The 56,771-nt window shown below is 71.5% G+C and carries 51 protein-coding genes, 1 pseudogene and 1 riboswitch (1 of these 53 running past the window's edge); of the genes and pseudogenes, 42 read left to right on the top strand and 10 right to left on the bottom strand.

Going from position 1 to position 56,771, the window contains the following annotated elements; all coding sequences use genetic code 11:
• From IEQ44_RS10545 to IEQ44_RS10525, 5 genes and pseudogenes are all read left to right on the top strand, one after another.
• Nucleotides 1-971, top strand: the 3' portion of a protein-coding gene (locus IEQ44_RS10545; protein WP_193638429.1) for an acetate/propionate family kinase. 124 nt of this gene lie to the left of the window's left edge; only the last 971 of its 1,095 coding nucleotides appear in the window; its start codon lies beyond the left edge, outside the window; its stop codon occupies nt 969-971.
• A 120-nt stretch (nt 972-1,091) separates the two neighbouring features.
• Nucleotides 1,092-1,277 (top strand): annotated as a pseudogene (locus IEQ44_RS16965) (IS21 family transposase); the annotation flags it as partial.
• A 63-nt stretch (nt 1,278-1,340) separates the two neighbouring features.
• Nucleotides 1,341-1,850: a helix-turn-helix domain-containing protein gene (locus IEQ44_RS10535; protein ID WP_193638427.1), complete on the top strand. Its 510-nt coding sequence runs from the start codon at nt 1,341-1,343 to the stop codon at nt 1,848-1,850.
• Nucleotides 1,847-2,251 (top strand): hypothetical protein, encoded by a 405-nt coding sequence (locus tag IEQ44_RS10530; protein WP_227487286.1) that lies wholly within the window; start codon nt 1,847-1,849, stop codon nt 2,249-2,251. The genes IEQ44_RS10535 and IEQ44_RS10530 overlap by 4 nt, the downstream gene beginning before the upstream one ends.
• Nucleotides 2,252-2,662: 411 nt before the next feature.
• Nucleotides 2,663-3,052 (top strand): hypothetical protein, encoded by a 390-nt coding sequence (locus IEQ44_RS10525; protein WP_193638426.1) that lies wholly within the window; start codon nt 2,663-2,665, stop codon nt 3,050-3,052.
• A 176-nt stretch (nt 3,053-3,228) separates the two neighbouring features.
• Here IEQ44_RS10525 and IEQ44_RS10520 read toward each other — a convergent pair whose 3' ends face one another.
• Both IEQ44_RS10520 and IEQ44_RS10515 read right to left on the bottom strand, forming a co-directional pair.
• Nucleotides 3,229-3,843 (bottom strand): LysE family translocator, encoded by a 615-nt coding sequence (locus IEQ44_RS10520; RefSeq protein ID WP_193638425.1) that lies wholly within the window; start codon nt 3,841-3,843, stop codon nt 3,229-3,231.
• A gap of 11 nt (nt 3,844-3,854) precedes the next feature.
• Complete coding sequence (locus IEQ44_RS10515; RefSeq protein ID WP_193638424.1) at nt 3,855-5,198, bottom strand: glycoside hydrolase domain-containing protein; 1,344 nt, start codon at nt 5,196-5,198, stop codon at nt 3,855-3,857.
• 88 nt (nt 5,199-5,286) lie between these two features.
• Here IEQ44_RS10515 and IEQ44_RS10510 point away from each other — a divergent pair, with 88 nt between their 5' ends.
• The 11 genes from IEQ44_RS10510 to ligA all read left to right on the top strand — a co-directional run bounded on the left by IEQ44_RS10510 (nt 5,287) and on the right by ligA (nt 17,928).
• Nucleotides 5,287-5,805 carry a 2'-5' RNA ligase family protein gene (locus IEQ44_RS10510; protein ID WP_193638423.1) on the top strand — a complete coding sequence of 173 codons (519 nt, stop codon included), beginning with the start codon at nt 5,287-5,289 and terminating at the stop codon, nt 5,803-5,805.
• A 15-nt stretch (nt 5,806-5,820) separates the two neighbouring features.
• Nucleotides 5,821-6,186 carry a hypothetical protein gene (locus IEQ44_RS10505; protein WP_193638422.1) on the top strand — a complete coding sequence of 122 codons (366 nt, stop codon included), beginning with the start codon at nt 5,821-5,823 and terminating at the stop codon, nt 6,184-6,186.
• A 92-nt stretch (nt 6,187-6,278) separates the two neighbouring features.
• Nucleotides 6,279-6,776: a SigE family RNA polymerase sigma factor gene (locus IEQ44_RS10500; RefSeq protein ID WP_193638421.1), complete on the top strand. Its 498-nt coding sequence runs from the start codon at nt 6,279-6,281 to the stop codon at nt 6,774-6,776.
• Entirely contained in the window at nt 6,769-7,989 is a 1,221-nt protein-coding gene (locus IEQ44_RS10495) for a hypothetical protein (RefSeq protein ID WP_193638420.1), read from the top strand. The genes IEQ44_RS10500 and IEQ44_RS10495 overlap by 8 nt, the downstream gene beginning before the upstream one ends.
• 9 nt (nt 7,990-7,998) lie before the next feature.
• The gene (locus IEQ44_RS10490) at nt 7,999-9,756 is read left to right on the top strand and encodes a DEAD/DEAH box helicase (protein ID WP_193638419.1); all 1,758 of its coding nucleotides are present in this window, start codon (nt 7,999-8,001) and stop codon (nt 9,754-9,756) included.
• A 122-nt stretch (nt 9,757-9,878) separates the two neighbouring features.
• Nucleotides 9,879-10,691 carry an ABC transporter ATP-binding protein gene (locus tag IEQ44_RS10485; RefSeq protein ID WP_193638418.1) on the top strand — a complete coding sequence of 271 codons (813 nt, stop codon included), beginning with the start codon at nt 9,879-9,881 and terminating at the stop codon, nt 10,689-10,691.
• Nucleotides 10,688-11,392, top strand: a complete 705-nt coding sequence (locus IEQ44_RS10480) for an ABC transporter permease (protein ID WP_193638417.1) — start codon at nt 10,688-10,690, stop codon at nt 11,390-11,392. Before IEQ44_RS10485 ends, IEQ44_RS10480 begins: the two co-directional genes overlap by 4 nt.
• Nucleotides 11,393-11,399: 7 nt before the next feature.
• Nucleotides 11,400-12,086, top strand: coding sequence for an ABC transporter permease (locus tag IEQ44_RS10475; RefSeq protein ID WP_193638416.1), 687 nt, complete (start codon nt 11,400-11,402; stop codon nt 12,084-12,086).
• A 13-nt stretch (nt 12,087-12,099) separates the two neighbouring features.
• Nucleotides 12,100-13,005 carry an ABC transporter substrate-binding protein gene (locus tag IEQ44_RS10470; protein WP_193638415.1) on the top strand — a complete coding sequence of 302 codons (906 nt, stop codon included), beginning with the start codon at nt 12,100-12,102 and terminating at the stop codon, nt 13,003-13,005.
• A gap of 141 nt (nt 13,006-13,146) precedes the next feature.
• The gene (locus IEQ44_RS10465) at nt 13,147-15,741 is read left to right on the top strand and encodes a SpoIIE family protein phosphatase (protein ID WP_227487285.1); all 2,595 of its coding nucleotides are present in this window, start codon (nt 13,147-13,149) and stop codon (nt 15,739-15,741) included.
• Nucleotides 15,742-15,816: 75 nt separating this feature from the next.
• On the top strand, nt 15,817-17,928 hold the full coding sequence (gene ligA / locus IEQ44_RS10460) for an NAD-dependent DNA ligase LigA (RefSeq protein ID WP_227487284.1): 2,112 nt from the start codon (nt 15,817-15,819) through the stop codon (nt 17,926-17,928).
• Between the two features lie 28 nt (nt 17,929-17,956).
• Here ligA and IEQ44_RS10455 read toward each other — a convergent pair whose 3' ends face one another.
• Genes IEQ44_RS10455 through IEQ44_RS10445 form a run of 3 tightly spaced genes read right to left on the bottom strand, consistent with a single transcriptional unit; the run spans nt 17,957 to nt 20,736 of the window.
• Nucleotides 17,957-18,889 carry an SGNH/GDSL hydrolase family protein gene (locus IEQ44_RS10455; protein ID WP_193638412.1) on the bottom strand — a complete coding sequence of 311 codons (933 nt, stop codon included), beginning with the start codon at nt 18,887-18,889 and terminating at the stop codon, nt 17,957-17,959.
• Nucleotides 18,890-18,921: 32 nt separating this feature from the next.
• Nucleotides 18,922-20,139: a hypothetical protein gene (locus tag IEQ44_RS10450; protein ID WP_193638411.1), complete on the bottom strand. Its 1,218-nt coding sequence runs from the start codon at nt 20,137-20,139 to the stop codon at nt 18,922-18,924.
• A gap of 51 nt (nt 20,140-20,190) precedes the next feature.
• Nucleotides 20,191-20,736, bottom strand: coding sequence for a SigE family RNA polymerase sigma factor (locus IEQ44_RS10445; RefSeq protein WP_193638410.1), 546 nt, complete (start codon nt 20,734-20,736; stop codon nt 20,191-20,193).
• Between the two features lie 188 nt (nt 20,737-20,924).
• Between IEQ44_RS10445 and gatC the strand changes: the two genes are divergently transcribed.
• From gatC to IEQ44_RS10400, 9 genes are all read left to right on the top strand, one after another.
• Nucleotides 20,925-21,224, top strand: coding sequence for an Asp-tRNA(Asn)/Glu-tRNA(Gln) amidotransferase subunit GatC (gene gatC / locus IEQ44_RS10440; protein ID WP_193638409.1), 300 nt, complete (start codon nt 20,925-20,927; stop codon nt 21,222-21,224).
• Nucleotides 21,221-22,762: an Asp-tRNA(Asn)/Glu-tRNA(Gln) amidotransferase subunit GatA gene (gatA, locus tag IEQ44_RS10435; protein ID WP_193638408.1), complete on the top strand. Its 1,542-nt coding sequence runs from the start codon at nt 21,221-21,223 to the stop codon at nt 22,760-22,762. Before gatC ends, gatA begins: the two co-directional genes overlap by 4 nt.
• Nucleotides 22,759-24,279 (top strand): Asp-tRNA(Asn)/Glu-tRNA(Gln) amidotransferase subunit GatB, encoded by a 1,521-nt coding sequence (gene gatB / locus IEQ44_RS10430; protein WP_193638407.1) that lies wholly within the window; start codon nt 22,759-22,761, stop codon nt 24,277-24,279. The genes gatA and gatB overlap by 4 nt, the downstream gene beginning before the upstream one ends.
• A 149-nt stretch (nt 24,280-24,428) precedes the next feature.
• Nucleotides 24,429-24,501, top strand: a riboswitch (cobalamin riboswitch).
• 90 nt (nt 24,502-24,591) lie between these two features.
• Complete coding sequence (locus IEQ44_RS10425; RefSeq protein WP_193638406.1) at nt 24,592-25,716, top strand: hypothetical protein; 1,125 nt, start codon at nt 24,592-24,594, stop codon at nt 25,714-25,716.
• 283 nt (nt 25,717-25,999) lie between these two features.
• Nucleotides 26,000-27,631 (top strand): prenyltransferase/squalene oxidase repeat-containing protein, encoded by a 1,632-nt coding sequence (locus IEQ44_RS10420; RefSeq protein ID WP_193638405.1) that lies wholly within the window; start codon nt 26,000-26,002, stop codon nt 27,629-27,631.
• 2 nt (nt 27,632-27,633) lie between these two features.
• On the top strand, nt 27,634-28,530 hold the full coding sequence (locus IEQ44_RS10415) for a hypothetical protein (RefSeq protein WP_193638404.1): 897 nt from the start codon (nt 27,634-27,636) through the stop codon (nt 28,528-28,530).
• Between the two features lie 12 nt (nt 28,531-28,542).
• The gene (locus IEQ44_RS10410) at nt 28,543-29,688 is read left to right on the top strand and encodes an energy-coupling factor transporter transmembrane component T (protein ID WP_193638403.1); all 1,146 of its coding nucleotides are present in this window, start codon (nt 28,543-28,545) and stop codon (nt 29,686-29,688) included.
• Complete coding sequence (locus IEQ44_RS10405) at nt 29,685-31,301, top strand: ABC transporter ATP-binding protein (RefSeq protein ID WP_193638402.1); 1,617 nt, start codon at nt 29,685-29,687, stop codon at nt 31,299-31,301. The genes IEQ44_RS10410 and IEQ44_RS10405 overlap by 4 nt, the downstream gene beginning before the upstream one ends.
• Nucleotides 31,298-32,140 (top strand): ECF transporter S component, encoded by an 843-nt coding sequence (locus IEQ44_RS10400; RefSeq protein ID WP_319804613.1) that lies wholly within the window; start codon nt 31,298-31,300, stop codon nt 32,138-32,140. The genes IEQ44_RS10405 and IEQ44_RS10400 overlap by 4 nt, the downstream gene beginning before the upstream one ends.
• A 23-nt stretch (nt 32,141-32,163) precedes the next feature.
• On the opposite strand, the gene IEQ44_RS10395 is transcribed toward IEQ44_RS10400, so the two are convergent.
• Nucleotides 32,164-33,336 (bottom strand): PQQ-dependent sugar dehydrogenase, encoded by a 1,173-nt coding sequence (locus IEQ44_RS10395; RefSeq protein ID WP_319804612.1) that lies wholly within the window; start codon nt 33,334-33,336, stop codon nt 32,164-32,166.
• Between the two features lie 260 nt (nt 33,337-33,596).
• Between IEQ44_RS10395 and IEQ44_RS10390 the strand changes: the two genes are divergently transcribed.
• The 4 genes from IEQ44_RS10390 to ilvD all read left to right on the top strand — a co-directional run bounded on the left by IEQ44_RS10390 (nt 33,597) and on the right by ilvD (nt 38,360).
• Nucleotides 33,597-34,661 carry an ATP-binding cassette domain-containing protein gene (locus IEQ44_RS10390; RefSeq protein ID WP_227487283.1) on the top strand — a complete coding sequence of 355 codons (1,065 nt, stop codon included), beginning with the start codon at nt 33,597-33,599 and terminating at the stop codon, nt 34,659-34,661.
• Nucleotides 34,658-35,485, top strand: a complete 828-nt coding sequence (locus tag IEQ44_RS10385; RefSeq protein WP_193638400.1) for an ABC transporter permease — start codon at nt 34,658-34,660, stop codon at nt 35,483-35,485. Before IEQ44_RS10390 ends, IEQ44_RS10385 begins: the two co-directional genes overlap by 4 nt.
• 114 nt (nt 35,486-35,599) lie before the next feature.
• Nucleotides 35,600-36,622 carry an LLM class flavin-dependent oxidoreductase gene (locus tag IEQ44_RS10380; protein ID WP_193638399.1) on the top strand — a complete coding sequence of 341 codons (1,023 nt, stop codon included), beginning with the start codon at nt 35,600-35,602 and terminating at the stop codon, nt 36,620-36,622.
• A 55-nt stretch (nt 36,623-36,677) separates the two neighbouring features.
• On the top strand, nt 36,678-38,360 hold the full coding sequence (gene ilvD, locus IEQ44_RS10375) for a dihydroxy-acid dehydratase (protein ID WP_193638398.1): 1,683 nt from the start codon (nt 36,678-36,680) through the stop codon (nt 38,358-38,360).
• Between the two features lie 17 nt (nt 38,361-38,377).
• Here ilvD and IEQ44_RS10370 read toward each other — a convergent pair whose 3' ends face one another.
• Nucleotides 38,378-39,163, bottom strand: a complete 786-nt coding sequence (locus IEQ44_RS10370) for a hypothetical protein (protein WP_193638397.1) — start codon at nt 39,161-39,163, stop codon at nt 38,378-38,380.
• A 69-nt stretch (nt 39,164-39,232) separates the two neighbouring features.
• On the opposite strand from IEQ44_RS10370, the gene IEQ44_RS10365 reads away from it, so the two are divergent.
• The 4 genes from IEQ44_RS10365 (at nt 39,233) to ilvC (ending at nt 43,916) form a co-directional block, all read left to right on the top strand.
• Nucleotides 39,233-40,234 (top strand): hypothetical protein, encoded by a 1,002-nt coding sequence (locus tag IEQ44_RS10365; RefSeq protein ID WP_227487282.1) that lies wholly within the window; start codon nt 39,233-39,235, stop codon nt 40,232-40,234.
• Nucleotides 40,235-40,496: 262 nt separating this feature from the next.
• Nucleotides 40,497-42,251, top strand: a complete 1,755-nt coding sequence (locus IEQ44_RS10360; protein WP_193638395.1) for an acetolactate synthase large subunit — start codon at nt 40,497-40,499, stop codon at nt 42,249-42,251.
• A complete protein-coding gene (gene ilvN, locus IEQ44_RS10355; protein ID WP_193638394.1) occupies nt 42,251-42,796 on the top strand; it encodes an acetolactate synthase small subunit in 546 nt (181 codons plus the stop codon). The genes IEQ44_RS10360 and ilvN overlap by 1 nt, the downstream gene beginning before the upstream one ends.
• Nucleotides 42,797-42,890: 94 nt before the next feature.
• The gene (ilvC, locus tag IEQ44_RS10350; RefSeq protein ID WP_193638393.1) at nt 42,891-43,916 is read left to right on the top strand and encodes a ketol-acid reductoisomerase; all 1,026 of its coding nucleotides are present in this window, start codon (nt 42,891-42,893) and stop codon (nt 43,914-43,916) included.
• Between the two features lie 70 nt (nt 43,917-43,986).
• Here the strand turns inward: ilvC and IEQ44_RS10345 are convergent, their stop codons facing one another.
• Both IEQ44_RS10345 and IEQ44_RS10340 read right to left on the bottom strand, forming a co-directional pair.
• Nucleotides 43,987-44,814 carry an ABC transporter permease gene (locus IEQ44_RS10345; RefSeq protein ID WP_193638392.1) on the bottom strand — a complete coding sequence of 276 codons (828 nt, stop codon included), beginning with the start codon at nt 44,812-44,814 and terminating at the stop codon, nt 43,987-43,989.
• Nucleotides 44,811-45,722, bottom strand: a complete 912-nt coding sequence (locus IEQ44_RS10340) for an ABC transporter ATP-binding protein (RefSeq protein ID WP_193638391.1) — start codon at nt 45,720-45,722, stop codon at nt 44,811-44,813. The genes IEQ44_RS10345 and IEQ44_RS10340 overlap by 4 nt, the downstream gene beginning before the upstream one ends.
• Here IEQ44_RS10340 and IEQ44_RS10335 point away from each other — a divergent pair.
• The 4 genes from IEQ44_RS10335 (at nt 45,721) to yczE (ending at nt 50,275) form a co-directional block, all read left to right on the top strand.
• Entirely contained in the window at nt 45,721-46,590 is an 870-nt protein-coding gene (locus IEQ44_RS10335; RefSeq protein WP_227487281.1) for a DsbA family oxidoreductase, read from the top strand. The two genes, IEQ44_RS10340 and IEQ44_RS10335, sit on opposite strands and share 2 nt — an antisense overlap.
• Nucleotides 46,591-46,677: 87 nt before the next feature.
• The gene (locus IEQ44_RS10330) at nt 46,678-47,802 is read left to right on the top strand and encodes a DUF418 domain-containing protein (protein ID WP_193638390.1); all 1,125 of its coding nucleotides are present in this window, start codon (nt 46,678-46,680) and stop codon (nt 47,800-47,802) included.
• A gap of 71 nt (nt 47,803-47,873) precedes the next feature.
• Nucleotides 47,874-49,460: a phosphoglycerate dehydrogenase gene (serA, locus tag IEQ44_RS10325; protein WP_193638389.1), complete on the top strand. Its 1,587-nt coding sequence runs from the start codon at nt 47,874-47,876 to the stop codon at nt 49,458-49,460.
• Between the two features lie 98 nt (nt 49,461-49,558).
• Nucleotides 49,559-50,275: a membrane protein YczE gene (gene yczE, locus IEQ44_RS10320; protein ID WP_193638388.1), complete on the top strand. Its 717-nt coding sequence runs from the start codon at nt 49,559-49,561 to the stop codon at nt 50,273-50,275.
• Between the two features lie 12 nt (nt 50,276-50,287).
• On the opposite strand, the gene IEQ44_RS17925 is transcribed toward yczE, so the two are convergent.
• On the bottom strand, nt 50,288-51,259 hold the full coding sequence (locus IEQ44_RS17925) for an O-methyltransferase (protein WP_319804611.1): 972 nt from the start codon (nt 51,257-51,259) through the stop codon (nt 50,288-50,290).
• Here IEQ44_RS17925 and IEQ44_RS17700 point away from each other — a divergent pair.
• From IEQ44_RS17700 to IEQ44_RS10295, 5 genes are read left to right on the top strand one after another with little or no spacing between them, the layout of a single operon-like run.
• Nucleotides 51,258-51,386: a hypothetical protein gene (locus IEQ44_RS17700; RefSeq protein WP_264674465.1), complete on the top strand. Its 129-nt coding sequence runs from the start codon at nt 51,258-51,260 to the stop codon at nt 51,384-51,386. The genes IEQ44_RS17925 and IEQ44_RS17700 overlap by 2 nt on opposite strands.
• Nucleotides 51,387-51,397: 11 nt before the next feature.
• Nucleotides 51,398-52,453 carry a 3-isopropylmalate dehydrogenase gene (locus tag IEQ44_RS10310; RefSeq protein ID WP_193638387.1) on the top strand — a complete coding sequence of 352 codons (1,056 nt, stop codon included), beginning with the start codon at nt 51,398-51,400 and terminating at the stop codon, nt 52,451-52,453.
• 10 nt (nt 52,454-52,463) lie between these two features.
• A complete protein-coding gene (locus tag IEQ44_RS10305) occupies nt 52,464-53,540 on the top strand; it encodes a branched-chain amino acid aminotransferase (RefSeq protein WP_193638386.1) in 1,077 nt (358 codons plus the stop codon).
• Between the two features lie 21 nt (nt 53,541-53,561).
• Nucleotides 53,562-55,283: a bifunctional serine/threonine protein kinase/MFS transporter gene (locus IEQ44_RS10300; protein WP_193638385.1), complete on the top strand. Its 1,722-nt coding sequence runs from the start codon at nt 53,562-53,564 to the stop codon at nt 55,281-55,283.
• Nucleotides 55,280-56,665 (top strand): amidase, encoded by a 1,386-nt coding sequence (locus tag IEQ44_RS10295; protein ID WP_193638384.1) that lies wholly within the window; start codon nt 55,280-55,282, stop codon nt 56,663-56,665. Before IEQ44_RS10300 ends, IEQ44_RS10295 begins: the two co-directional genes overlap by 4 nt.
• Nucleotides 56,666-56,771 lie beyond the last annotated feature (106 nt).

Genomic DNA, 56,771 nt, shown 5'->3' with positions numbered 1-56,771 from the left:
GCGACTTCATCGAGCAGCACCCCACCCCCGACCTGGTGGGCCACCGCGTCGTCCACGGCGGACCACGCTTCCGCGAGCCCGTGCTGGTCGACGACGAGGTGCTCGACCACCTCGACTCGATCACCAACCTGGCGCCGCTGCACAACCCCCGGGCCACCGCCGCGATCCGGGAAGTGCGAAGACTGCTCCCGAACGCGCCTGCCGTGGCCTGCTTCGACACCGCCTTCCACGCGACCCTGCCGCCAGCCGCGAGCACCTATGCCCTGCCCAAGGAGTGGAACGAACGTTGGCAGTTGCGACGCTACGGGTTCCACGGTCTGAGCCACGCCTACGCCGTACGCCGGGCAGCGGAGATGGTCGGGCAAGACCTCCACGAAATGCGCGTCGTCTCCTGTCACCTCGGCGCCGGCGCGTCCCTGGCAGCCGTGCGGGACGGGCGATCCGTCGACACCACCATGGGTTTCACCCCGCTCGCAGGCCTCGTCATGGCCACCCGGTCCGGGTCGGTGGATCCGGGGATGGTCCTGTGGCTCATCCAGAACGGTGACCTGACGGCCGCGCAACTGAGCGACGTTCTCGAGCACCACTCAGGAATGAAGGGACTCTCGGGGACCAGCGGCGACCTCCGCGACGTCTTGGCGGAGCGAGAGACCGGCAGCCCCGACGCGGCTCTGGCCTACGACGTCTTCATCCACCACCTCCGCCGAGAGATCGGGGCGATGGCCGCCAGCGCCCAAGGCCTGGACCTGTTGGTCCTGACCGGTGGGATCGGTGAGCACTCGCCTGACGTACGCCGCGACATGGCGAGCGGACTGGAGCACCTCGGCCTCTGGATTGATCAGGATGCGAACGAGTCCGCGCGAGGCGACACCGACATCAGTGCTCCCAACGCAACTGTGCGGACCGTGGTGGTGAAGGCGTCCGAGGAATCCGAGATCGCCAGGGAGACGGTCCGCGCGGCGCCGCTGTGACCGACCGAGGGGAGCAGGGAGATCGAGTCCGCATCAGGGTCCGAGTGTCGCTGCCGGGTGAATTCTGACCCTCTGGTGTCGATCGAATCCTGAGCCCCTCGGCACAGTGAGGGAGCGATCATGACTGAGGGCTGGGCTGAGATCCGGCGGTTTCACAAGTCGGAACAGATGAGCATCAAGGCCATCGTGCGGAAGACGGGCCTGGCGAGGAACACGGTGCGGGCGGCGTTGGCCACGGATGCGCCGCCGAAGTACGAGCGGACACCGGCTGGGTCGGTCGCTGATCGTTTCGAGCCGACCGGTCGCTGCGCCGACAGCCAGACCTGCACGCGTGTTGTGTTTTTTGTGTTTGCGGTCAATGATGGCTGCATGGGCGAAACAGAACTGCTGAGCACTGGCGACGTTGCCACGCGCTTGGGTGTCTCGCGCCAGCACGTGGTCAACATGTGCGACCGCGGCGAAGTCGAGCACGTGCGTGTGGGCAAGCACCGGCGCGTCCCGGCCAAAGAGGTCAACCGGATCCTGGGGTCAGATCCAGTGCTGACGCGGGAACAGGAGCGTTCCCTTTGGCTGCACCGGGCGCTCCTGACGCCGCTGATGACGTCGCCGGACGAGGTGCTGGATCGCGCGAGGGCCAACATCGAGCGGTGGAGAGCAGAGCACCGCAGCGATGGGATGACGGTGCGCTACCTCGATGCATGGGAGCGGATCCTCGAGGAGGGGTTGGACGCCGTGCTCGACACTCTCCTCTCGACTGCACCTGAAGCGTGTGAACTGCGCCAGAACACCCCCTTTGCCGGAGTCCTGGACGACACGACCCGGGTCCAGGTGCTGCGCTCCTTCAAGCACTACTGGGAACGAGAGCACGACGCCGCGTGAACCGACTCCAACTCGCCCACATCCTGCGGTCTGCGTGTGCCATCGCGGGCGACGCCGAGGTCCTGGTGCTCGGATCCCAGTCGATCCTGGGCACTTTCGACGAGGACGATCTCCCGTCAGAAGCAACCGCCTCGATGGAGGCCGACATCGCGTTCCTCCACGACCCGGGTCGCGCCAAGGCAGACAGGGTCGAGGGCGCCATTGGAGAGATGTCCGGGTTCCATGACCTGAACGGCATCTACGCCGAAGGCCTTGCCGTCGAGACGGCGATCCTCCCGGACGGGTGGCGCGCCCGGCTGCACAGCTGGAACCTCGTGTCGTCCGATCCCGCGCAACCGAGGTTCCTCGAACCTCATGACCTGGCCATCGCAAAGCTCGCTCGACTAGGACATGTCTCCTAAGTGGCGAACCAGATCGTGATGGCGCGTAGGACTGGGATTCACCCGCCGGACGCGCACCTACCGGGCGCTCCTGGCTCTCGCTGTCGGTTGCGTACTCGGGTGGCTGCTCTGGGTGCTGGGCTTCGGGTCCTCCTGACCACACTGTCGCGCCGTAAGGTGGCCCTCGAAGCCCCCCCCGACATCGACGTCAGCCCGACCTGCCCCATTCCCCCGCCTATCGGCACAAGAGAATGTCCGCTCATGCCGATGAGCGGGTGGTGTGTCGCCGAGGCGAGCATGTCGATGAACCTCCGAAGCGCCCGCGATGGAGCCCCCACCTGGGAGGATGCGCCCATGGAACCTCGCGTTCGCCCGCGCCGTCCGAGTCCCATGCGGACGTTCAGACGGGACTTGGCGATTCGAGCCTGCGCGATGGTCGCTTTGTCGGCGGTCCTGAGCAGTGGCTGCAGCCTGTTCAACGACGAAGCCGTAGCCACCTGGGACCTCACCAAGGACCAGACTCCGGACTCCGCCACCACCGCGTTCACCGTCGACGTCACCCGCTTCGGCTGCAACAGCGGCGAGACCGGCACCGTCAATGACCCCGACATCGAGATGACCGACACCCAGGTCGTCATCACCTTCACCGTCAGCCCAGGCGAACCCAGCTCGGCTGACTGCCAGGGGAACAACGCAGTCTCCTACGACGTAGAGCTGCCCGAGGCACTCGGCGAGCGCGAACTCGTCGACGGCGGATGCGCTTCAACCGAAGCCACCAGCACTGCGCGATGCCAGCCCAGCGGCGTGCGCTACACACCATGATTCGAGACCGTCATTGCAAGTTGGCGTCGCCGCATCTGGCCCGCTGCGGGCGACGAAGCCCGGGCATACCGCGATAGGCGCGTCTTTCCGCCGCGAGTGCGCCCCGGGACTGGGGGAACACAGGGCTGACCACCACCGTCACAGCGTGGCTTCCGAGTCACATCGCGCCAAACAGATCAGAGCTCAGCCGGCTGCCTGGCGAAGACCATGAGACCACCGAACAGGATCATCCCGACACCGGATGCTCGCTGGAGCCAATGGAGTCTCGTCGCGGCGAAGGTCCTCGCCAAACGACCCAGCGCAGCGTAGGTCGCGATCGCCGCGACCTCCAGCACCAGGAACGAGAGCCCGACGACCGCGTAGCTCGACCAGTAGCGATCCACGTTGACGAACTGCGGCAAGAACACCGTGAAAATCAGGATGGCCTTCGGGTTGGTCAAGGCCACGGTGCCTTCCGAGCGGAGTGCCGCGCGCAGGGACATGGGCGCGGTCGTCTCGCCGAGGTCCTTCGGTTTTGCATCGATCAGCAGCCGCACACCCAGGTAGATGAGGTAGGCGGCGCCGAGCACCTTGAGCACACCGAACGCGACCGCAGAGACGCTCAACAGGGCTCCCAGTCCGAGGGCGCTGGCCAAAATCATCGGGGCGAAGGCAACCAGGCGAGCCGTGCCGGCGACCACGGCGAAGCCGACACCTTGTTGCGCGCCGAATGTGACCGAGAGCAGGTTGCTCGGCCCGAAGGTGAGGTTGAGGGCGAAGCAGGCTGGAAGGAACAGCCACAGGTCAGTCACGGCGTCATGCCTCAGCGCCGCCCCTTCTTCAGCTCCGCCCAGACGTCGGCCGTGATCACACCGGTCGGCGACAGCGCCCGCTTCTTCTGGTAGCGGACCACGGCCTTGGTCGTGTTCTCCGTGACGACCCCGGTCGGCTTCACGCCCTTGAAGCCAGCAGCTCGCAGCGACCGCTGGAGACGCAGCGCCTGCTTGCCCGACGAACCGACCTTCATCAGCGGCGTTGGCCCGTGCGCGAAGAGCGCAGTCCACGTCGCCGCGGTGGGACGTCCGGTGGCGCGCAGGCCGCGTCCGCGTTGGAAGGTCCGCACGGCCCGCACCACGTCACGGTCCAGCTTCGCGTCGAGCCGTCCGCGGTAGCGCTTGTTCTTCTTCAGCAGACACTGCAGCGCCTTCACCTTGGCTCCGCGAGCTCCCTTCTTGAGCCGCGGGTAGGACGGGAAGTCCAGGCGGGTGTTCTTGCACTCGCGCAGGTTGCGTGGCGGCTTCGAACCGCCGTCGAGCTTCATGAAGTTGCGGTCGATCGTGAGCGCGACGTCGCCGTAGGAGGCGGTCGTCTGCGCCTCGTACTGGTGGACACGCTGGTCCTTCCAGCTCTTCGGACGCACCCATCGCCGGTCGACCGCGACGTCGGCGCGGCCGTTGTACCAGGCGTACCAGACCTGGTCGGGCATCGCGTAGGAGCCGGGGGAGAGGTTGTCGGCGTTGTCGAGGGCGTGGATGCCAGCGGAGATGCTGGAGTAGACGCCCGGGCGGAAACCCAGCTCGCGGACCGCGAGCGTCCAGCCGCTCAGGAACCGCAGCGCCGAGCGCCGGCAGTCGTCGTCGGCGAGGTCGAAGCCGCCCTCGAGGTCGTACCAGAGCGTGCTGCCGGCCGGCAGTCCCAGCTCGCGGGCGCGGCTCACCGCAGCGGTGGCCTCGGTACGCCCCTGCACCCCCGCAGCGGCGTACGCACCGGCAGGGGTCGAGTCGATGCGGTCACCGTAGAGCGGGTGGCAGGAGGCCTGCGGGCCGACCCAGATCGGCAGGAGACGCCAGCCGTTGGCGCGCTGGCGCGCCACCCACGTGGCGTCGAGGTGCGGCTGGCCCGGATCGGTCGCGCTCTCGCGGCAGGACACCATCGAGCCACCGATGTAGATGCCCGCACCCCAGAAGGGCGACGAGGTCAACCAAGCGTCCATCTGCTCCTGGGTGGGTGCGCAGCGGGCGTCGAAGGCGTAGCCGGTGAACCCGTCGGGGCGCGGCTTGGCCGCCGACGCCTGTCGTGCGAACAACCCCGTGACGCAGAGGGCCAGGACCACGACGGCGACGAGGTGCGCGCGCACGCGGTCAGGTCGGACGAGCGTGTGGCGCATTGGATTCCCCCGGATCAAGTGGTGAGCCGACCCTAGTGCAGCCCGTCAGGAGCCGAGGTCTCCGCGAGCGGTCACCTATCCTCACCTCGTGCCCGACTTCGCTCTCGAGCTCTCCTTCACCCCGGAGTCCACGGCTGCCGTCCTGGCCCAGTGGGAGGCGTTGAAGGCGGCCGGACTGCCCTCGCAGGCGGACCACAGGTCGATGACGAACGCTCCCCACCTGACCCTCGCCGCGGCGGTGCGGGTGCCGGAGGTGGCCGTCCTGACGGGCCGCGAGGAGGTGGGTCCGCTCCTGCCCACGCGCATCGTCACGCGGGGGCTGGTGCTCTTCGGGCAGGGCGCTCGGGTCACCGTGGCCCACCTGGTGGAGCCGGACGCGGCGCTCGCGACCGCCGCGGCGAGAGTCCGGGCCGTGGTGCCCGACCTGCGCCACCCCGTCTGGACGCCGCACGTCACCTTGGCGCGGCGCGTCCCGCGTACGGTCCTGGGCGACGTGCTCGACGTCCTGTACGCCACCGACGCTCCCGACGAACTGGTCTGCGACCGCCTGCGGTGGTGGGACCCCGAGCAGGGCACGATCCAGGACGTCGCGGTCGCGAACGACTGACTATCGTGGAGCCCGATGATCACCCGTCGTGAGGCTGCCCAGCGCCTCGACATCCCCGTTGAGATGGCCATGCGCCACGGCCTGCCGTCGCAGCTCACCGACGCCCAGCTGCGTGAGATCGAGGACAACCCGCCGGCCTGGCTGGTGCAGTCGCGCCTCAACCGGACCGGCAAGAAGCCGGTGTGGGTCGAGCTGGAGTGCCGCGTGTGCGGCTTCAGCGAGAAGGCCAGGCCGAAGAAGTGGTGGCCCGCCTTCACCCACCTCGCCTGTGAGCACCACGAACTCGCGGAGCTGCCGTCGCCGCTCGACGGTGAGGTGCGCGCGGAGTATCCCGGCATCGGCAGCCGGTTCGTCGGCATCGTCGACGTCTCGGTGGGCTGAGCCACAAGTCGCCCCAACCCCAGCGCTTGTTGGCGGCGTTGTCCTGGTGAGAGGTTGCATCGAGGCAGTCCTGACCTGAGGCGGAGCAGCGTATGGACGACGAGGGGTTCACCGAGTGGGCGGCGGGGTGCCAACGCTCCCTGCTGCGCACGGCCTACCTACTCACCGGTGACCTGCACCGCGCCCAGGACCTGGTGCAGGAAGCACTGATCAAGGTCGCGCTGCGCTGGAGCAGGCTGCGCGACGGCAACCCCACGGCGTACGCCCGCAAGATCGTCGTGCACGACAACGTGAGCTGGTGGCGGCGCCACCGGGAGACGCCCGGGGCGCAGCCCGACGACGCGGTCCCCGACGAGATCAGCAGCGACTCGGTCACAGCCCTCGTCGTGCGTCGCGCCCTGGGCCGGCTCACCCCCGGCCAGCGAGCGGTGGTGGTGCTGCGGCACCTCGACGACCTGTCCGAGCGCGAGACCGCGGACGTCCTGGGCGTCAGCGTCGGCACCGTGAAGAGCCAGAACGCCGCCGCCCTCGCCCGCCTGCGTACGGGAGCACCCGAGCTGCTCGACCTCACTGGAGGACCCCGTGAATGAGCTTCATGAACTCCTGGCCCGTGCGACCGATCGCATCGAGAGCCCACATCTCGAGCAGGTCGCCCTGGAGGCCGCCACGCGGCGCCGTGCCCACCGACGGGGTGCGGCGGCCGCCGCCGCTGCCTCAGCCGCGGTGGTGGCGGTGTTCGCCGGGATGCAGGTCGCAGGCTCACCGGACGGGCCCAGGGTCTCCGCGCCCCCCGGCGAGGCGCCGACGGGGTCGTCCTCGGCCTCACCACCCACCGTCGAGGTGGAGGAGTGGCCGCAGTGGGACCCGCGCGAGCTCGACCTCCTGCCTGCGGCCGCGGCCCGGATCGCCCCCGCGCTCCCGGACGTGATCGAGCCGCCCGACTCCTCCCCGCTGCTGGCCGACGACCCCGTCGGGGCCGGCGTCCTGGTGGTGGAGCAGGCGGGCCTCGCCCAGGTCCTCGGCACTGACGGGGACTGGCGCACGGTGCCCATCGACGGGAGGTATCCCCAGGTGGCGCTCAGCCCGCAGGGCACCCGGCTCGCGGTCGCCCACGGCTACGACAGCAGGGCGGGGGAGCGCGACGACGGGGTGCGGGTGCACGACCTCGCGACCGGTAACGACCGCACGGTCCAGCCCCCCAGTGGGTTCGAGGCCTGGGACACCGGACGCTGGACGTTCCTCGACGAGGACACGCTGCTCTACAGCGGCGGCCCGCGGGCCTACATGGTCGCCGTCGACTCCGGCGCCGCGGAGGGGATCGCCGTCCCCGTCGCGATGTCCAGCGCGGTGGACCCCTCGGGCGACTGGCTGACCAGCACCGACTTCTCCGGACCCAAGGTGCTCGTCGACCACGACGGGGGCGCTGTGCGTGAGGTGGACATGGACCGGACCGGCCGCCTCCTGCGCATCCAGGCGAGCGAGGACACCGTCGTCGGCACCACCCACGACAACCAGGACTTCGCCGTGGTCGTCGCCGACCGCTCGACGCTGACCCCGCAGTCGCGGCTGCCCGTGCTCGACCGTGACGGCAACTACAGCAACTGGGGGCTGACCCCCGTCGCTCTCACCGACGACGGCACGGTCCTGCTCCAGGTCGCCGACATCGGGCGACGCGTGAGCGGCTTCCGCCTGGTGGCGTGGGATCCCGCCACCGGTGAGCTCTCGATCGTGGCCTCGACGTCGGTGCCCGTGGAAGCCACGGTGGTGTTCGCCCAGGACGCCCTGCGCGTCACCGGACGCTAACGTCCTCAGGTGGCCACCTCCCGTCGATCCAGCAGCCGCCGCCGCAGTGGCCGCACCGGCACCGCCCGTCGCAGCAGCGCGCGTGGCGCAGCGCGGCCCCTGCCGACGGCCGGCCCGGGGGAGCGGATCTGGGTGCTCGACGTGCCCTACGGCACCCAGGTCGACGGCGCGACGTGGCACCCGGCGGTCAAGACCCACCTCCACGTCGGACGTACGCTGCCCGCGCACCTGCGGGCCTACGCGCCCGGGCCGCACACGCTCGGTCGCTTCATCGAGCACCAGCTCAACCCCGACGACCCCGCCCCCACCCCTGAGCCGAGCGACACGCTCGAGCCCCGACAGCTCCAGTTCGAAGCTGCCGATGCGATCGCCGAACGCGCCGCGGCCGGTGGGCGGCTCTTCCTGCTGGCCGACGAGCCCGGCGTGGGCAAGACGATCTCCGCGGTCCTCGGCGCCACCGCCGTCGGCGACCTCCGGGGCGCCCGGCGCGTGCTCGTCGTGGCCGACCGGCCGGCCGCGATCACCATCGGCCACTGGTGCCGCACGATCACCGCGCTGGGCGACGGTGGGCTGGGCGACGGCGGCCTGGAGTGGGTCGTCATCACCTGGGACCGGCTCGAGAAGGTCAAGGACCACACCTGGGACGTGATCATCGCCGACGAAGCCCACGCGCTGCGCCGCACGACCACCAAGCGGTGGAAGCTGTGGGCACGCATCTCCGGGCTCGCCTTGCCCCACGACAAGGCCCCCTTCGTCATCGCCACCACCGCCACGCCCGGCCACACGCCCCTCGAGCTGCCCTACCTCGCGCCCGCCTACGCGCAGGTGCACGATGAGCCAATGCGGGAGTGGACGTCGACGACCCAACCCGGCGCCGACTTCGCCACCGCCCTCGAACGCCATGGCGTCGAGGTCGAGCACGGTCGCTACGGCGCCACCTGGACCACCGACCCCGCCCGTCGCGCCGCTGACCTCAAGCTGGTGCGCGGGTGGCTCACCGACGTACGCCCTCCCGCGATGCTGCACCGCGCCGCACCGTGGGGGCCGGTGCCGATCTCCGGCATGCCCGTGACGCTGACGCCTGCCGAGCGGGCGGCGTATGAAGCCGAGTGGGGTGAGTTCTGCGCGGAGATGGACATCGCGCGCCGCGGCCGCAACGTCGCCAAGGGTCGCGCCGCGCTGCTGCGCTTCCGGCAAAAGGCCGGGCTGATCCGCGTCGACTCCACCGTCGACTGGATCGCCCAGCAGGTGCACGCCGAGCGACAGGTCGCCTGCTCGGTGGAGTTCGTCGCCACCGCCGCCGACCCCATCGCCGACCGGCTGCGCGACTCCGGCCTGGAGGTGGCCACCATCTACGGCCGCGACCGGTTCGACGCCGAGGCCGAGCGGCTCAAGTTCCAGACCGGCGAGGCGAAGGTCTGCGTCTTCACCACCGTCGCCTCCATCAGCCTGCACGCCGGCGAGACCCTCGCCGACGGCCGGCAGGCCAGCACCGAGCCGCGTGTCGGCGTCTTCCACCAGGCCCGCTTCTCCGGCATCGCCGGACGCCAGGTCACCGGCCGCACCCACCGCGACCACCAGGTGTCGCCGTGGCACATCGCCTATGCCGAGGGCACCGTCGAGGAGCAGGTCGGCAAGGTGATGGTCGAACGGATCGCCGCCGCCTCCGACACCGTCGGCGGCGACACGTCCGGCCTCACCGACCTGGCCCAGCTGCTCGGAGCCGACTGGCTGCCGGCCGCGGCGCTGACCGAGGACGGTGCCTGAGCCGGCGGCGCGGAGCTTCCAGAAGCGCGGAGTGTCCAGAAGCGGAGGGTTCCACCGGCGTCGGGGTGGGCACTAGCCTGCAGGCGCCCTCGTCCAAGGGGTGACCTGTCAGAGGAGATGGCATGGGGATCGAGTTCAAGAGCGTCGGCAAGACCTACCGTGACGGCACCGTCGCGGTCACCGACTTCTCCCACGTGGTGCCCTCCCACCGCACTGTCGCCCTCGTCGGGTCGTCGGGGTCGGGCAAGACGACGTTGCTGCGGATGGTCAACCGGATGGTCGACCCCACCCGCGGCACGGTGCTCATCGACGGTCAGGACGTGCGCGAGCTCGACAAGGTCGCCCTGCGTCGCCGCATCGGCTACGTGCCCCAGGCCGGTGGGTTGCTGCCCCACCGCACGGTCGTCGACAACGTCGCGACGGTGCCCGTGCTCACCGGTACGCCCCGCAAGGCCGCCCGCACCGCCGCGCTCGACCTGCTCACCCTCGTCGGCCTCGAGCCGACGCTCGCGTCCCGTTACCCCGCGCAGCTCTCCGGCGGCCAGCAGCAGCGCGTGGCCGTGGCCCGGGCGTTGGCCGCCGACCCCAACATCCTGCTGATGGACGAGCCCTTCGGGGCCGTCGACCCGATTGTGCGCCGTGAGCTCCAGGACGAACTGCTGCGCATCCAGGGCGAGCTCGGCAAGACGATCGTCATCGTCACCCACGACGTCGACGAGGCCTTCCGGCTGGCCGACGACGTCGTCGTGCTGCGTACAGGGGGAGTCATCGCCCAGTCGGGCACCGCGCAGAGCATCATGGCCGCCCCGGTCGATGCGTTCGTCCGCGACTTCGTGGGCGCCGACCGCCCCGAGCGCACCCTGAGCGCCACCACCGTCGACGGACAGCAGTTGGTGGTCGACGCCGACGGACGTCCGCTGGGGATCCTGCGATGACCTGGCTCGGCAACAACCTCGCGTGGGTCGTGGAGCTGACACTCCAGCACCTGCTGCTCGCCGGCGCTGCAACGGTCGCCAGTGTCCTGCTCGCCGTGGCGCTGGGCCGCGTGGCGTACGTGAGTCCCCGCGCCCGGCAGCCCATCCTCGCCGCCGCGAGCGTCGTCTACGCCGTGCCGGCCCTGCCGATGCTCATCGTGATCCCGATCCTGCTGAGCATCCCCCTGCGCTCACCCGCCACCCTCGTCGTGGCGCTCACCCTCTACGGCACCGCGCTGCTCGTGGGCACCGTCGCGGACGCCTTCGACTCGGTGGACGCGGGCGTGCGCGACTCCGCGCTCGCCATGGGTCACGGCCGCCGCGCGCTCTTCTGGCGGGTCGAGCTGCCCCTGGCCGTGCCGGTGCTGCTGTCGGGCGTCCGCGTCGTCACGGTCAGCACCGTCAGCCTGGTGACCATCGGAGCCCTGGTCGGCATCTCCAGCCTCGGCACCCTCCTGACCGACGGCTTCCAACGGGGCATCACCAGTGAGATCGTCGTCGGGGTCGCGATGACCATGGCGTTGGCGCTGCTGCTCGACGCTCTGCTGATCGCACTCGGCAGGGTGCTGACCCGGTGGCAGCCGCGTCGGGGACGGCGCGCCCTCCGCGTCCAAGCGGCCGATGCGGCCGATGCGGCCGACGTGCCGGTGAGCGCGCGGTGAGTGACAGGTGAACCTCTTCCTCGACGCCCTGGCGTGGATCGCCGACCCCGAGCACTGGGGCGGTGGACAGGGCATCGCCGTCCGGCTGCTGGAGCACCTGGCCGTGACCTTGGTGGCCGTGCTCGCCGCCGCCGCGCTCGCGCTGCCCGTCGGCGTCCTCATCGGGCACACCCGCCGCGGACGGGGCGTGGTGGTCGCGCTCGCGGGGGCGGTGCGCGCCGTCCCCACTCTGGGGCTCCTCACGCTCCTTGCCCTGCTGCTCGGCATCGGGGTCATGGCACCGCTGCTCGCGCTCGTCGCGCTCGCCGTCCCGTCGGTGCTCGCTGGCGCCTATGCCGGGGTCGAGTCCGCTGACCCCGTGGCCGTCGACTCGGCTCGCGCGGTGGGCATGAGCGAGACGCAGATCGTGCGCCACGTCGAGTTGCCGCTGGGGGCGGGCGTCCTCGTCGGCGGCCTGCGCGCCGCGACCCTGCAGGTCGTCGCGACGGCGACCCTGGCGGCGTACACCTCCGACACGGGGCTGGGTCGCTACCTCTTCATCGGCCTCAAGTCGCGGGACTACCCCCAGATGCTGGCCGGTGCCATGCTCGTGGCACTCCTCGCCCTCGTCCTCGACCGTCTCCTCGCCGCCGCGCAGCACCGCGCCGACCGGCTCGCCCACCGCACCGACGCCCACACACCGCTCAACGTCTGACCGAAGGAAGCCCATGCACCTCAAGCGCACCGTCACCCCCCTCCTCGCCGCCGTCGCGACAGCCCTCGCCCTGGCGGCGTGCGGTGACTCCGACCCGTTGTCCGGCGGAGGGGGCGACGGCGACGCGATCGTGATCGGGTCGCAGGACTACTACTCCAACGAGATCATCGCCGAGATCTACGCGCAGGCGTTGGAGGCCGAGGACTTCGAGGTCGACCGCCAGTTCCGCATCGGCCAGCGGGAGGCCTACGTGCCCGAGCTCGAGTCGGGGGAGATCGACCTCTTCCCCGAGTACAGCGGTCCGCTGCTGCAGTACTGGGAAGCGGAGACCGACGCGCGCCTGAGCGACGACGTGTACGCAGCGCTCACCGACGCCATGCCCGAAGGCCTGCGTGTGCTGGACCAGTCGGAGGCGACCGACCAGGACTCCTACGTCGTCACCCGTGACTTCGCCGAGAAGTGGGAGCTCACGACCATCGCCGACCTGGCCGACGTCACCGACCAGCTGACCCTTGGCGCCAACTCCGAGGCCGAGAGCCGGCCCAACGGCCCGCGTGGACTCAAGAACGCCTACGGCGTCGAGGTCGGGTTCGCGCCGATCGAGGACGGGGGCGGACCACTCACCGTCAAGGCCCTCAAGGACGGTGACATCCAGCTCGCCATCATCTACACCGCCGACCCGTCGATCCGGAGCAACGACCTCGTGAGCCTGGAGGACACCGAGGGCCTCTTCTTGGCCTCTCACGTCGTCCCGGTGGCCAGCGACGACCTCGACGAGGACGCCGCCGCGGTGATCAACCGGGTGAGCGCCGCCATGACCGCCGACGAGCTGCTCCAGCTCAACCAGCGCAGCGTCGACGAAGAGCTGCCTGCCCAGCAGATCGCCGCCGACTGGCTCGCCGACGCCGACCTGGGGTGATGCACGGCAACCACGCCTGAGTCGCGGTCCCCGCGTCTGGCAGCGGGGTCGCACTCGTCCGTGCCTCTCAGCCCTCCCTGGCGTGCGAAGATGGAAGGCGAGGGTGGACCAAGGCGCCCGCACACAGAAGACGGAGTGTCCTTGACGATCAACGACCAACCGGTCAGACCCACGGCCCGCTTGACTCTTAGCAGCACCCACGGTGACGACCCGGAGTTCCTGAGGTCCGCGCACGCCCGGTTGGTGACCGACCAGCTCGTCGACACCACGCGACTCGACCGGTTGACCGAGCTGACGGCTCGACTGTTGGGCACGAGCTCGTCCCAGGTGTCGATCATCTCGGACGTCCAGACCGTGGTGGGTGGCACCGGCATGGCCGCGGAGGCGGTGCTGAAGCAGTCCCCGGCCGAGGACTCGCTGTGCACGGTGACCGTCAACCAGGGCACGTCGCTGGTGGTGACCGACGCCGCCCTGGACAGCCGGGTGGCGGGCCTGCCGCCCGTGACGAGTGGTGCCGTGGGCACCTACGCCGGGGTCCCGCTGCGCGCCGGTGGCCACCTGGTCGGAGCCCTGTGCGCCTACGACCGCGACGTCCGCACGTGGACCGAGCAGGACGTCACCCTGCTGGAGCTGATCGGCGAGGCCGTGACCGCGGAGCTCGAGCTGGCCGCCGTCGAGGCCAGCTACGGCGCCGACCGGCAGGTGTGGGGCCTGGCGGTGGAGGCAGCCGGCGTGGGGGCGTACGACTGGGACCTGCGCACGGGCGAGCTGCGCTGGGACGACCGCACCCTGGAGCTCTTCGGCCTGGACCGAGTGCGCTTCGACGGCCGCATCGAGACCTTCAACGCCCTCGTGCACCCGGAGGACCGCGACCGCGTCATCCGCGCCCTGGGCGAGATCGTCGAGCAGTGCGGCGTGCTCGACCTCGAGTACCGCGTCGTGCTGCCCGAGGGGCGTACGCGCTGGGTGCTGGCCCGCGGGGCCGTCTATCCCGGGGAGGCGGGGCAGCCCGAGCGGCTCGTCGGCGCCGTCCTGGACACCACCCGGGTGCAGGAGGGCGAGGCGCGCATGACCCGCGTGCTCGAGGCGATGCCCAGCGCGTTCTTCAGCGTCGACCGGGAGTGGCGCTTCACCTACGCCAACGCCCACGCGCAACAGCTGCTGGCCGGTGTCTCCCGCGACCTGGGCGGCCACGTGATCTGGGAGCTCTTCCCGCAGGCGGTGGGCAGTGAGTTCGAGGTGCGCTACCGCCAGGCCGTCGAGTCCGACGAGCCGGTCGCCTTCGAGGCGTACTACCCGCCGCCCCTGGACGCGTGGTACGAGGTGCGCGCCTGGCCGAGCCCCGAGGGGCTCTCGGTCTACTTCCTCGACATCACCGAGCGCCGGGCCGCGCAGGACGAGCTGGCTCGCAGCGCCGAGCGCGGCTCACTGCTCGCCGAGGTCACCTCGTCGCTGACGGCGACGTTCGACACCTACCAGGCCGTCGGTCGGTTGTCCCAGCTCCTCGTGCCACGGCTGGGGGAGTGGTGCATCGTCACGCTGGTCGACCACGTCGAGCCGTTCAGCCAACCGGACTGGCGCCGCCACGTGCGTGACATCGGGCTGTGGCACGTCGACGAGTCTCAGCGCTCCACGCTGGAGCGCTACGCCGAGCTGAGGATCCCGATGCTCAACGACGACTCCTACCTGGCCCGGGCCATCACCGGGGAGAGCTCCGTCCTCGTGGCCGACCGTGCCTACGAGCAGGTCACCGCGACGCTGGGGTCCGGCGAGGCGCGCGAGCGCTACCTGGAGCTGGAGCCGCGGACCGTCGCCTTCCTGCCGGTCCGGGGCCGCGGCCGCACGGTCGGCGCGCTCACCGTCGGCCGGGGTCACGACCTGCCCCCGTTCACCCCTGAGGAGCTCAACACGCTGGTGGACATCGCCGCCCGCGCCGGGCTGGCGCTCGACAACGCCCGCTCGTACGCCGAGCAGCGCGAGCTGGCCGAGGGGCTGCAGCGCAGCCTGCTCACCCCGCCCCCAGACCCCGGGCACCTGGAGGTGGCGGTCCGCTACGAGCCCGCCGCCGAGGTGGCCCAGGTCGGTGGCGACTGGTATGACTCCTTTCTGCAGACCGACGGCTCCGTGGTCGTCGTCATCGGTGACGTCGTCGGCCACGACACCGTCGCCGCTGCCGCCATGGGCCAGTTGCGCGCACTGCTGCGAGGCATCGCCGTCACCACCGGCGGAGGCCCTGCGGAGGTGCTGGGGCGGGTCGACTCGGCGATGCCAACCCTGCAGATCGACACCACCGCCACCGCCGTCATGGCGCAGGTGGAGCAGACGCCTGACGAGCGCGAGGCCGGCACGGCACGCTTGCGCTGGTCCAACGCGGGCCACCCGCCGCCGCTCATCGCCGTGCCGCAGGCGGACGGCAGCGTGCTCACCGAGGTGCTCGAGGGTGTCGAGCCCGACCTGCTGCTCGGGATGGACCTCGGCGTCGAGCGCCGCGAGGCAGTCGCGGTCGTGCCCGTGGGCTCCACAGTGCTGCTCTACTCCGACGGCCTGGTCGAGCGCCGGGGCCAGCACCTCGAGGACGGCATCGAGCAGCTGCGTGGCACCCTCGCCGACCTCGTCGCGAGCGGCGCCGACCTCGACACCCTCAGTGACGAGCTCCTGGCCCGGATGCTGCCCGAGCGGCCCGAGGGCGACGTCGCCCTGGTGGCCCTGCGACTCAGGCGTCCGGTGGAGGCCTGACCGACCGGGTCGTCAGGTGTGGCTGAGCGACCGGTGGGGGATGGCTGCTCAGGACGGTCGGCGCAGGCAGGCAGGATGGACCCCATGAGTGGTGACGAGGTGAAGGCGGCGACGCCCGAGGCGCGCGAGCGCCACCAGGTCCTGTCCGAGGAGGTCGAGGAAGCCCGCTTCCGTTACTACGTGCAGGACCGGCCGACCCTCTCCGACGCCGACTTCGACGCCCGCATGCGCGAGCTCGAGGCGCTGGAGGAGGAGTTTCCGGAGCTGCGCACCCCCGACTCGCCGACGCAGAAGGTCGGGGGAGCGGTCTCCACGCTCTTCACCTCCGTCGACCACCTGCAGCGCATGGAGTCGCTCGACAACGCGTTCAGCGACGAGGAGCTGACGAGCTGGTACGACCGCATCCTGCGCGACGGCATCACCCCGCCCGCCCTGCTCTGCGAGCTGAAGGTCGACGGCCTGGCCATCAACCTGTTGTACGAGGACGGTCGCCTCGTGCGTGCCCTCACCCGCGGCGACGGTCGCACCGGCGAGGACGTCACCCCCAACGTCCGCACCATCGACTCCATCCCGCACCGGCTCACCGGCACCGACGAGTTCCCCGTGCCGGCGCGGGTCGAGGTGCGCGGCGAGGTCTTCTTGCCGGTGGAGGCCTTCGAACGGCTCAACTCCTCGATGCTCGACGCCGGCAAGCCCGCCTTCGCCAACCCGCGCAACGCCGCCGCGGGGTCGCTGCGCCAGAAGGACCCCCGCGTCACCGCGACCCGCGCACTCGGCATGGTCTGCCACGGGATCGGCGCCCGTGAAGGCTTCGAGCCGAAGACCCAGTCCCAGGCCTACGCAGCCCTGGCGGCGTGGGGCCTGCCGACCTCCGACCGCGTGCGCGTCCTCGACGACCTCGACGCGGTGCGGGCGTTCATCACCGACTACGGCGAGCGCCGCCACGAGGTCGAGCACGAGATCGACGGCGTCGTCGTCAAGGTCGACGATGTCTCCCTCCAGCGCCGTCTCGGCTCCACGAGCCGGGCACCGCGGTGGGCGATCGCCTGGAAATACCCGCCCGAGGAGGTGCACGCCAAGCTGCTCGGCATCGAGGTCAACACCGGCCGCACCGGCCGCGTCACTCCCTTCGGCCGCATGGAGCCCACCAAGGTGGCCGGCTCCACCGTCGAGATGGCCACCCTGCACAACTTCTACGAGGTCAAGCGCAAGGACGTACGCCCCGGCGACACCGTCATCCTGCGCAAGGCCGGCGACGTCATCCCCGAGATCCTCGGCGCCGTGCCCGAGCTGCGACCCGAGGGCCTCGCCGAGTGGGTGCCGCCCACCCACTGCCCGGCCTGCGGCACCGAGCTGGTGGAGCAGAAGGCCGGCGACAAGGACCGGCGTTGCCCCAACCACCGCTCCTGCCCGGCCCAGCTGGTGGAGCGGGTCTTCCACGTCGGCTCGCGCGGCGCCTTCGACATCGAGGGCCTGGGCTACGAGGCCGCTCGCGCCCTGCTCGACGCCGGGGTGCTGACCGACGAGGGAGACGTCTTCTCCCTCTCCGAGGACGACCTCCTGCGCACCACCCTCTTCACCCGCGCCCCGAAGAAGGGGGAGGAGGGCCCGCAGCTCACCGCCAACGGCGCCAAGCTGCTCGCCAACCTCGAGACCCGCAAGCAGGTGCCGCTGTGGCGGGTGCTGGTGGCGCTCTCGATCCGCCACGTGGGCCCCACCGCCGCCCGGGCCCTGGCGACCGAGTTCGGTTCGCTCGACGCGATCCGGAAGGCTGACGAGGAGGCGCTGGCCGCCACGGAGGGCGTCGGCGGGATCATCGCCGCGTCGGTGCGCGAGTGGTTCGACGGCCCCGAGGGGGAGTGGCACACCGGCATCGTCGACAAGTGGGCGGCCGCCGGCGTCACCATGGAGGACGAGCGCGACGAGTCGATCGTGCAGACGCTCGCCGGCCTGACGGTCGTGGCCACCGGGTCGCTGGTCAACTACAGCCGCGACTCCGTCAAGGAGGCGATCATCAGCCGCGGCGGCAAGGCCTCGGGCTCGGTGTCGAAGAAGACCGATTACGTCGTCGTCGGCGACAACGCCGGCTCCAAGGCCGATAAGGCCGAGCAGCTCGGGGTGCCGATGCTCGACGAGGAGCAGTTCGAGCGGCTGCTCGCTGGTGGCCCGGAGGCCCTCGACGGCTGAGGTGGGCCGGCGTGGCCGGGCGACGAGGTCAGTCCTCCCCGCGCAGCACCTCGAGCACCAGGTCGGCCGCGGCCCGCTGGCCCGCCGCGAACGGGTGATACTCCAGCGCAGCCGAGAAGTCGGTCTGCCGCCCGTTGACCCACGGGTCGTCGGAGCAGATGTCGTGGCCCTCGCTGGCTGCCCACAGGTCCACCAGCTCCGCGTCGGTGGCCTCGACCACCGAGCGCAGCGCCGCGTCGAGGCGCGTGGCGACCTCACGGGCGTACGCATAGTCCCCGCGCGCCAGGGGCAACGCGGCGCAGGTGCCCTCCGCCGGCACGATGTGCGGATAGTTGACGACCAGCACCCGGGCCTGCGGGCTGCGCTCTCGGATCTGCTCCACCACCCGCTGCACCCGACGCTCGGTGCGCTCGAGGCTGGACAACAGCGGGTCACCGTCGCCCGACCTGCGGTTCAGCTGGGTGCGGCACGGTGCACCACGCGGAGCCCTCGGGCGCACGGCGGGGCACTCCTCCACCAACGTGCCGAAGACGTTGAAGTCGTTGCCGCCGATGCCGAGCGTGACCAGCTCGGTCTCCTCGGTGAGCGCCTCGAACTGGGCGGGTGCCCGACCTCCCGTGGCCGTGCGTTGCGGCGACGCCATGTGGGTGGTGTCGGCCGCGGAGCAGCTCACGTCGGTGAAGTCGGCCACCCCCAGCTCGGTCGCGACCAGCGCCGGGTAGTTGGCCGTCGAGCGGTAGCAGCCGTCGGCCTCGACCAAGTTGGGCACGAACGGCGCCGCGGTGAACGAGTCGCCCAGCGCCACGTAGCTGGCAGGCGGTTCAGGCGCGGCGTCGGCCGCGTCGCCCTCACCGTCGCCGGCTGAGCAGGCAGCGGTCGCGACCAGGGCCAGGGCGGCGCCCCAGGTGGCCAGGGTCCGGCCGATGCGCGGGCGGCGGGTCATCGATCCACGTGTCGTCACCTCCGCAGGGTACGTCGACCCGCCCCCGCCGGTCAGGAGTCGGTGACAAGACCGCCCAGCCGCAGCGTCCCGAGGTCGCCGGGTGAGACGCCGAGGGAGAGCTCGGTGGTGGTGCACTCCCCGGCGAGCGGGTCGCACACGACCGCCTGCTGACCGTCGACGCTGAAGACGTGGCCGTCCGGCGTCCACCCGTACCCACCGACCGGAGACGCCGGCAGGTCCGTGCTGCGTCCGGAGGCGACGTCGATCACCCGCATGCCTCGGGTGTCGCGGATCTGGTCGTCCTCGGTGTGCATGAGGTAGGGGCCCATCATCAACGCCTCGCCGTCGGGGGAGAGGAGGCCCAGGGTGGACCTCTTCGCGGTGACGGGGACGTCGAGGACCACGTCGCCGGTGCGCGCGTCCTTCACCTCGAACCCCGTGGTCTCGTACCTCTTGTTGGTCGTCTCGAACACCTGACGGCCCCCCTTGACCGCGGGGTAGAGGCTGCCCGGCAGGGCGCTCTCCACCCGCTCGCCCGTGCGCCAGTCGAAGGCCGCCGTCTCCTCGTCCAGACCGACCCAGACCACGTCGCCGGAGAGCGAGACCGGGGGCGCGTCCCAGCCACCCCACGTGAAGTCACCGGAGACCGTCACGGTGGCGGTCAGCTCTCCGGAGCGCAGGTCGTGGACGACCACCTCCCACCCCTGGCCGGCCTTGCGGGCGTAGCTGAAGTAGGGCTGACCCGCGTCCGTCCCGACGGCCACGTCCCCGGGGGCGAGGTCGACCGCTCGGACGCTCCCGTCGGTGCCCACCAACGAGTAGCTGCTGGCCACGTCCATGGAGAGGTCCTTGCCGTGGCGCACCAGGACCCCGGCGGAGGTCAGGTGGAGCCCCCGGATGGCCGGCACGTCGAGCTCCACCGGATGGGTGTCCCGGGCGCCGAGGTAGACCGTGGTCCCGATCGCGAAGGCCCCGGTCTCGACGTAGGCGCGGGTCACCTCCCGGGTCTCGGCGGCGGAGAAGGCGGCGGGGGCGACCTCGGTGACTCGTACCCCCTCGGGCGCGCCGAGCTCGTCGGGCGACTGCGGGATCAGCACCGCGGCGGCGACCGCGGAAGCTGCCACGAGACCGACCGCGGGCGTCACGCGGCGCAGGGTGTTCCGACGGTGCTGGCGGCGCCCCGCCCGCAGGATGGCCGAGGTGTCGGGGACGGGCACGTCGACCTCGTCCGCAGCGCGCGTCAACAGGTCATGGGGTGTGGTGTTCATCGGGTTCTCCTGTCAGGAGCGGGAAGTGGGAGGCGCGGGTGGGGCGAACGGTCAGAGCGCACGGAGCGCACCCATCTCGTCGCTGCCGAGCAGGACCCCGAGTCGGCCCAGGGCCTCGGAGCACTGGCTCTTCACGGTGCCGGTCGTGACGCCGAGGATGCTGGCGGTCTCGGCGACGCTCAGGTCGTCGTAGTAGCGCAGGACCACGACCGCGCGTTGGCGCGGCGGAAGCTGCCGGAGCGCCGCGAGCACGGTCGGACGCACGCTCGGGTCGTCGTCGACGGCTCTGGTGGCCCGATGCTCGGGTGAGCTCTCGGGCAGCTCCTCGGTCGGCACCTCGTTGCGCCATCCACGCCGCCGCATCCAGGTGAAGGCCTCGTTGTGGAGCGTGCGTCGTGCGTAGCCCGGGGCAGAGTCCGTGCGTTCGATGCGGCCCCAGTTCGCGTACGTGCTCGCGAGCGCGCTCTGGACGAGGTCCTCGGCCAGGTGACGGTCACCGACCAGCATCACCGCGCTGCGGTAGAGCGCCGGCCACCGCGCATGCACGAAGTCGGCGAAGTCGTCGTCAGCGGGTGGCCCCGTGCGTGTGCGTCCCATCGAACCTCCCAGAAATGTGGTCACACCCTCTTGGATGCGGTGGCGACGGAATCGGTTGGGGCCGCCGGACGTATCGGGTGCAGGACGTCGAGAGCGATCCTCGTCCGTCCACGCGCCGGTGGGTAGGAGCTTCGTCGGTCCGTCCACCTAGAATCACGCCCGTACCGACAACCCTGAAGGACGGCTGCATGCCCGAGATCACCAGGGACGAGGTCGCCCACCTGGCGAACCTCGCCCGGATCGACCTGTCCGACGCCGAGCTCGACCACCTGGCTCCCCAGCTCAACGTGATCCTCGAGTCGGTCGCGTCGCTGAGCGAGGTCGTCAGCGCCGACGTGCCGCCGACGTCCCACCCGCTGCCGCTGACCAACGTCTTCCGCGACGACGTCGTCACCCCCGGCCTCACCGCCGAGCAGGCGCTCGCGGCGGCCCCGGCGAGCGAGCAGCAGCGATTCATGGTTCCGCGCATCCTGGGAGACGAGCAGTGACCGACTGGACCCGCAAGAGCGCCGACGAGCTGGCGCAGGCCCTGGCCGCCGGTGAGGTCACCAGCGTCGAGCTGACCCAGGCCCACCTCGACCGCATCGCCGCCGTCGACGGCCCGACCGACGGCAGCGACGAGGCCGGCATCCATGCCTTCCTCCACGTCGACGCCGAGGGCGCGCTCGCCCAGGCGAAGGCCTCCGACGAGCGCCGTGCCGCCGGCAACCCCGCCTCCTACCTCGACGGCGTACCGATCGCCGTCAAGGACGTGCTGGCCACCGAGGGCGTGCCCACCACCGTCGGCTCCAAGATCCTCGAGGGCTGGATCCCGCCCTACGACGCGACCGTCGTGCGCAAGCTGAAGGACGCCGGCCTGCCGATCCTCGGCAAGACCAACATGGACGAGTTCGCGATGGGCTCCTCCACCGAGCACTCCGCCTACGGCCCCACCCGCAACCCGTGGGACCGGACCCGCATCCCCGGCGGCTCCGGGGGTGGCTCCGCCGCCGCCGTCGCCGCCTTCGAGGCGCCGCTGGCCATCGGCACCGACACCGGTGGCTCGATCCGCCAGCCCGCGGCCGTCACCGGGTCGGTCGGCGTGAAGCCGACCTACGGCGGAGTCTCGCGCTACGGGCTCGTCGCGATGGCCAACTCGCTCGACCAGGTCGGCCCGGTCACCCGCACCGTGCTGGACTCCGCGCTGCTCCACGAGCTCATCGGCGGCCACGACCCCCTCGACTCCACCTCCATCGACAAGCCGGTCGGCGCGCTCGCCGACGCCGCCCGCGCCGGCGCCACCGGTGACCTGAGGGGCCTCAAGGTCGGCGTCATCACCGAGCTCCAGGGTGAGGGCTACCAGCCCGGCGTCCAGGCCCGCTTCGAGGAGTCGCTGGAGCTGCTGCGCTCCGCCGGCGCCGAGGTGGTCGAGGTCTCCTGCCCGAGCTTCGTGCACGCGCTGGCCACCTACTACCTGCTGATGCCGAGCGAGGCGTCCTCCAACCTCGCCAAGTTCGACGCGATGCGTTACGGCCTGCGGGTCACCCCCGAGGGCGACCCGAGCGCTGAAGACGTCATGCGCGCCAGTCGCGACGCCGGCTTCGGCGACGAGGTGAAGCGCCGCATCATCCTGGGCACGTACGCCCTCTCCAGCGGCTACTACGACGCCTACTACGGGCAGGCGCAGAAGGTGCGCACGCTCATCACGCAGGACTTCGCGGCCGCCTTCGAGCAGGTCGACGTGCTGGTCAGCCCGACCGCGCCGACCACCGCCTTCAAGCTGGGCGAGAAGCTCGACGACCCGATCGCGATGTACCTCAACGACCTCGCCACCATCCCGGCCAACCTGGCCGGCGTGCCCGGCATCTCCCTGCCCAACGGGCTGGCCGACGAGGACGGGCTGCCCTCGGGCTTCCAGGTGCTCGCGCCGATCGAGGGCGACGACCGGCTCTACCGCGTCGGCGCCGCCCTGGAGACCCTGCTGGAGAAGAACTGGGGCGGTCCGTTGCTCGACCGCGCCCCCGAGCTGGAAGGGGTGCAGGCATGAGCGCCACCACGAGCGAGAAGCTGATGGGTCTCGACGCCGCCCTCGACGCCTTCGACCCGGCGCTGGGCCTGGAGGTCCACGTCGAGCTCAACACGAACACGAAGATGTTCTGCGGCTGCCCGACCGAGTTCGGCGCCGAGCCCAACACCCAGGTCTGCCCGACCTGCCTGGGACTGCCCGGCGCCATGCCGGTCGTCAACGGCAAGGCCGTCGAGTCGGCCATCCGCATCGGCCTCGCGCTCAACTGCGAGATCGCCGAGTGGTGCCGCTTTGCCCGGAAGAACTACTTCTACCCGGACATGCCGAAGAACTTCCAGACCTCGCAGTACGACGAGCCCATCGCCTTCGAGGGCTTCATGGATGTCACCATCGAGGGCGACGACGGCGAGCCCGAGGTCTTCCGCGTGGAGATCGAGCGCGCCCACATGGAGGAGGACACCGGCAAGTCGCTGCACGTCGGCGGCTCCACCGGCCGCATCCACGGCGCCGACTACTCGCTGGTCGATTACAACCGCGCCGGCATCCCCCTGATCGAGATCGTCACCAAGCCCATCGTCGGCGCGGGCGCCAAGGCACCTGCTGTCGCCCGGGCGTACGTCGCGCAGCTGCGTGACCTGATCGTCGCTCTCGGCGTCTCCGACGCGCGCATGGACCAGGGCTCGATCCGCGCCGACGTCAACCTCTCGCTCGCGCCCAAGGGCACCGAGAAGCTCGGCACCCGCACCGAGACCAAGAACGTCAACTCGCTGCGCTCGGTCGAGCGGGCGGTGCGCTACGAGATCCAGCGGCACGCCGCGATCCTCTCCGGCGGCGGCTCGATCCTGCAGGAGACCCGCCACTGGCACGAGGACACCGGCGTGACCACCGCGGGCCGTCCGAAGTCCGACGCCGACGACTACCGCTACTTCCCCGAGCCGGACCTCGTGCCCGTCGCCCCCTCGCGCGAGTGGGTCGAGGAGCTGCGCGGCACCCTGCCGGAGAACCCGACCGTCAAGCGGGCCCGGCTGCAGAAGGAGTGGGGCTTCACCGACCTGGAGATGCGCGACACCATCGGCGCCGGCGCGTTCGGCCTGGTCGAGGAGACCGTCGCCGAGGGCTGCGCCCCGCAGGCCGCGCGCAAGTGGTGGCTCGGCGAGATGGCGCGTCGCTCCAACGAGAGCGGTGTGGAGATCTCCGAGCTCGGCATCACGCCCGCCCAGGTCGCGAAGATCCAGGCGCTGGTCGACGCGAAGACGATCAACGACAAGCTGGCCCGCCAGGTGATCGAGGGCGTCCTCGCCGGCGAGGGCACCCCGGAGGAGGTCGTGGAGAAGCGCGGCCTCGCCGTGGTCTCCGACGACGGTGCGCTCTCGGCCGCCGTCGACACGGCCATCGCGGCCAACCCCGGCGTGGCCGACAAGATCCGTGACGGCAAGGTCGCCGCTGCCGGCGCCCTCATCGGCGCGGTCATGAAGGAGATGAAGGGCCAGGCCGACGCCGCCCGTGTGCGCGAGCTGATCCTCGAGAAGCTCTCCTGACCCTCCCCGCCCGACCCTCAATTGCCGAGTTGATGCGGCGACACTCCGGTGTCGATCCCATCAACTCGGCAGTTGCCGTTGGGGAGGGTGGCCGCAGCTAGAGTCGTCGTGGCTCGGCGACCGCCGAGCCGCACCCACGCGCACCGTCGGGGGAAGCCGGTCCGAGTCCGGCGCTGACCCGCAACCGTAGGCACGGAGCACTCCGTGCGAGCCGGAACACCCGACGTGCAGCGTCCGAACATTCGCTGTCGAGGAACACGGCGGGTGCGCTCCCACAGGGCGGCGTCCCGCGAGCAGCGGGAAGGAACCCACATGAACCGTCGTCTGCATGCCGTCGCGGCCATCGCCGCCGGAGCCCTCCTCCTGGGAGGGTGCGGAAGTGACACCGACACCGGCAACGACGACCGCGGAACCAGGGGCGCCGACAACTCGGCTGCCGAGGCCGCCGCCGACTGGACGCTCGGCAACCTGACCGACGCCGGGCTGCTGGAGATCACGACCTCCTACGAGGGCAAGACCAACACCTTCGTCGACCACGGCAGCAGCGTCGACCTCGCGCTGGCGCTCAACGCCCTCGACCACGCCCCGGAGCGGGTCGAGGAGATCACCGACGCGCTGGCCGACGACCTGGCCACCTACGTGGGCACCGACGGCGAGGTCTACGCCGGGCCGTCGGCCAAGGCCCTCGCCCTGGTCGCCGAGCAGGGCCGCGACGCCCGTGACTTCGGTGGTGAGGACCTCCAGGCCCGCGTCGAGGGCACGGTCACCTCCCGCGGACCCGCTGCCGGCCGGATCAGCGACGCCTCGCAGTACGGCGACTACGCCAACACCCTCGGGCAGGCGTACGCGGCGGGTGCCCTGACCCGCGTCGGCAGCGAGAAGGCCGACGCCGCCACTGAGTTCCTGCTGGCCCAGCAGTGCGAGGAGGGCTTCTTTCGCCTCGACCTCTCCAAGCCGAAGGCCAAGGACCAGAGCTGCGACGGCGCCGACGTCGACGCCGAGCAGGCCCCCGACGTGACGGCGCTGGTGGTGCTCCAGCTGGCCCCGGTGGCCGACCAGCACGAGGGCGTCGGTGAGGCGCTCGACGCCGCAGGGGAGTGGCTGCTCGAGCAGCAGGCAGACGACGGCACCTTCTCCGACCCGCAGAACGGCACCAACGCCAACACCGTCGGCCTGGCCGGTTGGGCGCTTCGCGTGCTCGGGGAGGACGAGGCGGCGGACCGCGCCGCCGCCTGGCTCGCCGCCCGGCAGATCGGGGAGGAGGAGGAGGGCGAGCTCGCCGACGAGGTCGGCGCGATCGCCTACGACACCCTGGGTCTCGAGGACGGACGCCGCTACGGCATCACCGACCCGCTCGACCGCTCGCAGTGGGTGCTCGCCGCTGTGCAGGCGTTCCCGGCCCTCGCGCAGGCGTTGACCGTCACCGGACAGGGCTGAGCGTCTCCGGGCGGTGGGCGAGGCCACACCCGGACGTGATAGTGGGTTTCCGCGACGCGGGAGTAGAGTGCGGGCTGTCGCGGCAACCGCCGCCTCACCTCTACACGCCCGTCATAGGGAAAGCCGGTCCGAGTCCGGCGCTGACCCGCAACCGTAGGCACGGAGTGATCCGTGCGAGCCGGAATGCCCATGACGACGCGTACGAACACGAAGCGCTGTCGTGGAAAGCAGCGGGTTCGACTCCGTGCCGGAGTGGTCCCGCTCAGCAGCGGGAAGGAAGCACATGTTGCGCATCGCGCGCTCCGGCCGGCTCGTGGCCCTCGTGGCCAGCACGGCCCTCGTTCTCACCACCGTCCAGGGCCCGGCCCACGCGACCCCGGCCCAGGCGACACCCCCCGCAGACCCGGTTCCGGCCGAGCTCGCCTCCGGATGGTTGGTCGGCAACCTCAAGAACGGCTTGATCGAGACCGCTTCGGAGTGGGAGGGGGAGACCTTCTCCGGTCCGTCCTACGGCACCTCGGTCGACCTCGCGCTCGCCCTGGACGCCGTCGGCGGCCATGACGCGGCCGTTGCGGAGATCACTGACGCCGTCGCCGGTGGGGTCGAGACCTACACGGGTTCCGGCGGCGAGGTCTACTCGGGTTCCGCCGCCAAGGCGTTGGCACTGGCCGTCTCGCAGGGCCGTGACACCGCTTCCTTCGGCGGCATCGACCTCCTCGGCCGCGTCGAGGACCGGGTCATCACCACCGGTGCGTCGACCGGCCGCCTCGAGGACCTGTCGGCGTGGGGCGACTACGCCAACAGTATTGGCCAGGCCTTCGCCGCGGGCGCGCTCACGGCCGCGGGCAGCCCACTCGCCGACGAGGTCACCGACTTCCTGCTCGCCCAGCAGTGCGACGCAGGGTTCTTCCGCCTCTACTTCAACGCCGACAAGGACGCCGCAGCCCAGTCCTGCGACGCGGCCTCCCCGGCCGTGTCGCCGGAGCAGAGCGCGGACACGACGGCCCTGGTCGCCCTCCAGCTGGCCTCGCTCGCCGGTTCCGACCCGGCGGTGCGCTCCGCCCTCGACCGGGCAGCCACGTGGCTCGTCTCCCAGCAGCAGGCCGACGGCTCCTTCGGTGACCCCCAGAACGGCGCGAACTCCAACACCACCGGCCTCGGCGGCTGGGCGCTGGCCACGCTGGGTCGCGACGCCCAGGCGGCGAAGGCAGCGACGTGGTTGCGCGCTCTGCAGGTCGTCGACGCCTGCGCGCCCGGCCCGCTCAAGGGTGAGCAGGGCGCTGTCGCCTACGACGAGCAGGGATGGAACGACGGTGCCACCTACGGCATCTCCGACCCGCTCGACCGGTCGCAGTGGGTCATCGCCGACGTCCAGGCGCTGCCGGCCCTCGCGTACGCTCCCGCCTCCACGAGGGCTGAGGGCGCGAGCCTCCGCCTGCCGCGCTTCGCCAAGGCCGGCACGAAGGTCACCGTGACCGTTGACGGCATCGCCCCCGGCGAGCGAGCGTGCCTCACCGGACTCGGCGCGACCCGTCAGCTGATCGGCTCCGGCGACGTGCTCCGCGTGTCGGTGCCGGTGAAGGCAGGCACCTCGCGGCCCACACTGCTCACGGCCACGACCAAGGTCCAGCAGGCCGGTGGTCTCACCGTGCTGGGCAAGAAGAAGCTCAAGGTCCGCGTCGCGAAGAAGCAGGTCAAGCGCAACGCCCGGGTGAAGGTCACCGTCCGTGGTCTCGCAGCCGGCGAGAGGGTCACCGTCAAGGTGCGCGGCAAGAAGGTCGCCCAGGGCAAGGCCAACCGCAAGGGCGTCTTCGTGCGCAGGGTCAAGGTCGGCAAGGCGCGCGGTCTCGCCGCGGTCAAGGTCAGGGGCCAGTACGCCACCCGCACCGGCGTCGCGAAGGTGCGGGTGCGCTGAAGGTGTGCCCGACGCTTCGACGCCGACTCGCCCGGTCCGTCGCGGTGCTCCTCGTGGGCGCCGCGGCGGGCCTCGGCCTCGCCGTGGCCCCGCCCGCTCTTGCGGCGGTGTGCAGCGGTGACGCCGGCGTCACCGTGGTCGTCGACTTCGCCGAGCTCGGCGGCGGCCTGACTGCAGGGTGCGACTCCGACACCGAGGGGCAGCGGGCCCGCGCGATCCTCGACGACGCCGGATATCCGTTGACGATGGCCTCGAAGTCGCCGGGCTTCGTCTGCCGGGTCAGCGGGCTCCCGGCCGACGACCCGTGCGTCGAGGCCGCGCCGCCCGACCGTTACTGGAGCATCTGGTGGGCCGACGGTGAGGGTGGGGCCTGGGTCTACTCCTCCCGTGGCGTCGACTCCCTGCGGGTGCCCGACGGGGGATACCTGGCGATGGCCTGGCACGAGGGCAGTGGCAAGGCCGAACCGCCGGCCACCGTGCCCGTCGCCCGCAGTGCCACCCCACCGTCGGGCTCCTCACCGAAGCCCGAACCGACGCGGAAGTCGAAGCCCCGGCCGAAGCCGGCACCCGGCACGGGCCCGCCCGCTCCTGGGACGGGCGACACGACCGCGCCCGATCCGTCGGAGCCGGGTGCCTCCGCCACCGAGCCGGAAGGCGGCGAGACATCGCCCAGCGTGACCCCGGAGCCACGCTCGACCGAGGTCCCGACCCCGGGGGAGAGCGTCGAGGTCGACCCCGACCTGCCGGCCGCGGGTGAGATCACCCTCGGCCCCGACGACGCTGCTCCTGCGGCCGCGCAGACCCCCGACGGTCTGCCCGGCTGGGCCGTGCCCGTGGTCCTCGTCGTCCTGGCGGCGACCGGGGCCGTGGTCGTCCTCCGTCGCCGTCGACAGGCCTGAGGCAGACGTGTCATGACCGTCGCCGCGACCGCCGCCGAGCCCAGCCTCTCCACCCGCCGGGTGCGGTTCCCCCGTGAGCTGCACCCGGTGGCGTGGTGGGCGTGGGCCGCCGGCGTCGCGGCGGCGGCCTCGATGACCACCAACCCGTGGCTGCTGCTGCTCCTGGTGGCGGTGACCTGGCTGGTCGTCCTCGGTTGTCGCGGCGACGGCGCGTGGGCGCGCTCCTTCCGGCTCTACCTGTGGCTGGCGCTGATCACCGTCGTGGTCCGGGTCGTCTTCCGGATCCTGCTCGGGGGCAGCGACGTGGGCACCGTGCTGGTGCGGCTGCCCGCCGTCGAGCTGCCCGACTTCGCCGCCGGCATCCAGCTCCTGGGCCCCGTCACGCTCGAGCAGCTGCTCGCCGGGCTCTACGACGGACTGCAGCTCGCCTGCATCCTGCTGGCCTTCGGGGCGGCCAACGCCCTGGCCAACCCCAAACGACTGCTCAAGACCCTGCCACCGGCCCTCTACGAGATCGGCAGCGCCCTCGTGGTCGCGGTCTCGGTGCTGCCCCAGCTCGTCGACAGCGCCCGCCGCGTCAAGCACGCCCAGGAGCTGCGCGGCGGACACACCGGCCGCATCAAGGGCCTGCGACGGTTGCTGGTGCCGGTGCTCGAGGACGCCTTCGACCGCTCGCTGAGCCTCGCCGCCGGCATGGACGCCCGGGGCTACGGTCGCTCGGGCGACCTCGACCCGCGCGCCCGCCGCGTGACCGGCGCCTGGATGGTGGCGGCCCTGCTCGGCACCTGCGTGGGCGTCTACGGCTTCCTCGACCGCTCCACCCCGACCTGGCTGGGCCTGCCGATGCTGCTGGTGGGCGCCGCCTGCGCCGTCGGCGGGATGGCCAGCGCCGGGCGTCGGGTGCGCCGCACGCGCTACCGGGCCGACCGGTGGCAGCCGCCCGAGGTCGCCGTCGCGGCCGGCGGACTGGCGGCCGCACTGGGCCTGTGGTGGGTCGGCCGCGACCACTTGGTGGTCGCGCACCCCGGCGTGCTCGACGCGCCCACCGTCACCCTCACCGCCCTGGTGGCCCCCCTGCTCGCGCTGGTGCCGCTCGTCGCGGCGCCCCCCGCCCCGACCCGGGCCAACCGTCCGACCACCGTGGGAGGCACTCCGTGATCGCCCTGCACGACATCACGTTCGGCTACGAAGGTCGCCGGGTGCTCACCGGCGTCGACCTCGAGGTCGAGGAGGGCGAGTTCGTCCTGCTCGCGGGCCCCACCGGGTCGGGCAAGTCGACGCTGCTCGGCGTCGTCACGGGTCTGGTGCCCACCTACACCGGCGGCACCCTGCGCGGTGACGTCACCTGGGAGGGCGAGAGCATCCTCCACCAGCCCGCCCGCGAGCGCGCCGGACGCGTCGGCTTCGTCGGCCAGAACCCCGCCGCCTGGTTCGTCACCGACACCGTCGAGGAGGAGCTGGCCTACGCGATGGAGCAGCTCGGCCTGCCGCCGGCCACCATGCGTCGGCGCGTCGAGGACACCCTCGACCTGCTCGGCATCGCCGACCTGCGCCACCGCGACCTGCGCACCCTCTCCGGCGGCGAGCAGCAACGCGTCGCCATCGGGTCGGTGCTCACCATGCACCCGCGGCTGCTGGTGCTCGACGAACCCACCTCCGCGCTCGACCCGACCGCCGCCGAGGACGTGCTCGCCACACTCACCCGCCTCGTGCACGACCTGGGTGTCTCGGTGCTGGTCGCCGAGCACCGCATCGAGCGCGTGGTGCCCTTCGCCGACCGCATGGTGCTGCTGCGCGGCGACGGCAGCGTCGAGGTCGACGTGCCGCAGGTCGTGCTGGAGCGTTCACCGATCGCGCCACCGTTGGTCGACCTGGGCCGCGCCGCCGGCTGGAGCCCCCTGCCCCTGACGGTGCGCGAGGCGCGCCGCCGCGCGGCCTCGCTGCGTACGCCCCTGCGCGACGCCCTGACCCACGTCGCCACCACGCCTGTCGACGCCCAGGCCCCGGTGGGCGCCCCGGTGCTCGCCGCACGCCGGCTCCGGGTGGCGCACGGCCAGGTGCCCGTGCTCGACGGGGTCGACGTGGCGCTGCACCGGGGGCAGGTCACCGCGCTCATGGGCCGCAACGGCGCCGGCAAGTCGACCCTGCTGTGGGCGCTGCAGGGCCGGCTCGGGCGCAGCGCCGGCATCGTCGACCACGCCGGCCGCGATCCCCACGCGTTGCCCGCCGACGAACGGCGACGCCTGACCGGCATGGTGCCGCAGACCGCCGCCGACCTGCTCTACCTGGAGACCGTCGCCCAGGAGTGCGAGGCCGCCGACGCCGCGGCGGGGGAGCGCGGCACCTGCCGCGGGCTGCTCGACCGACTCGCCCCGGGCATCACCCCCGAGACCCACCCCCGCGACCTCTCCGAGGGCCAGAAGCTGGCGCTCGCGGTGGCCGTCGTGCTCACCACCCGCCCCGAGGTGCTGCTGCTCGACGAACCCACCCGCGGGCTCGACTACCCCGGCAAGGAGGCGCTCTCACGCATCCTGCGCGACCTCGCCGCCGAGGGACACGCGGTGATGGTGGCGACCCACGACGTCGAGTTCGTCGCGCTGACCTGCGACCGGGTCGTGGTGCTGGCCGACGGTGAGGTCGTCTCCGACGGCCCCACCCGCGAGGTGGTGGCGCAGTCGCCGTCGTTCGCGCCCCAGGTCACCAAGGTGCTCGGTGCGCCGTGGCTGAAGGTCTGCGAGGTCACCCGCGCCCTCGAGGCGGTGGGGGCGTGAGCGCCACGTCGACCTCGGAGTCGGTCACGGGGGCGGACGCCCGGCTGCGCATCGGGCCGCGCTCCGCACTGGTGCTCGTGCTGGTCTCGGTGGTCGGGCTGATGATGCTGGGCTGGCCGCTGCTGCTGGAGGTCGAGGGCGGCACCCGCGTCGACCCGCCCTTCCTCTTCATCGCCCTCATGCCGCTGCTGCTGGTGATGGTGCTGGCGGAGATGACCGAGGGCGGCATGGATGCCAGGATGCTCGCGATCCTGGGCCTGCTCTCGGCGATCAACGGAGTGTTGCGGGGGCTGGGGGCCGGGGTCGCCGGCATCGAGCTGATCTTCTTCCTCATGGTGCTGGCCGGTCGGGTCTTCGGGCCCGCCTTCGGGTTCGTGCTCGGCTGCACCTCCCTCTTCGTCTCCGCCCTCTTCACCGCTGGCGTGGGACCCTGGCTGCCCTTCCAGATGCTGGTCGCCGGCTGGGTCGGGATGGGCGCCGGGTTGCTGCCGCGCCGCCCTCGAGGGCGGCGCGAGATCGCGATGCTCGTGGTCTACGGGATGGTCGCGGCCTACGCCTACGGGGCGTTGATGAACCTGTGGGGCTGGCCCCTCGCCCTCGGCATCGAGGTGCCCGGCCGCGAGGCGACCGAGCTGTCCTACGTCGCCGGCGCACCGCTCGCGGAGAACCTCCGCCGCTTCGTGGTCTACACGCTCGTCACCTCGACCGGCGGGTGGGACACCGGGCGTGCGGTGACCAACGGGCTGGCGATCGCCGTCGTCGGTCCGGCCGTGCTGTCGACGCTGCGTCGCGCCGCGCGGCGGGCCACCGTGGTCCGGGTCCCGGCACCTACGCCCTGAGCCGCCCGGGAGACCGAGGTGCCTCACCAGGTCAGGCGCAGGATCCTGTCGTCGACCTGCGCGGGCTCACCGCGGCCGTCGTGGTTCGAGGTCGTCACCCACAGCTCGCCCTCGGGGGTGGCCACCACCGTGCGCATCCGGCCGTACTCCCCGACGAAGTGTGGCGTCGAGGTGGCCTTGCCGTCGTCGGCGATGCGCACCTCCCACAGTCGGGTGCCGCGCAGCGCGCCGAGCCACAGGCGACCGTCGGCCCAGGCCAGACCGGAGGGGGAGGCCTCGTCGGTCGACCAGACGGCCACGGGGTCGACGTAGTCGTCGGCGTCGGCGCCGGGGTTGTCGGCCGCGCGTCCCTCGACCTCGGGCCAGCCGTAGTTGCCGCCGGCCTCGATGCGGTTGAGCTCGTCGTAGCTGTTCTCGCCGAACTCGCTGGCCCACAGCTGGCCGTCGTCGTCCCAGGCGAGCCCCTGCACGTTGCGGTGGCCCGAGGAGTAGACGAGCGAGTCGCCGTCGGGGTTGCCAGGGGCGGGGGTGCCGTCGGGGCGCATGCGGAGGATCTTGCCGGCCAGCGACTCCTGGTCCTGGGCGAGCTCGGGCTGGCCGGCGTCACCGGTGGCGACGTAGAGGTGGCCGTCGGGACCGAAGGCGATCCGGCCGCCGTCGTGGTAGTCGTAGCGCGGGATGCCGGTCAGCACCGGCTCCCACTCCGAGAAGCCGCCACCCTCCCAGGTGGCGGAGACCACCCGGTTGTCCTCGGCGGTCGTGACGTAGACGAAGACTCGCGGGTCCTCACCCCCGTCGGGCTCGACGGCGATGCCGAGCAGGCCGCCCTCGACGCTGGGTCCTGAGCCCGGTCCGGTCGCCAGCACGCCGAGGTCACGCGTACGCCACCCCTCGCCGCGCGGGGTCAGGTGCAGCAGTCGCCACGAGTCCCGCTCGGTGGCCAGCGCCGAGCCGTCGTCGAGGAAGGCGAGGCCCCACGGCACCCGCAGGTTGCGGGCGACGGCTCCCGCGACCTCGGGGGGACCGCCGTCCTGGCCCGGGCGCGCCGAGGGGCCCGGGGTGGGCGACGCGCTCACGCTGGGCGACTCGCTCACGCTGGGCGAGGCCGACGGCTCCGGGGTGGGGGTGGTGCGCTGCTGCTCGGAGGAGCAGGCGGCGGCCAGCGCCGCGGTCGCGGCAAGGGCAACGATCGTCACTGGTCGCACTGGGGACCTCCCGGTCGCATCGGTCGCACCAGCGTAGCGAGCGGACGGAGGAGGCGAGGGCCGCAAATCGCCCCGGCCGGTCCACCACGTCATTGTGGAGGGCGGCCGGGGCGGCCCTTGCGGGAGCCCTGCGGAGGACACTAGGAACCCGTCGAGACGTCCGTGTCACGCTTGTGTGACATCTGTGTGAACGCGCCCGGGGCCTGGCGTGAGGGCGCCGCGACGCCCGCTGAGAGCCCCACGAAAACCTCTTGGCGCGGCCGTGGCACGGGCGTACGGTGAAGAACCGGTGCCTGCTCGGGGCGCCGGTCTGGGGGAGTGCGATGGGAGTCGCAGCAGGAAGCGGCGAGGTGGCCATCGAGGCCGTCGACCTCGTGAAGCGGTTCGGGGAGACGGTCGCCGTCGACGGCGTCAGCTTCTCCGTGCCACGCGGCACGGTGATGGGGCTGCTCGGCCCCAACGGGGCCGGCAAGACCACGACCGTGCGGATGATGACGACGCTCACGCGTCCCACCAGCGGCATCGCGCGGGTGGCGGGCTACGACGTGCGTACCGACCCCGACGGCGTACGCCGCTCCATGGGCCTGACCGGGCAGAGCGCGACCGTCGACGAGCTGCTCACCGGTGTGGAGAACATCGAGCTGGTCGGACGCCTCTACGGGTTGAGCTCGGCGACGGTGCGGCGCATCGCCGGCGACCTGCTGGAACGGTTCTCGCTGACGGACGCGGGCCGGCGGGTGGTGAAGACCTACTCCGGCGGCATGCGGCGCCGTCTCGACCTCGCCGTCAGCCTGGTGGCCACGCCGCCGGTGCTCTTCCTCGATGAGCCGACCACGGGGCTCGACCCGCGCAGTCGCGTGGAGCTGTGGGACGTGCTGCGAGGGCTGGTCACCGACGGCACCACCCTGCTGCTCACCACCCAGTACCTCGAGGAAGCCGACCAGCTGGCCGACGACATCGTCGTCATCGACCGCGGCACCGTCATCGCCCAGGGCACGCCCCTGCAGCTCAAGGACGCCTCGGGCCGGGCCGCGCTCGTGGTCACCGTCTCGCGCGCCGAGGACCTCGGGCGGGCCGAGCAGCTCCTGCGCACGGTGAGCTCCGAGGTGCACGTGGAGACGCCCGCACGCCGACTCACCGCGCCAGCCCAAGGTTTGGGCGACGTCACCGCGGCCGCCGCTGCCTTCGCCGACAGCGGCATCGACCTCGACGACCTCGGGCTGCAGCGTCCCAGCCTCGACGACGTCTTCCTGCACCTGACCGGACGCCGTGCCGAGGACGACCTGCCGGTCGAGGACGAGGAGGTGTCGGCATGAGCGCGATCGAACGACCGCAGATCCGGCCCACCTCGCTGGCGCGCCAGTCGTGGGCGATCACCCGCCGCAACCTGATCCACATCCGCCGGATGCCCGAGATGCTGCTCGACGTCACGCTCCAGCCGGTGATGTTCGTGCTGCTCTTCGCCTACGTCTTCGGGGGCGCGATCGCGGTGCAGGGCGCCGCCGACGGCTACCGCGAGTGGCTGCTCGGCGGGATCATGGCGCAGACGATGGCGTTCGCCTCCTTCATCGTCGCCGTCGGCCTCACTGCCGACATCGACAAGGGCATCGTCGACCGCATGCGCTCACTGCCGATCCACCTGGCCTCCGTGCTCGTGGGGCGCAGCCTCTCGAGCCTGGTGCACTCATCCCTCGGCATCGTGGTCATGAGCATCACCGGGCTGGTGGTGGGCTGGCGGATCCGCGGTTCGTTCCTCGAGGCCGTGGCTGCCTACGGACTGCTCGTGCTGTGGGCCTTCGCGATGATCTGGCTCGGCATCCTGGTGGGTTCGACGATGCGGTCGGTGGAGTCGGTCAACGGCGTCATGTTCACGGTGATGTTCCCCATCACCTTCCTCTCCAACGCCTTCGCGCCGACCGAGCGGATGCCGGAGGCGCTGCGGGTGGTGGCCGAGTGGAACCCGATCTCGTCGTTGGTGCAGGCCGTCCGAGAGCTGTGGGGCAACACGACCCCCGTGGCCCCCGACGCCGCGCTGCCGTTGCAGCACCCCGTGCTCTCGACGGTGATCTGGACCGTCGCCCTGACCGTCGTGCTCGCGCCGCTGGCCCTCGCGGCCTTCCGGCGGCGTACGACCGAATGAGGCGGCGCCTGCTGCGGGTTGCGGTGGATGCACGTCACCTGATGACGCGGATGCACCGCAACCCCGGCCGGTGGGGGACGGGAATGAATCGGATGGTTGATTGTTGAACCAATCATGAAGAAGATCGGGTTCCTGAACTTCGGGCACTGGACGGACTCCCCGCACTCCCACGTGCGGTCGGCCTCCGACACGTTGCTGCAGTCCATCGACCTCGCGGTCGCCACCGAGGAGCTCGGGGGTGACGGCGCCTACTTCCGGGTGCACCACTTCGCGCGCCAGCTCGCCTCGCCGTTCCCGCTGCTCGCCGCCGTGGGCGCGAAGACCGAGCGGATCGAGATCGGCACCGGCGTGATCGACATGCGCTACGAGAACCCCATGTACATGGCGGAGGACGCCGGCGCGGCGGACCTCATCTCGGGTGGGCGACTGCAGCTCGGCATCAGCCGGGGATCACCGGAGCAGGTCATCGACGGCTGGCGCTACTTCGGGTACGCCCCCGCCGAGGGCGAGGACCAGGCCGACATGGCGCGGCGCCACACCCAGGTGCTCCTGGAGGTGCTGAAGGGGGAGGGCTTCGCCCAGCCCAACCCGCGGCCGATGTTCCCCAACCCGCCCGGCCTGCTGCGCCTCGAGCCGCACTCCGAGGGGCTGCGCGAGCGGATCTGGTGGGGCGCGGCCTCGGAGGCCACGGCACGGTGGGCCGCCCAGCAGGGCATGAACCTGATGAGCTCGACCCTGGTCGCCGACGAGTCGGGCGAGCCCTTCCACGTGCAGCAGCGCAAGCAGATCGAGGCGTTCCACGAGGAGTGGGCCAAGGCCGGCCACGACTGGCAGCCGCGGGTCTCGGTCAGCCGCTCGATCATGCCGATCACCACGGAGAAGGACCGCGCCTACTTCGGCCACGACGGCAACAGCCGCGACCAGGTCGGCCAGATCGAGCCGCAGCTGCGCGCCGTCTTCGGGCGGTCGTACGCCGCGGAGCCCGACGTGCTGGTCGACCAGCTCGCCGGCGACGAGGCGATCGCCCTCGCCGACACGCTGCTGCTGACGGTGCCCAACCAGCTGGGGGTGGACTACAACGCCCACCTGCTCGAGTCGCTGCTCACCCAGGTGGCTCCGGGCCTCGGCTGGCGTTGACGTCCGAGGTTGGTCCGCCCCCACGCGCAGCGCGGAGGCGGACTAATCTGGGCCCATGAACGACGCTCCCGACATCAAGCCCCGCTCCCGCGACGTCACCGACGGTCTGGAGAAGGCCGCGGCCCGCGGCATGCTCCGCGCTGTCGGGATGCAGGACGACGACTTCGCCAAGCCGCAGATCGGTGTGGCGTCGTCGTGGAACGAGATCACCCCCTGCAACCTCTCGCTCGACCGGCTGGCCAAGGCCGTCAAGAACGGCGTGCACGCCGCCGGCGGGTTCCCCCTCGAGTTCGGCACCATCTCCGTCTCCGACGGCATCTCGATGGGCCACGACGGCATGCACTACTCGCTGGTGAGCCGCGAGGTCATCGCCGACTCCGTCGAGGTCGTCATGAGTGCCGAGCGCCTCGACGGCTCCGTGCTGCTGGCCGGTTGCGACAAGTCGCTGCCCGGCATGCTGATGGCCGCCGCCCGCCTCGACCTCTCCAGCGTCTTCCTCTACGCCGGCTCGACGATGCCCGGCAACGTCGACGGCAAGGACGTCACCATCATCGACGCCTTCGAGGCCGTCGGTGCCTGCCTGGCCGGCAAGATCACCGAGGACGAGGTCAAGCGCGTCGAGAAGGCGATCTGCCCCGGCGAGGGCGCCTGCGGTGGCATGTACACCGCCAACACGATGGCCTCCATCGGCGAGGCCCTCGGCATGAGCCTGCCCGGTTCCGCCGCCCCGCCGGCCGTCGACCGTCGCCGTGACGGCTTCGCGCACCGCTCCGGCGAGGCTGTGGTCAACCTGCTCAAGCACGGCATCACCGCCCGCCAGATCATGACGCGCGAGGCCTTCGAGAACGCCATCGCGATCACGATGGCGCTCGGTGGCTCCACCAATGCGGTGCTCCACCTGCTGGCGATCGCCCGCGAGGCCGACGTCGACCTCGAGCTGGCCGACTTCAACCGCATCGGCGACAAGGTGCCGCACCTGGCCGACATGAAGCCCTTCGGCAAGTACGTGATGACCGACGTCGACAAGATCGGCGGCATCCCGGTGGTCATGAAGGCGCTGCTCGACGCCGGGCTCATGCACGGCGACGTGCTGACCGTCACCGGCAAGACCCTCGCCGAGAACCTCGAGGCGCTGGCGCCCAAGAGCGTCGACGGCAGCGTCATCCACTCCGTGGCCCAGCCGATCCACGCCAAGGGCGGCATCACGATCCTCGAGGGCACGCTCGCCCCCGAGGGTGCCGTCATCAAGTCGGCCGGCTTCGACGCCGAGGTCGTCACCGCCACCGCGCGGGTCTTCGACCGCGAGCGCGCCGCGCTGGACGCCTTGGCCGAGGGCAAGATCGTCAAGGGCGACGCGGTGATCATTCGCTACGAGGGTCCCGCAGGTGGCCCCGGCATGCGCGAGATGCTCGCCATCACCGGCGCCATCAAGGGCGCCGGGCTGGGCAAGGACACCCTGCTCATCACCGACGGTCGCTTCTCCGGTGGCACCACTGGTCCGTGCATCGGCCACGTCGCCCCGGAGGCGTCGCACGGGGGACCGATCGCCTTCGTGCAGGACGGTGACCAGGTCACCCTCGACATCCCGAACCGCACGCTCGAGCTGCACGTCGACGCCGACGAGCTGGAGCGCCGCAAGCAGGGCTGGGTGGCGCAGCCGCCCAAGTTCACCCACGGGGTGCTCGGCAAGTACTCCAAGCTCGTGCAGTCGGCGAGCAAGGGTGCCGTCACCAGCTGACGGACAGCCGCACGGCGTCAGGAGCCGGTCCCGGAGCTTCCCGGGGCCGGCTCCTTCGGCGTGGCGTTGCGCCGCGCCATCTCTGCGCGGAGGCGCCTGACCTCCCTGCGGGAGAACAGCCACGCGACGGCGAGGACCACGGCGAGCTGGGTGGCGTCCCACAGCCAGTCCGGGCCGGGGATGCTGGGCAGCGAGATGTCCGGCAGGTCAGGCCAGGGGATCGACGGCAGCGGCAGCGTCGGGAGGTCCGGCACGTCGACGCTCGGCACCTCGACCTCGAGGCTGGGAACCAGGTGCTCGAGCAGCGGCAGGATCACGGCCGTCAGCAGCAGCACCCCGACCAGGCCACGGCCAGCGGTGAGGAGCTCGGCCCACATGAAGAGGACCGGGTGGTCGACGATCCACTGCTGCCGTCGGGCGCCGCGCGTGCCCGGGTCGGGGACGAGGTCGTGCGTGCCGTCGTTGAAGGAGAGGAGGAGGGAGATCATTCCCTCGGTCAGATCCTCACCGTCGGAGTCCCGCTCGCCAGTCCCGTCGTCGGAGTCGTCGAGCTCCCTGCTGGGAGGCCGCAGCACCACCCGTCGGGTCGCCTTGAGGAACGTGGGGGCCTTCACGCCGACGGCGCCCAGCGCCGGTTCGTGGCCCTCATCGGGGCAGAGCACGAGCGTGGAGTCGACGTCCTCGGCGCGGGAGACGAGCTCTCCGTCGACGCGCCACTCGACGACGACGTTGACCAGGCGACGACGGACGTGGACCTCGTGGAGCCGACCGTCGTGGCGGATCGACCAGCGTTCTCCGTCCATGGCGTGCATGCTCCCACGCACGCGTCGTCGATGCGGTCGGCGTCCGCGCGGCTGACTACCCTGTCCGCCATGGGGGGCAAGCGGATGGTCGCGTCGGTGCTGGCGATCGTGATGGCACTCGTGGCGTTGGTGGCCTTCGCGACGGTGGACGACCGGGGGAGCGACGTCCCGGCCGCAGGCCCTGAACGGACGCTGGCCGCCCCGGCGCCGGACGACCAGGACGCCTCGCCGGTGGCCAGCACCCCGACCGCGACACCTCGTCCCACCAGGACGAAGGCCACGCCAGCCAGCCTGCCCGGGGGTGGTCGCAAGGTCTTCGGCCGCAACCGGTTCCTGGTGGCCTACTACGGCACTCCGGGCACCGGGGTCCTCGGCGTGCTGGGGGAGCAACCTCCGAAGCGTATGCACCGCGACCTCGTGCGAGCCGGCCGCCCGTTCGTACGCCCCGGCGAACGGCTGCTGCCCGTCTACGAGCTGATCGTCACCGTCGCCGACCCGTTCCCGGGCAAGGGCGGAGACTTCAACCACGACGTGGCCCGCCGCGACGTACGCCGCTACGTCGAGGCCGCCGAGCGGCGTGGCGCGCTGGTGGTGCTCGACCTCCAGCCGGGTCGCGACGACTTCCTCACCGTCGCGAAGCGGTGGCGGTGGGCGCTGGAGCAGCCGCACGTCGGACTCGCGCTCGACCCCGAGTGGCGGATGGGCCGCCACCAAGTGCCGGGGCGGGTCATCGGCTCCGTGCGGGCGCGGGAGGTGCACCGGGTCTCGGCCTGGCTCGACCGGCTCACCGCCCGACACGACCTGCCCGAGAAGGTCTTCATGCTCCACCAGTTCAGGTCGAGCATGATCGTGCGCCCCGAGCGGCTCGTCGACCGGCCGCACCTGGCCGAGGTGCTCCACGTCGACGGGTTCGGCACGCCCGGCCAGAAGCTCGACACCTACGGTGTGCTCGCCCGTCCGCGCCAGCTGCGGATGGGGTTCAAGCTCTTCATCGACGAGGACACCCCGATGATGCGGGCCCGCGCCGTGCGCCGGATCCGGCCCGCGGTGCGCTTCGTCAGCTTCCAGTGACCAAGACGACGTGTTCACCATGCAAGACGACGTGGCAGACTGTGTTGACGTCGGGTGCCCACAGCGGCGACCGTAGGGCCCATGCGCATGGACCTTCTCGTACGCACGCGACGCGTGAGCTGAAGTTCTCTTCAGACGCACGCGTCACCCCTCGTCGCCGACTTCGGCCGAGGGGTTTTTTGTTGGGCACACCACGGTTGTCGACCCCCGGCAGCCGACCGAGCAGGGCAGTCCCGAGCAGGGCAGTGAGGAAGAGACAGAGATGAGCGAGCAGGACGGCGCGGTCACCGGCGCAGAGAGCCTGGTGCGGTCCCTGGAGCACGCGGGTGTCACTGACATCTTCGGCATCCCGGGCGGCGCGATCCTCCCGGCGTACGACCCGTTGATGGACTCGCAGAAGATCCGTCACGTCCTCGTGCGTCACGAGCAGGGTGCCGGTCACGCGGCCCAGGGCTACGCGGCGGCCACCGGTCGTGTCGGCGTCTGCATGGCGACCTCCGGCCCGGGTGCGACCAACCTCGTCACCCCTATCGCCGACGCCTACATGGACTCCGTGCCCATGGTCGCCGTCACCGGTCAGGTGGGCTCCTCGCTCATTGGCACCGACGCCTTCCAGGAGGCCGACATCCGGGGCATCACGATGCCCGTGACCAAGCACAACTTCCTGGTCACCGACCCCGCCGAGATCCCGCGGGTGGTGGCCGAGGCGTTCCACATCGCCTCCACCGGTCGCCCCGGCCCGGTGCTCGTCGACGTCACGAAGTCGGCGCTGCAGGCGACCTCCACGTTCGAGTGGCCGCGCGAGGTCAACCTGCCCGGCTACCGCCCGGTGACCAAGCCCCACGGCAAGCAGATCCGTGAGGCCGCCCGCCTCATGCTGTCGGCCAAGCGCCCCGTGCTGTACGTCGGTGGCGGCGTCATCCGGGCCCGTGCGTCGCGCGAGCTGCGCGCCCTGGCCGAGTACACCGGCATCCCGGTGGTCACCACCCTGATGGCGCGCGGTGCGTTCCCCGACTCCCACCCGCAGCACCTCGGCATGCCCGGCATGCACGGCACGGTGGCCGCGGTGACCGGGCTGCAGCGCTCCGACCTCATCATCAGCCTCGGCGCCCGGTTCGACGACCGCGTCACCGGCAACCTGGACTCCTTCGCCCCGCACGCGATGGTGATCCACGCCGACATCGACCCGGCCGAGATCGGCAAGAACCGCCACGCCGACGTGCCGATCGTGGGCGACGCCCGCGAGGTGCTCGTCGACCTGCTCGCCACCCTCCAGGCCGAGGCCGAGCAGGGGCGCGAGGGTGACTACGAGCAGTGGATCGACTTCTGCGCCGGCATGAAGAAGCGCTACCCGCTCGGCTACGACAAGCCGGCCGACGGCAGCCTCGCCCCGCAGTACGTGCTCGAGCGTCTGGGCCAGATCGCGGGCCCGGAGGCGATCTACGCCGCAGGCGTCGGCCAGCACCAGATGTGGGCCTCCCACTTCATCGGCTACGAGCGCCCCAACACCTGGCTCAACTCCGGTGGCCTGGGCACGATGGGCTACTCGGTGCCGGCCGCCATGGGCGCCAAGGTCGGCATGCCCGACACCACCGTGTGGGCGATCGACGGTGACGGCTGCTTCCAGATGACCAACCAGGAGCTGGCCACCTGCGCGATCAACGACATCCCGATCAAGGTCGCGGTGATCAACAACGAGTCGCTCGGCATGGTGCGCCAGTGGCAGACGCTCTTCTACAACGAGCGCTACTCCAACACCGACCTGCACTCCAAGCGGATCCCCGACTTCGTGAAGCTGGCCGAGGCGCTCGGCTGCGTGGGCCTCTCGTGCGAGTCGGAGGCCGACGTCGACGCCACCATCGAGAAGGCCATGGAGATCAACGACCAGCCGGTGGTCGTCGACTTCCGGGTGCACCGTGACGCCATGGTGTGGCCGATGGTCGCCTCCGGCACGAGCAACGACGACATCAAGTACGCCCGGGACATGGCTCCCCAGTTCGACGAGGACGACCTCTGATGAGCAAGCACACCCTGTCGGTCCTGGTGGAGAACAAGCCGGGCGTCCTGACCCGCGTGGCTGCCCTCTTCAGCCGCCGCGGCTTCAACATCGACAGCCTGGCCGTCGGCCCGACCGAGCACCCCGAGGTCTCGCGGATGACCATCGTGGTCAACGTGGAGGACCTCCCGCTCGAGCAGGTCACCAAGCAGCTCAACAAGCTGGTCGAGGTGCTCAAGATCGTCGAGCTCGACGGCCCGGCCTCGGTGCGCCGCGAGCTGTTGTTGGTCAAGGTGAAGGCTGATGCCGAGACCCGCGGCAACGTGCTCGACGCCATCCAGCTCTTCAAGGCCAAGGTCGTCGACGTGGCGCCGGACGCCGTGACGATCGAGGTCACCGGCAACTCCGACAAGCTGCGCGACTTCCTGGCCGTCATGGAGCCCTTCGGCATCCGTGAGCTGGTGCAGTCGGGCATGGTCGCCATCGGGCGTGGCTCCCGCTCGATCACCGAGCGCACCACCCGCCCCGCGCCGGTTGCCGTGCCGCAGCCCCAGTCGTACGCCTGACCCCCCGCGGCGGGGGAGACCCCGCGCGGACACCCCGCCCTGCCGGTTGCGAAGATCGACGCCGGCACCCACCCCGCAATGAAGGAGAGCCCCCGTGGCTGAGATGTTCTACGACGACGACGCAGACCTGACGCTGATCCAGGGCAAGAAGGTCGCCGTGATCGGTTACGGCAGCCAGGGTCACGCCCACGCCCTCAACCTGCGCGACTCGGGCGTCGACGTCCGCATCGGTCTGCCCGAGGGCTCCAAGTCCCGCGTCAAGGCCGAGGACGAGGGCTTCACCGTCCTCACCCCCGCCGAGGCCGCCAAGGACGCCGAGGTCATCGTGATCCTCGCCCCCGACCAGCACCAGCGCACCCTCTTCGCCGAGCACATCGAGCCCAACCTCAACGAGGGCGACACCCTGGTCTTCGGCCACGGCTTCAACATCCGCTTCGGCTACATCACCGCCCCCGAGGGCGTCGACGTCATCATGGTCGCGCCGAAGGCTCCCGGTCACACCGTGCGTCGCGAGTACGTCGCCGGTCGCGGCATCCCGGACATCATCGCCGTGGAGAAGGACGCCTCGGGCAACGCCTGGGAGCTCGCCAAGTCCTACGCCAAGGGCATCGGCGGCACCCGCGCCGGCGTCATCAAGACCACCTTCACCGAGGAGACCGAGACCGACCTGTTCGGTGAGCAGGCCGTGCTCTGCGGCGGTGTCTCCCAGCTGGTGCAGTACGGCTTCGAGACCCTCACCGAGGCGGGCTACCAGCCGGAGATCGCCTACTTCGAGGTGCTCCACGAGCTCAAGCTCATCGTCGACCTCATGTGGGAGGGCGGCATCGCCAAGCAGCGCTGGTCGGTCTCCGACACCGCTGAGTACGGCGACTACGTCTCCGGCCCGCGCGTCATCGACCCGCGCGTGAAGGAGAACATGAAGGCCGTCCTCGCCGACATCCAGTCGGGTGCCTTCGCCGAGCGCTTCATCAACGACCAGGACAACGGCGCCAAGGAGTTCCTCGAGCTCCGTGCCAAGGGTGCTGCCCACCCGATCGAGGAGACCGGCAAGAAGCTGCGCAGCCACTTCTCGTGGAAGCAGCAGGACGAGGACTACACCGAGGGCTCTGCTGCTCGCTGATCCCCGCCGGTCCCGCACGACGCCCGCCGACCCGTCTGGGTCGGCGGGCGTCGTCGTCTCCGGACGAGGCTCACTTCACCTCGGCGCGCATCAGCCGACGCAGGCCGAACGCCAGGGGCAGCACCAGCCAGATCACGGCGGTGACCCCGAGCTGCGCCCAGCCCTCCGCGTCCGGGCGGTTGTCGTAGAGGAACGTCTGGTTGTAGAAGAGGTCGACCCACGGCCAGACGTCGTGGAACGACTCGCGGTAGAACGCCAGCGCACCCATGACGTTGGGGAAGACGAACGAGTAGACGAAGTAGGCCACGATCGCGGCGGGGGAGTTGCGCAGCAGCACCCCGAGGGTGAAGCCCATCGCCACGCCGATCACGTTGGCCAGGACCGTCAGGCCGAGGTCGTACGCGCTGAACCTCCAGACCGCGTCGACGTCACGCACCGTCGCGCCGAGCAGGTTGCCCAGGGCGCCGATCGCCGTGGCGACCAGCATGCCGACCACGCCGATGCCGATCGTCACGACGGCCTTGGCCGCGACGACGCGTGAGCGCGAGGGCACCAGCGTGTAGGTGGTGAGGCCGGTGCGCTGGCTGTACTCCGAGGTGACGGCGAGGATCGCGATGACGGGCAGGATGATCGCCATCGGCATCCCGATCGCGGTGGCGAAGCTGCCGTACGTGATGGCGGAGTCCGGCGCGAAGACCAGCACCCCGGCGGTGGCGAGCACCGAGAGGATCACGATGCTGGCGGCCAGCCAGAAGCCCGAGCGGGTGTTGAACATCTTGACGAGCTCGACCCGGCAGAGCTGGGCGAAGCTGATGCCCGGGGCCGGCGGGTGCGCGTCAGCGGGCGCGGGGGCGTACGACTGGCGCGAGGCCCCGGCAAGCGTGGTGGTGGTGCTCATGCTGCGGCTCCTTCGGTGTGTCCCTCGCGCTGCGAGGCGGCGGTGAGCTGCAGGAACATCTCCTCCAGGCCGGCGCTGTCGCTGGCCCGCAGCTCGAGGAGGGGGATTCCTGCGGAGAGCGCGACGCGGCCGACCATCTCGGCGCTGGCCTCGGTGTGCAGGGCGTGGTCGGGGGTCCGGGTGACGGAGAGTCCGGCGGCCTGCAACGCGACGGTGAGTGCGTCCGGGTCCGGCGCGCGGACGACCGTGCCCGCCGCGGCGAGCAGCTCGGCCTTGGTGCCCCGGGCGACCACGCGTCCGTTGCCGATGACGACGAGGTCGTCGGCGATCACCTCGATCTCGTGCAGCAGGTGAGAGGAGAGCAGGACCGTCCCGCCGTCGTCGGCGAAGGTGCGCAGCAGGTCGCGCATCCAGCGGATCCCGGCGGGGTCCAGGCCGTTGGCGGGCTCGTCGAGCACGAGCACGGAGGGGTCGCCGAGCAGGGCGGCGGCGATGCCGAGCCGCTGGCGCATCCCGAGCGAGTAGTCCCGCACCCGGCGCGACGCCTCGTCGTCGGTGAGGCCGACGCGGGCCAGGGACTCCTCGACCCTGGTGCGCGGCAACCCCATGGTCAGGGCCGCCACCTTGAGCACGTCGCGGCCGGTCCGTCCCGCGTGCTGGGCGGAGGCGTCGAGGAGCACGCCGACCTCGCGTCCCGGGTTGGGCAGGTCGGCGAAGCGGCGCCCGTTGATCGTGGCCTCGCCGTGGGTGGCCGGGGTGAGCCCGACCATCACCCGCATGGTGGTGGACTTGCCGGCGCCGTTGGGACCGAGGAACCCGGTGACCCGTCCGGGACGGGCGGTGAAGGTGACGTCGTCGACGGCGAGGAAGCCGCCGTAGCGCTTGCTGAGTGAGTCGATCGTGATCATGACCCCACTTTCGGCCCGGGGGCGGGGTCGTCGCATCGGGGAGAGCGCCCGTCCGCACCCCCACCCGACCCCGAGGCGGCCTCAGGGTCACCCCGGGTGCCTGCCCGTGGCGTACAGGCCGGCGGGTGGGAACAAGCGTGGGGGAGGGGCTGTTCTGCTCGACATGCGCATCGAGATCTGGAGTGACGTCGTCTGCCCGTGGTGCTACATCGGCAAGCGGCGTCTGGAGACCGCCCTGTCCGACTTCGCCCACGCCGACGAGGTCGAGGTCGTGTGGCGCTCCTACCAGCTCGACCCGACCGCCCCGCGCGGCGAGTCGGTCAGCACCCTCGAGGCGCTCGGCGCCCGCTTCGGTGGCCCCGACCAGGTGCGTCAGATGCTCGCCCGCACCCAGGAAATGGCTGCCGCCGAGGGGCTGCACTTCGGCGACGCCAGCCTGCACGCCAACACCGAGGACGCCCACCGGTTGCTGCACCTCGCGCTGGACGCGGGCGGGGCGTCGCTGCAGGGTGAGCTCAAGGAGGCCCTCCTCGCCGCCCACTTCGTCGACAACCGTGACCTGGGTGACCACGCCGTGCTGCAGGACGTGGCGGTGACCGTCGGCCTGCCTGCTGCTCGGGTCGACGCCGTGCTGGCCTCGCAGGAGTACGCCGACGCCGTGCGGGCGGACGTCGAGCAGGCACGGGCGTACGGCGCCACGGGCGTGCCGTTCTTCGTGGTCGAGGGCAAGTACGGGGTCTCCGGTGCCCAGCCCGTGGAGACCTTCACGCAGGTGCTCGCCCGGGCGTGGGACGACTCCCACCCGAAGCTGGACCTCGTCGGGGGCGGCGACGCGGAGGCCTGCGGCCCCGACGGGTGCGCCGTCTGACGCAGGTCCGGGCGGGGGCAGGTGGACGACGGTCCACCTGTCCGTCATCGAGCCCCGCCGCGGGCGCTCCTCGGCCATGATGGGCAGGTGAGCCCCGACCTGACGCACGCCGAGACCCGCGCCCCGTCCCGTCGCGAGCTCGGGGTCGACCTGGCGCGCGGCGTCGCGGTGGTCTCCATGTTCGTGGCCCACACCGCCCCCGGGGCCGGGCCGGGCGACGTCCTCATGCTCTCCGAGTTCCTGACCTTCCCGCTCTTCGCGCTGCTCGTGGGGGCAGGTACCGAGCTCGGGGCGCGTGCCCTGGGGCCGGCCGCCCACGCGGTCGCCTCGTTCGTGAGAGCCTCCGCCCTGCTCGCCCTCGGATGGGCGTTGGCCCAGGCGGGGGCCCACATCGTCATCGTGCTCGCACCGCTGGGGGTGCTGACCCTCCTGTGCTGGGCGGTCTCGCGCCTGCCCACGACGCTCGTCCTGGGGGTCGCGGTGATCGCAGGGCTCGTGGCTCCGTGGACCATCGAGGCCAGTCGGTCGACCTGGATCCAGCTGGCCGTCGACGGCGAGACGGGGAAGCTGTGGTGGTTCGACCTGCTGGTGAGCAACTACTACCCGCAGGCGGTGCTGCTGCTCTGCGGATGCGTCGGGATCCTCCTCGTGCGCCTGCTGCTGCCGCCTCAGGGCCAGCCAGTCGGGCTGACGCTCCCAGCAGGACTGCTCGTGGGGTGCATCGGCGTCGTCGGCCTCCTCTCGTGGGCCCGGTTGACGGGACGCGTCGACCTGGTGGCCTACGAGACGACGTGGTCGGAGGAGCTCTTCGTGACAGCCCTCGCGACCGGCGTGTTCGTCGCCTGCCTCCTGGTCGCGCGGTGGCCCGTGAGTCGGGTGCTGCGTCCGCTGGCCTGGGTCGGAGGCATGACGCTGACCGTCTACAGCCTCCAGGTCGTCTGGCTCGCGTGGTGGGCTCGCGGCCTCTTCCCGGGGACCCCGGACGACGCCTGGGCCAACGTGGTCGGCATGACACTGGTCGCCGTGCTCGTGGCCGCGCTGTGGCGCAGGTTCGGGCTGCCTGCCCCGTGGCGTCGTGGACCGCTGGAGGGCGTGGTGGGCACGGGTGTCGCCAGCGCACTCCGATTGCTGCCCGGCCACGACCCCGACCGTGTCCCTGCGGTGGTCTCACCGACCCGGACCGAGGTCGGGGAGCCGCTCGAGCGCAGGTAGCATCGGCCGCAGGCACAGTGTCGTGCAACGTGTGCACCCACCCACTTCTGAACTTGCTGAGGACCCAGCCTGTGACCAAGCCAGTCGTACTCATCGCCGAAGAGCTCAGCCCCGCCACCATCGAGGCGTTGGGCCCGGACTTCGAGATCCGCCACTGCAACGGGGCGGACCGTGCCGAGCTGCTCTCCGCGATCGTCGACGTCGACGCCATCCTGGTGCGCTCGGCGACGAAGGTGAACGAGGAGGCCCTCGCCGCCGCGACGCGCCTCAAGGTCGTCGCCCGTGCCGGTGTTGGCCTGGACAACGTCGACGTGAAGGCCGCCACCCAGGCCGGCGTCATGGTCGTCAACGCCCCGACCTCCAACATCACCTCGGCCGCCGAGCTGGCCGTCGCGCTGATGCTGGCTGCCGCCCGCCACATCAGCCCCGCCCACGCGGCGCTGCGCAGCGGTGAGTGGAAGCGCTCGAAGTACACCGGCATCGAGCTCTTCGAGAAGACCGTCGGCATCGTCGGCCTGGGCCGCATCGGCGTCCTGGTCGCCCAGCGGCTGCAGGCCTTCGGCATGAAGGTCGTGGCTTACGACCCCTACGTGCAGGCCGGTCGCGCCGCCCAGATCGGCGCCCGCCTGGTCGACCTCGACACGTTGCTGGCCGAGTCCGACTTCATCTCCGTGCACCTGCCGAAGACCCCCGAGACCGTCGGCCTGATCGGGGCCGAGCAGCTCGCGAAGGCGAAGAAGGAGCTCGTCCTCGTCAACGCCGCCCGTGGTGGCATCGTCGACGAGGCCGCCCTCTTCGACGCCCTGAAGAGCGGCCAGATCGCCGCGGCGGGCGTCGACGTCTTCGACAAGGAGCCCTGCACCGACAGCCCGCTCTTCGAGCTCGAGAACGTGGTCGCCACCCCGCACCTGGGCGCCTCCACCGACGAGGCCCAGGAGAAGGCCGGCATCGCGGTCGCCCGGTCGGTGCGCCTCGCCCTCTCCGGTGAGCTCGTGCCCGACGCGGTCAACGTCCAGGGTGGCGTCATCGCCGAGGACGTCCGCCCCGGCATCCCGCTCACCGAGAAGCTCGGCCGGGTCTTCACCGCCCTGGCCGGCGAGGTCGCCCAGCAGCTCGACGTCGAGGTGCGCGGCGAGATCACGGAGTACGACGTCAAGGTGCTCGAGCTGGCCGCCCTCAAGGGCGTCTTCGCCGACATCGTCGAGGACCAGGTCTCCTACGTCAACGCCCCGCTGCTGGCCGCCGAGCGCGGCACCGAGGTGCGCCTGGTCACCGAGGCCGAGAGCCCCGACCACCGCAACCTCATCACCATCCGCGGCACCCTGGCCGACGGCCAGCAGGTCTCCGTCAGCGGCACCCTGGTGGGCATCTCGCAGAAGGAGCGCCTGGTCGAGGTCAACGGCTTCGACGTCGACATCGAGCCGACCGACCACCTGGCCTTCTTCACCTACGAGGACCGTCCGGGCATGGTCGGCACCGTCGGCCGCATCCTCGGCGAGGCCGCCGTCAACATCGCGGGCATGCAGGTCGCCCGCGACGTCAAGGGCGGCCACGCCCTGGTCGCGCTCTCCGTCGACTCCGCCATCCCGGTCGAGACCCTCGCGGAGATCAAGGGTGCGATGAGCGCCAGCCAGGTGCGGGCGGTCAACCTTTCCTGACCCCGGCCCCCAGGTCGTCCGAGTCGGCCCGGTCCCACCACGGTGGAGCCGGGCCGCCGCGTTTTCGTGCCCGACCCGGGGGAGGGGAAGATGGGCCGGTGTCCGAAGCCCGCGCCCGCGGTGCCCGTGCCGAGAAGGCGCCGGTTCCGCTCCTCGACCTCGGCCCGGTCGCCCAGCTGCGCGCCGGTCGGCTGCCGCGTCGTCTGACCCAGCTGATGGCCGGCCTGGTCCTCTACGGCGTCTCGCTCGGCCTGATGGTCCAGGGCGCGTTGGGGGTGGCGCCCTGGGACGTCCTGCACCTGGCGCTGACCCGGTTCGCCCCCCTGACCCTCGGCCAGGTCGTCATCCTCGCCAGCCTGGTCGTGCTCCTCGCCTGGATCCCGTTGCGCGAGAAGCCCGGGGTGGGCACGCTCCTCAACGCGGTGATGGTCGGAGCGGCCGCAGACGCCACGCTGGCGCTCGTGGCCCAACCCGACGCGATCGTCGCGCGGGTCGTCCTCGTGGTGGGTGGAGTCGTGCTCAACGGGGTCGCGACGGCCCTCTACATCGGAGCCCAGCTCGGGCGAGGGCCCCGCGACGGCTTGATGACCGGGCTGGTGCGCCGCACCGGGGCGTCGCTGCGCCTCGTGCGTACGCTCCTCGAGGTCGCCGTGGTCGTCGTCGGGCTCCTGCTCGGGGGACGGTTCGGCGCCGAGTTCGGCGTGGGGACCGTGCTCTACGCGCTGGGGATCGGTCCGCTCGCCCAGGTCTTAATGCCCTACGCCGTCGTCGAGCTGCCGGCAGCCGCGCCCGTCGAGCCGTCCGTCGACGGCTGAGTCGCGCCGCGGTCAGCGGCGCGTGGCGATCAGCACCGACGCGTCGTGGGCGATCATCACCTCGACGGCGGTGAACCGCTCGTCGGTCAACCACTCCTCGCGCAGGGTGTCGACCCGCCCCAGGTGGATGGGCGGCCAGGACTCGCACGGGGTGAAGTCGTCGAGCACCACGATGCCGCCGCGCTCGACGAGGTCGGCGATGGCGTCGACCCGCACGCTCTCGGGGTCGCCGGAGTCGAGGAAGAGCAGCGAGAAGGGCCCCTTGCCCGCGAGGGTGGACCAGTCGGCCTCGAAGACCTCCACGGCCTCGTCGTCGACGAAGATCTCCGCGGCGGCCTTGGCCAGACGGGGGTTCAGCTCGGCGGTGAGGATCCGGGCGTCGGTCTGCACCCCGGAGCGCAGCCACGCCGTGCCCACGCCGCACCCCGTGCCGAACTCGGCCATCAGCCCGGTGCGGGTCGCGGCCAGGGCGGCCAGCAGGCGGCCGGTCTCGTTGCGGCAGAAGGAGACGTAGCCGGCCCTGCGGGAGACGTCGAAGGCGCGACGCACGATCTGGGGAAGTTCGGGGGGAGCACTCACCGGCTCAGTCTCACACCGGAACGTTCGTGTGACGTACGTCGTCCAGCCGCCGAAACCCTCGACAAGGCGTGATCGGGGGCGTACGCTCAGCGCATCATGCGGACCGCACTCGTAGTAGTCGTACGCCGCGACGAGGCCTGACAGAGGGCCACCTCGTCGCGGTGTCCGTGGCGTGTCCCCCGGCCCTCCCGCCTCACCGTTCCTGCCGCGTACGACCCGGTCCACCGACCCGGGGTCACACGCTCGACGGCCTCGGCCGTCCGCCGCACCCGGCGCCTCTCGCAGGAACGTCCTCCACGTGATCCGTGGTCTCTCCGGTGCCGCCCCGACCTCGGCGGCGCACACCTCCACCACCTGCACCACCGTGACCCCGGCCTCGGGGTCGTGAACCTCAGGAGAGAGCATGTACGAGTTGAACCCGGCCGACTGGGGCCCCGGACGTCACAACCCGCAGAGCCCCCACAGCCACCACGCGGTGCAGCTCGCAGTTGACCTGCGAGATGCCTCCGACCAGCGTCCCGACGACAACTAACCTCCGGAGCCATGACCACCACCTCCCCCCGGACCCCGATCGAGCTCGCCGTCATCCCCGGCGACGGCATCGGCCCCGAGGTCACCCGCGAGGCCCTCAAGGTCCTCGACGTGGTGGCCCCCGAGACCTTCACCGCCACCCACTACTCGCTGGGGGCCGAGCACTACCTCACCACCGGTGAGGTCCTGCCGGACGAGGTCCTGGAGGAGGTGCGTGGCCGCGACGCCATCCTGCTGGGCGCCATCGGCGGCAAGCCCAACGACCCGGGCATCCCGCCCGGGCTGCTCGAGCGCAACCTGCTGCTGCGGCTGCGCTTCGCCCTCGACCACCACGTCAACCTGCGTCCCTCGCGGCTCTACCCGGGTGTCGCCTCGCCGTTGGCGAACCCCGGTGAGATCGACTTCGTGGTCGTGCGTGAGGGCACTGAGGGCCCCTACACCGGCAACGGTGGGTCGATCCGCCAGGGCACCCCGCAGGAGGTCGCCACCGAGGTCAGCCTCAACACCGCCTTCGGCATCGAGCGGGTCGTCCGCGACGCCTTCGCCCGCGCCGACAAGCGCCGCAAGAAGCTGACGCTGGTCCACAAGACCAACGTGCTGGTGCACGCCGGCTCGATGTGGTGGCGCATCGTCAACGAGGTCGCCGAGGAGTTCCCCGAGGTCGCCGTCGACTACCTGCACATCGACGCGGCGACGATCTTCATGGTCACCGACCCCGCCCGCTTCGACGTGATCGTCACCGACAACCTCTTCGGCGACATCATCACCGACCTGGCTGCCGCGGTGACCGGTGGCATCGGGCTGGCCGCGTCGGGCAACCTCAACCCGTCGCGCACGACGCCGTCGATGTTCGAGCCCGTGCACGGCTCCGCGCCCGACATCGCGGGCCAGCAGAAGGCCGACCCCACCGCCGCCATCCTCTCGGGCGCGATGCTGCTGGACTTCTTCGGCTTCGCCGAGGGTGCGGAGCGCATCGAGCAGGCCGTCGCCGCCGACATCGCCGAGCGCGTCGCCGGTGAGTCCCGTCCGACCGCCGCGATCGGCGACGCCATCGCGGCCCGAGTGTAAGTTGCGTCACATGGAGATCAGCACGACTCTCTCCGAGACCCGCGTCGACGACGCCCGGCTCGCCGAGATCCTCGAGGACCCCGGCTTCGGGGTGCACTTCACCGACCACATGTTCACCGTCGAGTGGACCCCGGAACAGGGGTGGCACGACGCGCGGATCACCCCCTATGGTCCGCTGACGCTGGACCCCGCCACGGCGGTGCTGCACTACGCGCAGGAGACCTTCGAGGGGATGAAGGCCTACCGTCACGCCGACGGCTCGGTCCACCTCTTCCGTCCCGAGGCCAACGCCGAGCGCATGGTCCGCTCCAGCCAGCGGCTGGCGCTGCCCGAGCTGCCCGTCGAGGACTTCATCGGGGCCGTCGAGGCCCTGGTGAAGGTCGACGAGCGGTGGGTGCCCGACAACGCCGGTGAGAAGAGCCTCTACCTGCGGCCGTTCATGTTCGCGAGCGAGAGGTTCCTCGGGGTCCGTCCCAGCCAGCACGTCACCTTCATGGTGATCGCCAGCCCGGCAGGCTCCTACTTCAAGGGGGGCCTCAAGCCGGTCAGCCTCTGGCTCACCGAGGAGTACACGCGCGCCGCCCGCGGCGGCATGGGTGCGGCCAAGACGGGTGGCAACTACGCCTCGTCACTGGTCGCCCAGCAGGAGGCCAGCCAGCACGGCTGCGACCAGGTGGTCTTCCTCGACGCCCAGGAGGGGCGCTACGTCGAGGAGCTCGGCGGGATGAACATGTACTTCGTCTTCCGCGACGGCTCCATCGTGACTCCCGCGATCGAGGGCACGATCCTCGAGGGCATCACCCGCTCCTCGATCATCGAGCTGGCCCGCGGCATGGGCCACGACGTCACCGAGCGCCGCTTCGAGATCGACGAGTGGCGCCGCGGCGTGGAGTCCGGCGAGATCGTCGAGATCTTCGCCTGCGGCACTGCCGCCGTCGTCTCTCCGGTGGGTGAGCTGCGCTCCGCCGCGGGCACCACGGCGGCCCCCGCCTCCACCGAGTTGACGATGAGGATCCGCCAGGCGCTGGTTGACGTGCAGTTCGGCCGCGCCGACGACACCTACGGGTGGATGCGCCGCGTCGTCTGAGCCGAGGGCTAATCTCGGGGAGTGAGCCTCACCCATCGGTCCTCGTCGCCCCCGCCCGGGCTGGAGGTCAGCGGCTACCAGGTGCTGACCCGCCTGGGTGAGGGCGGCATGGGGGTCGTGCACCTCGCCCGTAGCCCCTCGGGCGAACGGGTGGCGCTCAAGGTGATCCGGCCCAACGTGGTCGGTGACGACGAGTCGCGCGCCCGGCTGGCCCGCGAGGTCAACTCGCTCCTGCGCATCCGCAGCCGTCTCGTCGCCGAGATCATCGACGCCGACCCGTGGGGCGACGTGCCCTTCGTCGCCACCCGTTACGTGCCGGGTTGGTCCCTGCACGAGCAGGTCGCGCGCGAGGGTCCGCTCGAGGGCGACGACCTCGTCTGGTTCGCCCGCTGCCTGGCCCGTGCGATCGGCGCCGTCCACGCCGTCGGCGTGGTGCACCGCGACATCAAGCCGTCCAACATCCTGATGGAGGGGCGTACGCCCGTCCTCATCGACTTCGGGCTGGCGCGGTTGGCCGACGACCCGCGGCTGACCGCCCAGGGGTGGCTGCTGGGCACCCCCGGCTACCTCGCTCCGGAGATCCTCCACGGCCAGGACGCCTCCTGCGCCTCCGACATCCACTCGTGGGCCGCCACCGTGGCCTACGCCGGCACCGGGCGGGCCCCCTTCGGCTCCGGCCCCTCGGCCGCCGTGATGGACCGGGTCCGGCGCGGCGAGCACGTGCTGACCGGCCTGCCCGACGAGGTGGCCGAGGTGGTCGAGGCCGGGCTCGACCCGGAGCCCCGCAACCGGCCCACGGTCGCGGCGATCCTGACGTGGCTCGACCTCGACGAGTCGCAGGAGTGGGAGGACGACGCGGAGCTGCTGCCCGAGGACGCGACCGTCCAGGTGCCACTCGAGCCCTTCCCGGTCACCCGGCCCCTGACCCAGTACCGACCGGCCCAGGATCGACTCACGCAGCACCGACCGACCAGCCCGCCCGAGGTCGAGGAGTCGGGCGACGACCCCTGGCACGTCGACCACTGGCCCTCCGACGGGTGGCCCGCCGACGGATGGCACACGGTGCAGGACGAGGCCCACGACGACGAGGGCTACGACGACGAGGGCTACGACGACGAGCCGGGTGGGGTCGTCGACTTCACCGACGACCCGTGGTCGGTGCCCACCCAGGCGCCGCCGGCACGCGTCGGCCTGGGCGTGCGGCTGCGTCGGGCCGTCCTGCTGCTCTGTGTCGGACTGGCGATCTCGTTGTGGTTCGCCGCCGCCCCCTGGGTCGCGCTCGCCTCGCTGACCGCGGCGGTCTGGCTGCTGCGTACGCTCTCGCGCACCGCGTCGGCCGCCGACGAGCGCCGCCAGCTGCGCGGTGCGAAGTGGTACGACGGCGTCCAGAGCGCCGCGTCCACTCCCGCACACGTCTTCACGTCGCTGCCGGGCACCGTGGCGCTGCTGCTGTGGGCCAGCGCCTGGGCCGCCGTCGTGGGGCTCGTGCTCTACACCGTGCTCGCCCCCGAGGAGACGACCTGGGCGGGCATGGGTGCGGGCTTCGCGCTCGCCCTGTGGTGGGGACCCGGGGCGACCCGGGTGCGATGGACCGTCTCGCCGCTCGTGCGACCCTTCGCCGCCCACCCGGTGGTCTGGTTCGTGGTGCTCCTCGCGGCCCTCGGGGGCCTGGCCGTCGGAGCCGCCCACGTCGGGAGCGGCCCTCCGCCCGCGCCGGTCGACAGCCTGTGGGGTGGGTCGTGACCGCGTGGCACGACCTGACGGCCCTGGAGCAGGGTGTCGCCGTGCGCCACGGCGACGTGACGGCGGTGGAGCTCGTCGAGCACTACCTGGGGCGCGCCGACGAGGTCGGCGCGTTCGTGACGCGTACGCCCGAGCTCGCCCTCGAGCGGGCGGCCGCACTGCCGCGGGAGGGCAGCTCGCCGCTGCACGGGGTGCCGACCGCGATCAAGGACCTCAACCCCACCGCGGGGGTGCGCACCACCTTCGGGTCGGCGGCCTACGCCGACTACGTGCCCGACTTCTCCGACCACGTCACGCTGGCGATCGAGGCGGCCGGGATGGTGTCGCTGGGCAAGACCAACACCCCTGAGTTCGGGTCACCCTGCTATACCGAGCCCGACGTGGCACCGCCCGCCGTGACGCCCTGGGACCGCACGCGCACCGCGGGTGGCTCGTCCGGCGGCGCCGGGGCAGCGGTGGCTGCCGGGCTGGTCCCGGTGGCGCAGGGCTCCGACGGCGGAGGGTCGATCCGGATCCCGGCGTCGTGCTGCGGCCTGGTGGGGATCAAGCCGTCGCGCGGCCGGATCAGCGGTGGACCGACCTACGGTGATCCGGTCGGCCTGGCGACCGCCGGGACGTTGGCCCGCACCGTGACGGACGCGGCGGCCCTCTTCGACGTGCTGGCGGGCCATCGGGTCGGGGACCCGACCTGGGCGCCGGACCCCGACGACACCTTCCTGGAGGCGTCGCGACGGCGTCCGGGACGGTTGCGCATCGCCCGCTTCATCGAGCCGGTCCTCGTCGACGTCGAGGTCGACGGGGAGTGCGTGACGGCCTGGGAGGACGCGTCGGCGATGTTGACCTCGCTCGGGCACGAGGTGGTCGACGTCCCGGTGCCGCTGCCCCGCGAGGCCGTCGCCGTCTTCGAGACGTGCTGGGCGGTGCTGACGGCGCTCTCCGCCGCACCCGAGGGGCGCGAGCACCAGCTGCGGCCCCTGACCCGGTGGCTGTCCGAGCGCGGTCGGGCCGTCTCCGGCCCGGAGTTCGGCCTGGCGATCGGGGAGATGCGGCGCTTCGCCGCGCAGGCGCTCGAGGCCTTGGCACCCTACGACGCGGTGCTGACGCCGACCCTGGCCAGCCCGCCGGTGCAGGTTGGCGCCCTGCGCAACGACGCCGATCCCGCCGAGGACTTCGCGGCCCAGACCCGCTTCACCCCGTGGACGTCGGCGTGGAACGTGACCGGGATGCCGGCCGTCTCGCTGCCGACGCACTGGACCTCCGAGGGGCTGCCGGTCGGGATCATGCTCGCCGCCCGGCCCGCGGAGGACGGACTCCTGCTCTCCCTCGCCGGCCAGCTCGAGGATCTCTGCGACTGGCGCAGCCGTACCCCACCCGGGTGGTGACGCCCCCACCGAAATGGTCGAGATCTCGGGGCGGATTCCAGTTGGTCACGCAACACCGTGGTGTTTGTGGTGGGTCAAGAGTAGGTCGTCGAGGACCTCGGCCGGG

The organism is Nocardioides malaquae (genome assembly GCF_015070385.1).
GTDB lineage: Bacteria > Actinomycetota > Actinomycetes > Propionibacteriales > Nocardioidaceae > Nocardioides > Nocardioides malaquae.
This window is presented reverse-complemented; position numbering and strand designations above follow the sequence as displayed.

What these genes read in the sequence shown, in the direction of transcription:
- ligA (WP_227487284.1), top strand. Translation starts at nt 15,817, where the DNA reads ATGGACCCCATGAGTGGTGACGAGGTGAAGGCGGCGACGCCCGAGGCG.
- IEQ44_RS10515 (WP_193638424.1), bottom strand. Translation starts at nt 5,198, where the DNA reads ATGCGCCACACGCTCGTCCGACCTGACCGCGTGCGCGCGCACCTCGTC.
- IEQ44_RS17700 (WP_264674465.1), top strand. Translation starts at nt 51,258, where the DNA reads ATGTACGAGTTGAACCCGGCCGACTGGGGCCCCGGACGTCACAACCCG.
- IEQ44_RS10525 (WP_193638426.1), top strand. Translation starts at nt 2,663, where the DNA reads ATGGTCGCTTTGTCGGCGGTCCTGAGCAGTGGCTGCAGCCTGTTCAAC.
- IEQ44_RS10310 (WP_193638387.1), top strand. Translation starts at nt 51,398, where the DNA reads ATGACCACCACCTCCCCCCGGACCCCGATCGAGCTCGCCGTCATCCCC.
- IEQ44_RS10360 (WP_193638395.1), top strand. Translation starts at nt 40,497, where the DNA reads ATGAGCGAGCAGGACGGCGCGGTCACCGGCGCAGAGAGCCTGGTGCGG.
- IEQ44_RS10385 (WP_193638400.1), top strand. Translation starts at nt 34,658, where the DNA reads ATGAGCGCGATCGAACGACCGCAGATCCGGCCCACCTCGCTGGCGCGC.
- IEQ44_RS10380 (WP_193638399.1), top strand. Translation starts at nt 35,600, where the DNA reads ATGAAGAAGATCGGGTTCCTGAACTTCGGGCACTGGACGGACTCCCCG.
- ilvD (WP_193638398.1), top strand. Translation starts at nt 36,678, where the DNA reads ATGAACGACGCTCCCGACATCAAGCCCCGCTCCCGCGACGTCACCGAC.
- IEQ44_RS10500 (WP_193638421.1), top strand. Translation starts at nt 6,279, where the DNA reads ATGGACGACGAGGGGTTCACCGAGTGGGCGGCGGGGTGCCAACGCTCC.
- ilvN (WP_193638394.1), top strand. Translation starts at nt 42,251, where the DNA reads ATGAGCAAGCACACCCTGTCGGTCCTGGTGGAGAACAAGCCGGGCGTC.
- IEQ44_RS17925 (WP_319804611.1), bottom strand. Translation starts at nt 51,259, where the DNA reads ATGCTCTCTCCTGAGGTTCACGACCCCGAGGCCGGGGTCACGGTGGTG.
- IEQ44_RS10425 (WP_193638406.1), top strand. Translation starts at nt 24,592, where the DNA reads ATGAACCGTCGTCTGCATGCCGTCGCGGCCATCGCCGCCGGAGCCCTC.
- IEQ44_RS10445 (WP_193638410.1), bottom strand. Translation starts at nt 20,736, where the DNA reads ATGGGACGCACACGCACGGGGCCACCCGCTGACGACGACTTCGCCGAC.
- IEQ44_RS10450 (WP_193638411.1), bottom strand. Translation starts at nt 20,139, where the DNA reads ATGAACACCACACCCCATGACCTGTTGACGCGCGCTGCGGACGAGGTC.
- gatC (WP_193638409.1), top strand. Translation starts at nt 20,925, where the DNA reads ATGCCCGAGATCACCAGGGACGAGGTCGCCCACCTGGCGAACCTCGCC.
- IEQ44_RS10340 (WP_193638391.1), bottom strand. Translation starts at nt 45,722, where the DNA reads ATGATCACGATCGACTCACTCAGCAAGCGCTACGGCGGCTTCCTCGCC.
- IEQ44_RS10535 (WP_193638427.1), top strand. Translation starts at nt 1,341, where the DNA reads ATGGGCGAAACAGAACTGCTGAGCACTGGCGACGTTGCCACGCGCTTG.
- IEQ44_RS10305 (WP_193638386.1), top strand. Translation starts at nt 52,464, where the DNA reads ATGGAGATCAGCACGACTCTCTCCGAGACCCGCGTCGACGACGCCCGG.
- gatB (WP_193638407.1), top strand. Translation starts at nt 22,759, where the DNA reads ATGAGCGCCACCACGAGCGAGAAGCTGATGGGTCTCGACGCCGCCCTC.
- IEQ44_RS10335 (WP_227487281.1), top strand. Translation starts at nt 45,721, where the DNA reads ATGACCCCACTTTCGGCCCGGGGGCGGGGTCGTCGCATCGGGGAGAGC.
- IEQ44_RS10485 (WP_193638418.1), top strand. Translation starts at nt 9,879, where the DNA reads ATGGGGATCGAGTTCAAGAGCGTCGGCAAGACCTACCGTGACGGCACC.
- IEQ44_RS10365 (WP_227487282.1), top strand. Translation starts at nt 39,233, where the DNA reads ATGGGGGGCAAGCGGATGGTCGCGTCGGTGCTGGCGATCGTGATGGCA.
- IEQ44_RS10345 (WP_193638392.1), bottom strand. Translation starts at nt 44,814, where the DNA reads ATGAGCACCACCACCACGCTTGCCGGGGCCTCGCGCCAGTCGTACGCC.
- IEQ44_RS10420 (WP_193638405.1), top strand. Translation starts at nt 26,000, where the DNA reads ATGTTGCGCATCGCGCGCTCCGGCCGGCTCGTGGCCCTCGTGGCCAGC.
- IEQ44_RS10470 (WP_193638415.1), top strand. Translation starts at nt 12,100, where the DNA reads ATGCACCTCAAGCGCACCGTCACCCCCCTCCTCGCCGCCGTCGCGACA.
- IEQ44_RS10370 (WP_193638397.1), bottom strand. Translation starts at nt 39,163, where the DNA reads ATGGACGGAGAACGCTGGTCGATCCGCCACGACGGTCGGCTCCACGAG.
- IEQ44_RS10410 (WP_193638403.1), top strand. Translation starts at nt 28,543, where the DNA reads ATGACCGTCGCCGCGACCGCCGCCGAGCCCAGCCTCTCCACCCGCCGG.
- IEQ44_RS10480 (WP_193638417.1), top strand. Translation starts at nt 10,688, where the DNA reads ATGACCTGGCTCGGCAACAACCTCGCGTGGGTCGTGGAGCTGACACTC.
- IEQ44_RS10505 (WP_193638422.1), top strand. Translation starts at nt 5,821, where the DNA reads ATGATCACCCGTCGTGAGGCTGCCCAGCGCCTCGACATCCCCGTTGAG.